The 55655-nt window shown below is 69.2% G+C and carries 56 protein-coding genes and 5 pseudogenes (1 of these 61 running past the window's edge); 21 read left to right on the forward strand and 40 right to left on the reverse strand.

Annotated elements, in window-relative coordinates; translation table 11 throughout:
* Positions 1 to 145: the 5' portion of a hypothetical protein gene (locus QSK39_RS43995; RefSeq protein ID WP_285483755.1), read on the reverse strand. 92 nt of this gene lie to the left of the window's left edge; the window shows 145 of its 237 coding nt (coding positions 1–145); it begins with the start codon at positions 143 to 145; its stop codon lies off the left edge, out of view.
* A gap of 589 nt (positions 146 to 734) precedes the next feature.
* Positions 735 to 1385: an RNA polymerase sigma factor gene (locus tag QSK39_RS53160; protein WP_353051115.1), complete on the reverse strand. Its 651-nt coding sequence runs from the start codon at positions 1383 to 1385 to the stop codon at positions 735 to 737.
* A 242-nt stretch (positions 1386 to 1627) separates the two neighbouring features.
* On the opposite strand from QSK39_RS53160, the gene QSK39_RS44005 reads away from it, so the two are divergent.
* The gene (locus QSK39_RS44005) at positions 1628 to 2470 is read left to right on the forward strand and encodes a TetR/AcrR family transcriptional regulator (RefSeq protein ID WP_285483757.1); all 843 of its coding nucleotides are present in this window, start codon (positions 1628 to 1630) and stop codon (positions 2468 to 2470) included.
* 161 nt (positions 2471 to 2631) lie between these two features.
* Here the strand turns inward: QSK39_RS44005 and QSK39_RS44010 are convergent, their stop codons facing one another.
* Positions 2632 to 4920 carry an ABC transporter permease gene (locus tag QSK39_RS44010; RefSeq protein ID WP_285483758.1) on the reverse strand — a complete coding sequence of 763 codons (2289 nt, stop codon included), beginning with the start codon at positions 4918 to 4920 and terminating at the stop codon, positions 2632 to 2634.
* The gene (locus QSK39_RS44015) at positions 4917 to 5597 is read right to left on the reverse strand and encodes an ABC transporter ATP-binding protein (protein ID WP_285483759.1); all 681 of its coding nucleotides are present in this window, start codon (positions 5595 to 5597) and stop codon (positions 4917 to 4919) included. Before QSK39_RS44015 ends, QSK39_RS44010 begins: the two co-directional genes overlap by 4 nt.
* 154 nt (positions 5598 to 5751) lie before the next feature.
* Between QSK39_RS44015 and QSK39_RS44020 the strand changes: the two genes are divergently transcribed.
* The 3 genes from QSK39_RS44020 to QSK39_RS44030 all read left to right on the forward strand — a co-directional run bounded on the left by QSK39_RS44020 (position 5752) and on the right by QSK39_RS44030 (position 7880).
* On the forward strand, positions 5752 to 6960 hold the full coding sequence (locus tag QSK39_RS44020) for a sensor histidine kinase (RefSeq protein WP_285483760.1): 1209 nt from the start codon (positions 5752 to 5754) through the stop codon (positions 6958 to 6960).
* On the forward strand, positions 6957 to 7625 hold the full coding sequence (locus QSK39_RS44025) for a response regulator (RefSeq protein ID WP_285483761.1): 669 nt from the start codon (positions 6957 to 6959) through the stop codon (positions 7623 to 7625). The genes QSK39_RS44020 and QSK39_RS44025 overlap by 4 nt, the downstream gene beginning before the upstream one ends.
* Before the next feature lie 63 nt (positions 7626 to 7688).
* Positions 7689 to 7880: a helix-turn-helix domain-containing protein gene (locus tag QSK39_RS44030; protein WP_502873369.1), complete on the forward strand. Its 192-nt coding sequence runs from the start codon at positions 7689 to 7691 to the stop codon at positions 7878 to 7880.
* Between the two features lie 881 nt (positions 7881 to 8761).
* On the opposite strand, the gene QSK39_RS44035 is transcribed toward QSK39_RS44030, so the two are convergent.
* Positions 8762 to 9775 (reverse strand): EcsC family protein, encoded by a 1014-nt coding sequence (locus QSK39_RS44035; RefSeq protein ID WP_285483762.1) that lies wholly within the window; start codon positions 9773 to 9775, stop codon positions 8762 to 8764.
* Between the two features lie 113 nt (positions 9776 to 9888).
* On the opposite strand from QSK39_RS44035, the gene QSK39_RS44040 reads away from it, so the two are divergent.
* Positions 9889 to 10287: a glycoside hydrolase family 15 protein gene (locus QSK39_RS44040; protein WP_285483763.1), complete on the forward strand. Its 399-nt coding sequence runs from the start codon at positions 9889 to 9891 to the stop codon at positions 10285 to 10287.
* A 28-nt stretch (positions 10288 to 10315) separates the two neighbouring features.
* Here QSK39_RS44040 and QSK39_RS44045 read toward each other — a convergent pair whose 3' ends face one another.
* From QSK39_RS44045 to QSK39_RS44080, 8 genes and pseudogenes are all read right to left on the reverse strand, one after another.
* Positions 10316 to 10564 carry a hypothetical protein gene (locus QSK39_RS44045; RefSeq protein ID WP_285483764.1) on the reverse strand — a complete coding sequence of 83 codons (249 nt, stop codon included), beginning with the start codon at positions 10562 to 10564 and terminating at the stop codon, positions 10316 to 10318.
* A 205-nt stretch (positions 10565 to 10769) separates the two neighbouring features.
* Positions 10770 to 10946 (reverse strand): hypothetical protein, encoded by a 177-nt coding sequence (locus tag QSK39_RS44050; RefSeq protein WP_285483765.1) that lies wholly within the window; start codon positions 10944 to 10946, stop codon positions 10770 to 10772.
* A 212-nt stretch (positions 10947 to 11158) separates the two neighbouring features.
* On the reverse strand, positions 11159 to 11311 hold the full coding sequence (locus QSK39_RS44055) for a hypothetical protein (protein ID WP_285483766.1): 153 nt from the start codon (positions 11309 to 11311) through the stop codon (positions 11159 to 11161).
* A 276-nt stretch (positions 11312 to 11587) separates the two neighbouring features.
* Positions 11588 to 11816: pseudogene (locus tag QSK39_RS53360) on the reverse strand (response regulator).
* Positions 11813 to 12130 (reverse strand): annotated as a pseudogene (locus QSK39_RS44065) (sensor histidine kinase); the annotation flags it as partial. The pseudogenes QSK39_RS53360 and QSK39_RS44065, both read right to left, overlap by 4 nt.
* A 138-nt stretch (positions 12131 to 12268) precedes the next feature.
* Entirely contained in the window at positions 12269 to 14488 is a 2220-nt protein-coding gene (locus tag QSK39_RS44070; protein WP_285483767.1) for a heavy metal translocating P-type ATPase, read from the reverse strand.
* A gap of 65 nt (positions 14489 to 14553) precedes the next feature.
* Entirely contained in the window at positions 14554 to 14706 is a 153-nt protein-coding gene (locus tag QSK39_RS44075; RefSeq protein WP_285483768.1) for a hypothetical protein, read from the reverse strand.
* Positions 14707 to 14721: 15 nt separating this feature from the next.
* The gene (locus QSK39_RS44080; RefSeq protein WP_285483769.1) at positions 14722 to 14928 is read right to left on the reverse strand and encodes a heavy-metal-associated domain-containing protein; all 207 of its coding nucleotides are present in this window, start codon (positions 14926 to 14928) and stop codon (positions 14722 to 14724) included.
* 134 nt (positions 14929 to 15062) lie between these two features.
* On the opposite strand from QSK39_RS44080, the gene QSK39_RS44085 reads away from it, so the two are divergent.
* Entirely contained in the window at positions 15063 to 15635 is a 573-nt protein-coding gene (locus QSK39_RS44085; protein WP_285483770.1) for a sigma-70 family RNA polymerase sigma factor, read from the forward strand.
* 1 nt (position 15636) lies between these two features.
* On the opposite strand, the gene QSK39_RS44090 is transcribed toward QSK39_RS44085, so the two are convergent.
* The 8 genes from QSK39_RS44090 to QSK39_RS44125 all read right to left on the reverse strand — a co-directional run bounded on the left by QSK39_RS44090 (position 15637) and on the right by QSK39_RS44125 (position 24399).
* Positions 15637 to 16191 carry a vitamin K epoxide reductase family protein gene (locus QSK39_RS44090; protein ID WP_285483771.1) on the reverse strand — a complete coding sequence of 185 codons (555 nt, stop codon included), beginning with the start codon at positions 16189 to 16191 and terminating at the stop codon, positions 15637 to 15639.
* Positions 16188 to 16922: a DsbA family protein gene (locus QSK39_RS44095; protein WP_285483772.1), complete on the reverse strand. Its 735-nt coding sequence runs from the start codon at positions 16920 to 16922 to the stop codon at positions 16188 to 16190. The genes QSK39_RS44090 and QSK39_RS44095 overlap by 4 nt, the downstream gene beginning before the upstream one ends.
* On the reverse strand, positions 16922 to 19168 hold the full coding sequence (locus tag QSK39_RS44100; protein ID WP_285483773.1) for a heavy metal translocating P-type ATPase: 2247 nt from the start codon (positions 19166 to 19168) through the stop codon (positions 16922 to 16924). The genes QSK39_RS44095 and QSK39_RS44100 overlap by 1 nt, the downstream gene beginning before the upstream one ends.
* Positions 19169 to 19176: 8 nt before the next feature.
* Entirely contained in the window at positions 19177 to 21048 is a 1872-nt protein-coding gene (locus tag QSK39_RS44105; RefSeq protein ID WP_285483774.1) for a bifunctional copper resistance protein CopD/cytochrome c oxidase assembly protein, read from the reverse strand.
* Positions 21049 to 21151: 103 nt separating this feature from the next.
* Positions 21152 to 21766: a DUF5134 domain-containing protein gene (locus QSK39_RS44110; protein ID WP_285483775.1), complete on the reverse strand. Its 615-nt coding sequence runs from the start codon at positions 21764 to 21766 to the stop codon at positions 21152 to 21154.
* On the reverse strand, positions 21763 to 23106 hold the full coding sequence (locus tag QSK39_RS44115; protein WP_285483776.1) for a PepSY-associated TM helix domain-containing protein: 1344 nt from the start codon (positions 23104 to 23106) through the stop codon (positions 21763 to 21765). The genes QSK39_RS44110 and QSK39_RS44115 overlap by 4 nt, the downstream gene beginning before the upstream one ends.
* Positions 23107 to 23368: 262 nt before the next feature.
* Positions 23369 to 23593, reverse strand: coding sequence for a hypothetical protein (locus QSK39_RS44120; RefSeq protein WP_285483777.1), 225 nt, complete (start codon positions 23591 to 23593; stop codon positions 23369 to 23371).
* A 74-nt stretch (positions 23594 to 23667) separates the two neighbouring features.
* Positions 23668 to 24399 carry a zf-HC2 domain-containing protein gene (locus tag QSK39_RS44125; protein WP_285483778.1) on the reverse strand — a complete coding sequence of 244 codons (732 nt, stop codon included), beginning with the start codon at positions 24397 to 24399 and terminating at the stop codon, positions 23668 to 23670.
* Positions 24400 to 24461: 62 nt separating this feature from the next.
* Here QSK39_RS44125 and QSK39_RS44130 point away from each other — a divergent pair, with 62 nt between their 5' ends.
* Positions 24462 to 25031 carry a sigma-70 family RNA polymerase sigma factor gene (locus QSK39_RS44130; protein WP_285483779.1) on the forward strand — a complete coding sequence of 190 codons (570 nt, stop codon included), beginning with the start codon at positions 24462 to 24464 and terminating at the stop codon, positions 25029 to 25031.
* Between the two features lie 268 nt (positions 25032 to 25299).
* Here the strand turns inward: QSK39_RS44130 and QSK39_RS53165 are convergent.
* Positions 25300 to 25398, reverse strand: a pseudogene (locus tag QSK39_RS53165) (zf-HC2 domain-containing protein); the annotation flags it as partial.
* A gap of 89 nt (positions 25399 to 25487) precedes the next feature.
* Here QSK39_RS53165 and QSK39_RS44135 point away from each other — a divergent pair.
* The 3 genes from QSK39_RS44135 to QSK39_RS44145 are packed head-to-tail and all read left to right on the forward strand — an operon-like array spanning position 25488 to position 26896.
* Positions 25488 to 26054 carry a sigma-70 family RNA polymerase sigma factor gene (locus tag QSK39_RS44135; RefSeq protein WP_285483780.1) on the forward strand — a complete coding sequence of 189 codons (567 nt, stop codon included), beginning with the start codon at positions 25488 to 25490 and terminating at the stop codon, positions 26052 to 26054.
* A gap of 52 nt (positions 26055 to 26106) precedes the next feature.
* Positions 26107 to 26277 carry a KOW domain-containing RNA-binding protein gene (locus tag QSK39_RS44140; RefSeq protein ID WP_285483781.1) on the forward strand — a complete coding sequence of 57 codons (171 nt, stop codon included), beginning with the start codon at positions 26107 to 26109 and terminating at the stop codon, positions 26275 to 26277.
* A gap of 16 nt (positions 26278 to 26293) precedes the next feature.
* Entirely contained in the window at positions 26294 to 26896 is a 603-nt protein-coding gene (locus QSK39_RS44145; protein ID WP_285483782.1) for a DJ-1/PfpI family protein, read from the forward strand.
* On the opposite strand, the gene QSK39_RS44150 is transcribed toward QSK39_RS44145, so the two are convergent.
* The 5 genes and pseudogenes from QSK39_RS44150 to QSK39_RS44170 form a co-directional block, all read right to left on the reverse strand.
* Complete coding sequence (locus QSK39_RS44150) at positions 26893 to 27663, reverse strand: ABC transporter ATP-binding protein (protein ID WP_285483783.1); 771 nt, start codon at positions 27661 to 27663, stop codon at positions 26893 to 26895. The two genes, QSK39_RS44145 and QSK39_RS44150, sit on opposite strands and share 4 nt — an antisense overlap.
* Positions 27660 to 28028, reverse strand: coding sequence for an iron chelate uptake ABC transporter family permease subunit (locus QSK39_RS44155; RefSeq protein ID WP_285483784.1), 369 nt, complete (start codon positions 28026 to 28028; stop codon positions 27660 to 27662). The genes QSK39_RS44150 and QSK39_RS44155 overlap by 4 nt, the downstream gene beginning before the upstream one ends.
* Positions 27979 to 28278, reverse strand: a complete 300-nt coding sequence (locus tag QSK39_RS53170; RefSeq protein ID WP_353051124.1) for an iron chelate uptake ABC transporter family permease subunit — start codon at positions 28276 to 28278, stop codon at positions 27979 to 27981. The genes QSK39_RS44155 and QSK39_RS53170 overlap by 50 nt, the downstream gene beginning before the upstream one ends.
* Positions 28279 to 28383: 105 nt before the next feature.
* Positions 28384 to 28958, reverse strand: a pseudogene (locus QSK39_RS44165) (iron chelate uptake ABC transporter family permease subunit); the annotation flags it as partial.
* Positions 28958 to 30001, reverse strand: a complete 1044-nt coding sequence (locus tag QSK39_RS44170) for an ABC transporter substrate-binding protein (protein ID WP_285483787.1) — start codon at positions 29999 to 30001, stop codon at positions 28958 to 28960. The pseudogene QSK39_RS44165 and the gene QSK39_RS44170, both read right to left, overlap by 1 nt.
* Before the next feature lie 494 nt (positions 30002 to 30495).
* Between QSK39_RS44170 and QSK39_RS44175 the strand changes: the two genes are divergently transcribed.
* Positions 30496 to 30981 carry a ricin-type beta-trefoil lectin domain protein gene (locus tag QSK39_RS44175; RefSeq protein WP_285483788.1) on the forward strand — a complete coding sequence of 162 codons (486 nt, stop codon included), beginning with the start codon at positions 30496 to 30498 and terminating at the stop codon, positions 30979 to 30981.
* Positions 30982 to 31204: 223 nt separating this feature from the next.
* On the opposite strand, the gene QSK39_RS44180 is transcribed toward QSK39_RS44175, so the two are convergent.
* The 3 genes and pseudogenes from QSK39_RS44180 to QSK39_RS44190 form a co-directional block, all read right to left on the reverse strand.
* Entirely contained in the window at positions 31205 to 31498 is a 294-nt protein-coding gene (locus QSK39_RS44180; protein WP_353051125.1) for a GNAT family N-acetyltransferase, read from the reverse strand.
* Between the two features lie 562 nt (positions 31499 to 32060).
* Positions 32061 to 32606: pseudogene (locus QSK39_RS44185) on the reverse strand (acyl-CoA dehydrogenase family protein); the annotation flags it as partial.
* Positions 32607 to 32609: 3 nt separating this feature from the next.
* Entirely contained in the window at positions 32610 to 32780 is a 171-nt protein-coding gene (locus tag QSK39_RS44190; protein WP_285483789.1) for a response regulator, read from the reverse strand.
* 162 nt (positions 32781 to 32942) lie between these two features.
* Between QSK39_RS44190 and QSK39_RS44195 the strand changes: the two genes are divergently transcribed.
* The 4 genes from QSK39_RS44195 to QSK39_RS44210 are packed head-to-tail and all read left to right on the forward strand — an operon-like array spanning position 32943 to position 36449.
* A complete protein-coding gene (locus QSK39_RS44195; RefSeq protein ID WP_285483790.1) occupies positions 32943 to 33452 on the forward strand; it encodes a hypothetical protein in 510 nt (169 codons plus the stop codon).
* A complete protein-coding gene (locus QSK39_RS44200) occupies positions 33452 to 34564 on the forward strand; it encodes a peptidoglycan-binding protein (RefSeq protein ID WP_285483791.1) in 1113 nt (370 codons plus the stop codon). Before QSK39_RS44195 ends, QSK39_RS44200 begins: the two co-directional genes overlap by 1 nt.
* Positions 34561 to 35250 carry an ABC transporter ATP-binding protein gene (locus QSK39_RS44205; protein WP_285483792.1) on the forward strand — a complete coding sequence of 230 codons (690 nt, stop codon included), beginning with the start codon at positions 34561 to 34563 and terminating at the stop codon, positions 35248 to 35250. The genes QSK39_RS44200 and QSK39_RS44205 overlap by 4 nt, the downstream gene beginning before the upstream one ends.
* Positions 35247 to 36449, forward strand: coding sequence for an ABC transporter permease (locus tag QSK39_RS44210; protein ID WP_285483793.1), 1203 nt, complete (start codon positions 35247 to 35249; stop codon positions 36447 to 36449). The genes QSK39_RS44205 and QSK39_RS44210 overlap by 4 nt, the downstream gene beginning before the upstream one ends.
* Positions 36450 to 37172: 723 nt before the next feature.
* On the opposite strand, the gene QSK39_RS44215 is transcribed toward QSK39_RS44210, so the two are convergent.
* The 4 genes from QSK39_RS44215 to QSK39_RS44230 all read right to left on the reverse strand — a co-directional run bounded on the left by QSK39_RS44215 (position 37173) and on the right by QSK39_RS44230 (position 41113).
* Positions 37173 to 38726, reverse strand: coding sequence for an NF041680 family putative transposase (locus QSK39_RS44215; RefSeq protein WP_285483794.1), 1554 nt, complete (start codon positions 38724 to 38726; stop codon positions 37173 to 37175).
* Between the two features lie 68 nt (positions 38727 to 38794).
* Positions 38795 to 39094, reverse strand: a complete 300-nt coding sequence (locus tag QSK39_RS44220) for a winged helix-turn-helix domain-containing protein (protein ID WP_502873370.1) — start codon at positions 39092 to 39094, stop codon at positions 38795 to 38797.
* 203 nt (positions 39095 to 39297) lie between these two features.
* Entirely contained in the window at positions 39298 to 40398 is a 1101-nt protein-coding gene (locus QSK39_RS44225) for a sensor histidine kinase (protein WP_285483795.1), read from the reverse strand.
* 55 nt (positions 40399 to 40453) lie between these two features.
* Positions 40454 to 41113: a response regulator transcription factor gene (locus tag QSK39_RS44230; protein WP_285483796.1), complete on the reverse strand. Its 660-nt coding sequence runs from the start codon at positions 41111 to 41113 to the stop codon at positions 40454 to 40456.
* Positions 41114 to 41784: 671 nt separating this feature from the next.
* Between QSK39_RS44230 and QSK39_RS44235 the strand changes: the two genes are divergently transcribed.
* A complete protein-coding gene (locus QSK39_RS44235) occupies positions 41785 to 41907 on the forward strand; it encodes a hypothetical protein (protein WP_285483797.1) in 123 nt (40 codons plus the stop codon).
* A 196-nt stretch (positions 41908 to 42103) separates the two neighbouring features.
* Here QSK39_RS44235 and QSK39_RS44240 read toward each other — a convergent pair whose 3' ends face one another.
* From QSK39_RS44240 to QSK39_RS44260, 5 genes are all read right to left on the reverse strand, one after another.
* Positions 42104 to 45877 (reverse strand): FG-GAP-like repeat-containing protein, encoded by a 3774-nt coding sequence (locus QSK39_RS44240; RefSeq protein WP_285483798.1) that lies wholly within the window; start codon positions 45875 to 45877, stop codon positions 42104 to 42106.
* Between the two features lie 223 nt (positions 45878 to 46100).
* Positions 46101 to 46319, reverse strand: a complete 219-nt coding sequence (locus QSK39_RS44245) for a hypothetical protein (RefSeq protein WP_285483799.1) — start codon at positions 46317 to 46319, stop codon at positions 46101 to 46103.
* Between the two features lie 487 nt (positions 46320 to 46806).
* Positions 46807 to 47301 (reverse strand): nuclear transport factor 2 family protein, encoded by a 495-nt coding sequence (locus QSK39_RS44250; protein WP_285483800.1) that lies wholly within the window; start codon positions 47299 to 47301, stop codon positions 46807 to 46809.
* A 92-nt stretch (positions 47302 to 47393) separates the two neighbouring features.
* Positions 47394 to 48113 (reverse strand): DUF998 domain-containing protein, encoded by a 720-nt coding sequence (locus tag QSK39_RS44255; RefSeq protein WP_285483801.1) that lies wholly within the window; start codon positions 48111 to 48113, stop codon positions 47394 to 47396.
* A 36-nt stretch (positions 48114 to 48149) separates the two neighbouring features.
* Positions 48150 to 49214 (reverse strand): medium chain dehydrogenase/reductase family protein, encoded by a 1065-nt coding sequence (locus tag QSK39_RS44260; protein WP_285483802.1) that lies wholly within the window; start codon positions 49212 to 49214, stop codon positions 48150 to 48152.
* A 108-nt stretch (positions 49215 to 49322) separates the two neighbouring features.
* On the opposite strand from QSK39_RS44260, the gene QSK39_RS44265 reads away from it, so the two are divergent.
* A complete protein-coding gene (locus QSK39_RS44265; RefSeq protein WP_285483803.1) occupies positions 49323 to 50021 on the forward strand; it encodes a TetR/AcrR family transcriptional regulator in 699 nt (232 codons plus the stop codon).
* A 159-nt stretch (positions 50022 to 50180) separates the two neighbouring features.
* On the opposite strand, the gene QSK39_RS44270 is transcribed toward QSK39_RS44265, so the two are convergent.
* Positions 50181 to 51281 carry an FAD-dependent monooxygenase gene (locus QSK39_RS44270; protein WP_285483804.1) on the reverse strand — a complete coding sequence of 367 codons (1101 nt, stop codon included), beginning with the start codon at positions 51279 to 51281 and terminating at the stop codon, positions 50181 to 50183.
* Positions 51282 to 51758: 477 nt separating this feature from the next.
* Between QSK39_RS44270 and QSK39_RS44275 the strand changes: the two genes are divergently transcribed.
* The 4 genes from QSK39_RS44275 (at position 51759) to QSK39_RS44290 (ending at position 55208) form a co-directional block, all read left to right on the forward strand.
* Complete coding sequence (locus QSK39_RS44275; protein ID WP_285483805.1) at positions 51759 to 52481, forward strand: TetR/AcrR family transcriptional regulator; 723 nt, start codon at positions 51759 to 51761, stop codon at positions 52479 to 52481.
* Positions 52482 to 52687: 206 nt separating this feature from the next.
* Positions 52688 to 53269, forward strand: coding sequence for a hypothetical protein (locus QSK39_RS44280; protein ID WP_285483806.1), 582 nt, complete (start codon positions 52688 to 52690; stop codon positions 53267 to 53269).
* 26 nt (positions 53270 to 53295) lie between these two features.
* A complete protein-coding gene (locus QSK39_RS44285; RefSeq protein WP_285483807.1) occupies positions 53296 to 54552 on the forward strand; it encodes a sensor histidine kinase in 1257 nt (418 codons plus the stop codon).
* On the forward strand, positions 54549 to 55208 hold the full coding sequence (locus tag QSK39_RS44290; protein WP_285483808.1) for a response regulator: 660 nt from the start codon (positions 54549 to 54551) through the stop codon (positions 55206 to 55208). The genes QSK39_RS44285 and QSK39_RS44290 overlap by 4 nt, the downstream gene beginning before the upstream one ends.
* Positions 55209 to 55655: the final 447 nt, after the last annotated feature.

A 55655-nucleotide genomic window follows, 5' to 3' on the forward strand; every position in this document is an offset into this window, starting at 1 on the left:
GTCGAACTCGCCCGCACCTGTCTGCGGCCATCCGGGATGTCGCGATCTCCGCCGTCGTGTCCCGCTTGGTGATTCCGGCCGACGCACCGGCCCCGCGGCCATCTTCACGGTGCAACAGCTTCGGGTCGTGGTTGTTCACCAGCACGAACGATTCACCTTCGGCGAGCCGCACCTGGATGCCGAAGACGCGGGATGACGCTGCCCGCGCGGAATCTCCCGGACGTCGAGTTCATCGGACGTCCCGAGCTCCTTTCCGGTCAGAAGTGCGTCCATGTGCAGGGCGAGGTTCGACAGGCCCACAGCCGGAAGTTCGGCCAAGGCGGGGAGGAGCACCGACTTCTGGATCTCCAGGCACGACTCAAGCGCGGGCCCCGAGCACGACTTTGTCATCGGCAGGCTCGGCCAGCTCTCGGCCAGCTCTCGGCCTAGAGCCAACTCCGATGCTCCCCAGGGGCGGGAACCATCGAGGAAGCCCCCTTCGCAGCGAGGAGAGGAGTGAGCCGTCTACTCCAGGTCACCGTCGCGGCGCCGGCCACTTCGATCGCATACGCCGAGGCGTACGTGTCGGCAGGCAGCGGTTTGTATTCAGGTATCGCGAGCGGCTTCAGAAGACGCGTCGGATGGTGGTGCCACAGCGTCGGCGAGAACCGAACGGTACTTCCCCTGAGCGGGTTCGTCCGTCCGGTGCAGTCCCAGCTCGACGAGCAGCCGCTCGAAGATCGGCGTGGCAGAGCTCATGGCCGATCCCGCCCCGCAGCACCTGCCGCCAATCGACGGCCGATGCCACCAAGGGAACCGTCGCTGGCCCCTTGCCGGTCTCGCCCCGCTCCTCCCTGAGCCAAGCGATACGCCTCCCGCAACCCCACTCCGGCCCGCCTGGCCAACGCAGCAACCCCATGAGGGGAGACACCCAGAACCGGCGCGAGCTCGGCCGGAGACCGACCTTCGACCGCTGTGTTCCACAAGACGATCCGCCACCGGGCAGGCAAGCTATCGAACGCGGCCCGCATCAGCTGATCGGCCGAGCGCCGCAAGGCGTATTCGTCAGCGCTCCCGACCGGCGCCAGATTCGTGATGTCGGCCTGCGGCTGGACGCGGGACCGATCCCTACTCCACCGGTGGGCCAGATGCCGCATGGCGACGACCAGGTAGGCACGCAGATGGTCCCGAGGACCGCCGCCCGCACGCACGGCGGCGAAAACCTGAGCAAAGGCCTCCGCAATGAGAGCGTGCTGCTCGTCGGGCTGGGTGACCCAGCCGGCCGCGACACGACGAAGCGGTCCAGCGTGCCGATGGTAGAGCAGGTCGCCTGCGTCGAGGTCTCCCCGGCGCAGGGCGGCGAGTAGCACGGCGTCCGGTGGCATGTCGTCTACGGCATCCGGCATCGCATCTCTTCCAGTTCACTCGTCGATCAAGGACACTTTCAGCCACATAGCGATACGTAAAGTAACAGATACAAGACAGTAACCAGTACTGGTTGCCCCGGTAGCCTGCGGATCGTGGCGTCTTCTGCAGCGAACTCCCCGTCCGTCGACGGCCGGTCGGCGCGGTGGGCTGGGCAGCGCGAGCGCCGGCGTGAGGAGTTCGTCGAGGCCACTCTTCGCGCGATCGCCACACACGGCCACAGGTGTCGATCGAACGTATCGCCGGAGCCGCGGACGTTACGCGCCCCCAGCTGTACAAGTACTTCGACGACACCGCCGACCTGCAGCGCGCCATCGCCGATCGGATCACCGAACTCGTCGTCGCGGCACTGCGGTCGGTGTGGGAGCCACGCGGCAGCCCGAACCACATGATCGCCATGGCGGTCGAGGCGCACACCCGGTGGCTGGCCGAAAACGGCGACCTCTATCGCTACGCGACTTTGCATTCGCAGATCGGGCGACGCGCGGGCCGCGGCGGTGTCGCCGACGTCAAAACCGTGATCGCGAAGCAAGCCGCTCTGGTCTTCGAGCACTACCTGACGGTGTTCGCCATCGACGCGCGCATCGCCGAGCCCGTGGCGTTCGGCATCGTCGACGTCTCGACCTCCCGCTGGCTGGAGAAACCACGCAGTGTCTCGCGGGCCGGGCTGGCCGCAACGCTCACCGACTGCACCTGGCGCCTGCTGGACGGCATGTTCCGGGTCGGAGGCGTCCGGCTTGATCCGACCTACCGGGCTCACTGGATGTCGGTGACCCGGAAATGGCGCGCTGGCTGGAAGGTGCCGGCCTGCTGCAGATGGACCTGGCCCGCAGCGGCACGGGGTTCATCGCCGCGCTCGGCGTCACCACCCTCGACTGAGCGTCCCGGACCAGCACAACCGCCCTTACCGAGCATCAGGACTTCGGTGGCCGTAGCCGAGTACGGCTCGATCGTTCGGACTGCGCGCACCCTGCACTCGTCGCAGCCCGCTCCCAGCAGCTTGCCGCCCTCGAACGCGAGACGCGAAAACGACCGTTCAGCCGCGGAGGAGGTGGCGTCCGGCTGACGCCCGCGGGTCGCGCTGCGCTCGCCGATGCGCGGCGGGCGGGCCACGGCCACTGCCGCGGCGCGTTCAGCGCAGGCCGTCGGTGAAGGCGCCCGCGGGTCTTTGCGACGCCGGCTCGCCGGGAGACACCGAACTCTGGTCGCAGTCACCGATGCCCCGGATCACTCGGCCCGCAACGCCGTGGCCGTTCGGGTACGGGCCGCCCAGCCCGCGGGCAGCAGCGCGCCCAGGAGCGCGATCACCAGTCCGCCCAGCGCGAGCAGGACCAGCTCGCCGGGCCGGTACACGGCGAACGCCGACGGCGGCAGCGTGACGCCGGTGGCTCGGCCCATTGCCGGCAGGATCGCCGCGTGCAGCATCGTGCCCGCGGGTACACCGGCGAGGCCGCCGGTGAGACCGGCGACTCCGACCGATGCCAGCACCATCGTCAGGGTCTGCCGCGGTGTCATCCCGAGGGCCTTGCAGATCCCGAGGTCGCGGACGCGTTCGCGGGTGTCGAGCACCACGCCGTTGAGCACGCCCAGACCCGCGACCGCGACCAGCATCAGGGAAAGCACCGCGGTCAGCGCGTTCAGGGCGGCGATCTGGCCACTGCCGCCCGCCGGCGGTGCCGCGTCGGCGGCGACGCCCAGTCCGGCCAACGCCGGGTTCAGCGCGCCCAGGTACGTGGCCAGGTCCGTGCCGGGCCGCAGCGAGACGTAAAAGGTGTCCGGCCGCAGCGTCGGCAGGGTCGTGTAGACCGTCATGCCACCGTGCCGGGTGTCGAAGACTTCGCCGACGAGCCGGACCGTGACCGCTTCGCCCCGGACGTACAGCGTGACGCGGTCGCCGAGGTGGGTCCCGGTCGCGGTGAGGAACGCGGTCGGCACCACGGCTTCGCCGGGCGCGGCGAGCCAGTGCCCGGCGGTCAGCTGGTACCCACCCCACGACGCGTCGCCGGTGAACGACGTCACCGGAGCCGAACCGGTCACGCCGGCGACCGTCGCGTCCGCATGGGCGACCCCGTAGGACGCGCGGGTGCCCGGCTGGGCGCCGATCGCCGCGGCCACGGCCGCCGGATCGGTGATCGGCTGGTCCTCGGTCGCCCGGGCGCCCGGCTCCGGGCGGGGCGCGCCGACGCTCACGTCGGCGATGTCGTGATTTCGCGCGGTCTGGACCGCCAGCAGCGACGAGGACAGGCCGACGGCGAACGTGACGGCGGTGGCGCCGAAGCCGACCGCCGCGAACATCGCCAGTGTCCGGGCGGGCCGCGAGAACGGCCGTGCGAGACCCAGGCCGACCGGACGCGGCAGCGCCGAGCGTGAGGCCAGCCGCGCCGCCGGCCGGCCCCGGCCGGCCGGCGGGGTGTGCCCGAGGGCGAGCGCGTCGACGGTCGGCAGCCGGCCCGCGCGCCAAGCGCTCGCCCACGCGGTCAGCGTGACCACGGCGACCGCGCCCGCGATCACCGCGGCGTCGATCCACAGCGGGACGGCCAGCGACGACACGGCGTACGCCTCCTGCGTCTCGGCCAGCACCGGGACGGCCAGCGCGTTGCCCGCCGCGACGCCCAGCACGACGCCCACGGCCGCCGGGATCAGCGCCTGGCCGATGTAGGCCCGCACGACCTGCCCCGGGGTGAACCCGAGGGCTTTGAGGACGCCGATGCGGCGCCGGCCCGCGCCGACCGCGCCGGCCACGATGTTGCCGACGATCAGCACCGCCATGACCAGGCCGAGCACGCCGAAGGCGATCAGGAACGGCACGAACAACGCCGTCGCGCGCACGGCCACCTGCCGGACCGTGAGCCACGACTGCACTCCGCTCACGGCGTCCGGTGCCACCTTCGCCGCCACCGCCGCGCGGTCCGCGTCGACCTGCTCGGCCGTGGCCGCGGCGGAAAACCGGTAGAGCATCTGGAAGTTCGCGGCCGGCAGCACGCCCGGCAGCACCCAGGCATCGGCGGTGCGGCTGATCGAGCGCGCGAGCCCGACGACGGTCAGAGCCGGCGCTCCCGGTAGCTCCGGGAACCGCAGGGTGGCGCCAGGAGCTCCCGGCCCGCCGTCGGCCGACAGCACGATCTCGCCGGGTCCGGTGGCCCACCGACCCTGGGTGAGGGTGACGGCGTCGACCGCGCCGCCGGGATCGGCCCGCCCGACGACGGTCAGCGGCGGCAGAGCAGTGCCGTCGAGTTCGGGTGTGAGTGACGCGAAGGGGAAGGGTCCCGCCGCCGCAGTGACGCCGGGGGCCGTCGCGACCTGCGCGGCCGTCGTTTTCGTCCCGTCGAACTGGACGGTCAGGTGCGCGCCGCGCTGCGCGGCGAACGCGTTGTCGAAGGGCGCCTGCGACGCGACCAGCAGCCCGCCGCCGAGGACGGCCGAGGTCACCGCCATCGTCGTGGCCAGCCCGATCACCGCGGACTGCACCCGGCGGCGCCCGGCCCCGGAACGCACGACCCGGCCCAGTGCGCTCATCGGACCGCCTCCGCGGTGATCCGGCCGTCGACCAGGCTGACCGTGCGGTCCGTGCAGGAGCGGGCCAGCGCCAGGTCGTGGGTCACCACGACGATCGTCTGGCCGTCGGCGTTGAGCTCGCGCAGCAGGTCCGCGACGTCCTCGCCGGACGCCGTGTCGAGCGCGCCGGTCGGCTCGTCGGCCAGCAGCAGCGGCGGCCGGTTCACCAGGGCCCGGGCCACGGCGACCCGCTGGCGTTCGCCACCGGAGAGCCAGCCGGGGTAGGCGCGGGCGTGCCGCGCGATGCCGAGGACCTCGAGCAGCTCCGCGGCCCGGGCGCGGGCCGCCGGTCGGGCCATCCCGGCCAGCTGCGCGGGCAGCACGACGTTGTCGGCCACGGTCAGGTCGTCCAGCAGGTTGAAGAACTGGAACACCATCCCGACCTTCGCCCGCCGGTAGCGCGCGGAAGCGGCTTCGCCGAGCTTGTCGACGCGCACGCCGTCGACGGTCACGGTGCCCGCGTCCGGCCGGTCCAGCCCGGCGATCAGGTTGAGCAGCGTGGACTTCCCGCTGCCGGACGGCCCGAGGATCGCCACCGCTTCGCCGGCCCCCACGGACAGCGACGCGTCGTCCAGCGCGGGCGGGCCGTCGTCGTACCGGCGGCTCACCGCAGCCACCTCGATCAGCGGCGTAGTCATGAGTTCTCCTCGTTCAGCGGACCGGACAAGGGAAAGTTAGGAGCACGCCGGGCGTGGGCGCGTCGGCCCGCGGGCCGATTTCCCGCCAGCGTCATCCTTCCGATGTAGTCACGAGGTTGACGCGGTGGTGGCCCGGTTCGGTGAGAATGGGCTGGTGACCGCCGACCGCCTGTTCGTGTGGGCCGGGCCGCTCGCCCGGCCGAGCGGCCCGCTGCCGCGCCCGTCCCGGCCCGGGTGGGAGTTCGACATTGCTCTGGCGTTGCTCGTGACCACGATCGGGCTGAACTACCTCAGCGCGCTCGACCGCCGGATCCCGCTCGACGCGCACACGGCGCGGATGATCGGGCTGGTCGCGCTGTCGCTGGGGTCGGGTGTCGCGCTGGTCTTCCGCCGCCGGTACCCCCTGGCCGTCTTCTGGGTCGCGCTCGCGGCGCTCGCGCTGACGCCCGACCTCGCGTCGCGGCTGACGTTCTACCCGTTCGCGATCGCCGCCTACAGCGCGGCGGCGTTCAGCCCCTACCGGTTCCCGACGCTGGTCAGCCTGCTGCTGGGGGTGTTAGAGACCGGGCAGCTGCGCTACGACGTCTGGCCGATCGTGCCGACCCAGTACGTCACCCTGCTCATCGTGCTCCCGATGCTCGTCGCGACCCTCGGGCTGCGCGCGTGGCGCGTCCGGGCCGATGCCGAGCGCGAGCGGGTGTCCGAAGTGGAGCGGCGGCAGGCGGAACGGCTGCGCGGCGCGGTCGAAGACGAACGCGCCCGCATCGCCCGGGAGCTGCACGACGTCGTGACGCACAACGTGAGCGTCATGGTCATCCAGGCCGGTGCCGCGCGGAAGATCATGGACCTCGACCCGGACCAGGCGCGGGAGGCGCTGCTCGCGGTCGAGGACAGCGGCCGGCTGGCGATGACCGAGCTGCGGCAAGCGATGGGCCTGCTGACGACCGACACCGACGGGCCGGACCTCTCCCCGCAGCCGGGCCTGGACGGCCTCCCGGCGCTGGTCGGCCGGGTGCGCGCCGCAGGCGCCGACGTCGAGCTGACCGTGACCGGGCAGGAGCGGCCGGTGACGTCGGGGATCGGGCTCGCCGCCTACCGCGTCGTCCAGGAAGCCCTCACCAACGCCGTGAAGCACGCGGCGGGCGCGCCCGCGCGCGTCGTCGTCGAATACAGCCCCGACCGGCTCCGCGTCGAGGTCACCGACACCGGGGGAACGGCCGCTCCCGCCGCGGCCACCGGAAACGGCCGCGGTCTGCCGGGCCTGCGCGAACGTCTCGCCGTCTACGGTGGCACGCTGCAAGCCGGCCGGCGCCCGACCGGCGGCTTCCGCGTCAAGGCCCTGATCCCCCTGGAGGCGGCGTGACCGAGTCGCCGCGCGTCCTGGTCGCCGACGACCAGGCCCTGGTCCGGACCGGGTTCCGGATGATCCTCGCGGCCGACGGCATCACCGTCGTCGGTGAGGCGACCACCGGGGTAGAAGCGGTCGCCGAGGTCCGCCGCACCCGGCCCGACGTCGTCCTGATGGACATCCGGATGCCGGAGATGGACGGCCTGGCCGCGACCCGCCGCATCCTGACCGGCGCCCCGGGCGAGCCGTGCGTGATCATCCTGACGACGTTCGACCTGGACCGGTACGTCTACGCGGCACTCGCCGCCGGGGCCAGCGGGTTCCTGCTCAAGGACGTCACCCCGGAGCACCTGGTCGCGGCGGTCCGCACGGTCCGCGCGGGAGACGCATTGCTGGCCCCGGTGATCACCCGCCGCCTGGTCGAGCGGTACGCCCTCCGGGACACCGGCGCCGAGCGGCTGCACCGGGACCTCTCGGCGCTGACTCCGCGCGAGCTGGAGGTCCTGCGGCTGCTCGCGGGCGGGCTGAGCAACGCCGAACTCGCCGGGCGGCTGCACCTGGCGGAGGCAACGGTGAAGACACACATCGCGCGGATCCTCGCGAAACTGGACCTGCGGGACCGAGTGCAAGCCGTCGTGCTGGCCTACGAAACCGGACTGGTGAAACCGGGCGCGAGCTAGTGCCTCCGGAGCCCGAAGGAGCGCAGCGGCTGATCAATATCACGCAGCCGCACCCGGGATCGGGTGCGGCTGCGGCGGTCCGGGATCGTGCTGGCCTCGGCACAGGGCCGGTCCGCGCGAGAGATCGCGGCGATGTTCGCGGCGACGGAGAGGTATGGGCGCGAAGTTATCCACGCGTTCAACGACTCCGGGTTCGCGGCGTCGTCCCCAAATGGAAGGGCGGCCGACCAGCAGGTTCGGGTCGGCTGCCCGTGATCAAATCTGCCGCATCGCCGCCTGCAAACCGACCGCGCTGGGGTTGCGGTTCACGACCTGGAGCCTGGCCAAGCCGGTCGGCTACCTCGCCGAGCACGCCTGGATCAGGGCGAGTACCGAGGCGGTCCGGAAGATCTTGCGCGAGGAGGGTGTGTCCTGGCAGTCGACGAGGACCTGGAAAGCGAGCAAGGCCGGACTTAGTGGCCAAGAAGGCCCGCATCTCGACCTCAACGACCACCCGCCCGCCGACGGACGGGTGGTCTGTGTCGACGAGTTCGGGCCGCTGAACCGCGAGCTGTCGACGACGCCGCTGTCGAAGAACGTTGGTCAGCAGGTGCTGCCCCGCCTCGGGCCGGTGTTCCCAGAAGTCGTTGGTGTGGCCCAGGCCCGGCAGGACCACCTGGTCCCCCCGGCGACAGGATGGGCAGCAGCTCGTTCGTCGCGTTCACCGGTGGCGTGGAGAAGTCGAGTTCGTCGCCGACGAGCAGGGTCTCGACCGCGCTCGGCCGGACCGTGCGGTAGCCGGCGTTGTCCGGGCTGTCCGGCCACGCGGTGAAGAAGCCCGCCGGGCTGCCCCAGAGGAAGTCGGTCGAGGCGTTGCCGAGGATCGGGCCGCGATCGCCGCCTTGGGCGTAGTACTGCTTGGCGGCGGGGGCGTCGAGCACGGAGAAGGAGGCGAACTCGGCCCCAGACGGTCGACGTCGGCAGGGCGACGTCGACGAGGACGGACATCTCCCACAGCGCGCCCGGCCCGCCGTCGAGGCTAGGTGCAGCCGGGCCTGCCCGCACACGACAACCGAGACGCTGTCCAAGCCGCAGAACCGCGGATAGCGCGTCATCACCGCAGGCCAGGGGTATGTCTGCTCAAAATTCGGCCGATGCTACGGCGACCCCGGGTAGACGACATCGTCTCGGTCGGTCGTCAATGCAACTGGCAGGGGCAACCCGTACTTCTCGCACAGGAACCGGGTCTGGCAGTACCGCTGCGCGTCGGCGGCCACCCTGCCCAGGATCGCGGCGTTCATGCCTGCCCCGATGAGGACGCCGATGACCGGGATGACCTTGGCGACGTCCTTGACGGCAACTCTGGAGCCGGCCGGGCCCAGGTGCCGCATCAACTTCTCGAGAGCGGCCACGAGGCGATGGTCCGTGCGGAGCTTGGCCGACCACTTGACACGGTCCTTGAGCGCGCTCGCCGCCCGTGCGGTCTCACGCAACGGCTCGACCTTCGTTGCCTGCGCCATGAAGGATCGCCGTACCAGGCGTTCGATGAAGACCTGCTCGGCCGGGTCCTTGGCGTCGTACCCGTAGGAGTACGCGATGCGCGAGGCGATCGACACGCTCAGGACCTGGACGACGAGGATGTCGGCTGTCATCGCCAACGGGATCCCGGCGACGGGGACCATCGCCAGCAGGCCCATGGCGCCGCCCTCGAACACGCCGGCGGTTCGCCACTTGAGGTTGTTGCGCGCCAGGAGCCGATCGCAGACTTTGAGGTCTTGGTGCCGCAGCTCGGTGAAGCTGTCGATTTCCAGGCCACGCTTGCGGGCGAGCTTTTCGAGACTTTCCGGATCGTTGAGTTCCGCGGCCCAGGCGTTGACCAGTTCCAGCAGTTTTATCGCGGCTTCGAGCAGCGGTCGCACGGCTGCACCGGCCACCGCGTCGCCTGCGTGCCGGATCGGTTGCCGGACAGCCTCCGGCACGGCGTCCGCGGCGCGGCTCACGGTGTTTCGCGTGACCTCACCGGTGCGCTCGAGCGCGGTGCTCGCCCAGTTCGGCAGGCCGCGGCGGTTGTTGCGGCGCTGCCAGTGCTCGTTGAGCGTGTCCCACACCTGTCTCTCGTACGCGCTCATGGGGCCGACGCCGTCGACGGGTGGGCCGGAGTACGTGCTCAATGAGGGCTCCCGTCTTGACCGTGATCGCTCGGGCCATGTTCGCACCACCGGCCAACATGTAGGGAAGCCGCAGTGCGGGGGCCGAGGCGACCGCCCCCGCGGACCCCGCGCGCATGGTCCTCCTCCGCGGCATCGAGGCCGTCGGCCGGGACGTCCGGATGCGTGTCCAGCTCGACCTCTGCGACGCGTTCGGCGGCCGCTCGATGTGGGGGCTCGACGACCACGGCGTCTGGACCGCCCGCACCGGCGACCTGCGGGGCCGCTGGACCGACGCCACGGACGCCCGGCCCGACGGCCGGCTGAGCTTCGAGGTCACCGTGGCCGGCGGCACCCACCACGACCTCGTCCTGGAGATCGGCGGCCACTCGCCGCCCGGCCCCGAGGACGCCAAGAAGCTCTGGGCCGCGACCGAGCACTCCTGGCAACAGGCCGTGCCTCCGCTCGAGGACACCATCGACCCCCGCGACGCCTACGCCGTCCTGCGCGGCTTGACGGCACCCACCGCCGGATGAGACCACGTTGGCCCTCCCCGACCAGAGGCTAAGTGGTCGCTTCCCCTGCCCCGGTCAGCGTGGCGGCCTCGGTGGCCGGAGGTGCGTCGGCGAGGTGCAGGGGCCGGTCGTGGCTGTAGTCCACGAGCGCGCGTTCACAGTCGGTGGTGGTGATCTGCACAGTGCTCTCGCCGAGCTCGATGCTCACGGCCTGCAGCAGCCCCGCCCGGTACCCGGGCCAGGGTTCATGCCAGAACCAGTCACCTTCACGCAACGTCACCGCAGGCACGGTACTCATGGACCGATACTCTAGGCCAAACGGAGCAACGATGAGCGGCCGGACTGCCGTGGTGGGTCCGGTGGCGTGCCGGACCGATCGGGGGGCCTGCCGGCCCGGCACGCCACCGGATACCCACTCAGAGGGTGCACACGGCGGATTATGACGCCTCGCGCCCTTACGAGACCGAGGCATTGTCCCAGCCAGCGTGCCTGCCTGCGGGGACTCAGCCGTGCACGCCGGGCGCGGGCCCGCCCGCCGTGGGCAGCTCGTCGGTGAGGATGTCCTCGACCCGCCGGGCAGCGCGGCGCAGTGCACGCACTCCGAGCAGCAACAGTCCTGCACCCGCACCCAGCAGCACCGCCGCCGCCAGCGGCACCACACCGGCGGCCACCAACGCCACCGCGGCTCCCACTGGCAGCCCCACGGCCGTGCTGCGCCGGATCCAGGGCAGGCCAGGCGCGGGGCGTGCGTGGCGGGCTCGGTAGTGCGGGCGTATCCGCACCACGTGGGCAGACGTGCTCACGGACACCTCCAGGGGTCGACAAACCACCGCTTCCCCGCATGTCACGCGTGCGGTGAAGGCGGAGCCAAGTGATAGGGCGAAAGAAAGAGCTACCGGTGCCCGTGCCAGCGGCGGGCCAGCGCGGCGGGGACCAGACCGCAGCCGACCGGTTCGGTGTCGATGTCATGGCGCCGCGCCACCAGCAGCGTCCGGAGCGTCACCGCGGCGCGGGCGGTGCCCGGTCGTGATCGGGGTGTCGGCATCGGTCAGCCTCCTCACGACGAGGTCCAGGTCGTGTGCAAGAACTGTCGCAAACAGCGCCGTTCGGGTTACCGTCGTTACTCCATTGAGTCCATCGCGACTCCAGACGGTCACCAGGGGCCTACCGTCATCTCCTGGCTGTCAGCCAAACTGCAGCAACTCCGACTACCGAAATGCCGCGCCGGACATGACCGGTTGCAGTCCTTGTGATCGTCCGACAAGCGGACGATCTGCGCGGCCGGACAGCGACACCTGAAATCCAGTGTCCCGGCGGTCGCTCAGTGCGGGAGCTTCACCACCGTGACGAAGAAGTTGTCGATCTGGCTAACGATCTCCACGAACGCGTCGAAGTCGACCGGCTTGGTGACGTAGGCGTTGGCGTGCGGGTCGTAGCTGCGGCGATGTCCTCTTCGAATCTTGAGTGCTCGAAGGCTTCCTGCGTCATCAGGACGTCGCCGGGTCGTCCTCGACGAGCAGGACGTCGATCGGTTCGAGTGATCCGGTCATGCCGCGTCCTGTTCTTCTTCGGTGGCAAGGGATGGCCCCGCGACGGCGGGGAGGGTGAACCGGAAGCAGGCGCCTTCGGCAACGCCGGTGTCCAGCCAGATGCGGCCGTCGTGGTGCTCGACGATCTTGCGGCACATCGCCAGGCCGATGCCGGTGCCGGGGTAGTCGCCCCGGCCGTGCAGCCGCTGGAAGATCACGAAGATCCGGTCCGCGTACTGCGCGTTGATGCCGATTCCGTTGTCCGACAAGGAGAAGACCCACTCGGCGCCGTCGCGCTCGGCGGCGACGGTGATCTCCGGACAACGACCTCGGTGACCGCTGGGCGCTTGACCACGTGAGTCGGCCCTCCGCGACGAGCAGCAGCGCGGCGCCGGGATCCAGGGCAAGCGCGACCCGAGAGGGTTGCCGATTCCGCCCCAGGCGCCTAGCCCGGGGCGGAATCACGTGCGTTTTCACAGCCCGGGCACCACGGCCGGCGCGGGCTGACCGCCTGCGGGCTGGAAACGTGTCAGGCGAAGGCTGTTCGACACCACCAGGCAGCTCGACAACGCCATCGCGGCACCGGCGATCATCGGGTTGAGCAGTCCGGCCGCGGCCAGCGGCAACGCGGCGACGTTGTAGGCCAGCGCCCAGAACAGGTTCGCCTTGATCGTCCCCAGCGTCCGGCGGGACAACCGGATCGCGTCCACCGCGGCCATCAGGTCACCCCGCACCAGCGTCAGGTCGCCGGCTTCGATCGCCGCGTCGGTTCCGGTGCCCATCGCCAGGCCGAGGTCGGCCGAGGCGAGCGCGGCCGCGTCGTTGACGCCGTCGCCGATCATCGCCACCACGTGCCCCTGGGCCTTCAGGTCCGCGATCACGTCGACCTTCTGCTCCGGAGAGACCTCCGCGATGACGTCGGTGATTCCGGCCTCGCGGGCGATCGCCTGGGCCACGGCCTCGTTGTCGCCGGTCAGCAGGATCGGCGTCAACCCCAGCCGTCGTAGCTGGAACACCGCCGGCGCCGATGTCGGCTTGACGGTGTCGGCCACCACCAGTACTGCGTGCGCGTACCCGTCCCACGCCAGGATCACCGCCGTGTGCCCAGCGTGCTCGGCCTTCTGCTTCGCCGCCAGCAACGACGACGGCAGCCGCACCGAGAGCCGGTGCATCAGCTCCGGGCGGCCGACGACGACCCGGTGCCCGTCCACCCGGCCCAGGACACCGAAACCGGCGACGTTGCGGAACTCCAGGACCTCCCCCACCGAGCCGAACCGCCGCAGCGCGGCCGACACGACCGCGTCGGCGATCGGGTGCTCCGACGCGTTCTCCAGCGCGCCCGCCAGCTGCAGCGCCAGATCGGCCGGGACACCGTCGACGGTACGGACCGCGACCAGGCTCATCTTCCGGGTGGTCACGGTGCCGGTCTTGTCGAGCACGACCGTGTCCACCCGGCGCGTCGACTCGAGCATCTCCGGCCCCTTGACCAGGACGCCCAGCTGCGCGCCGCGGCCGGTCCCGACCAGCAACGCCGTCGGCGTCGCCAACCCGAGCGCACACGGGCACGCGATGATCAAGACGGCGACGGCGGCCGTGAACGCCGCCGCGGTGTCCGAGCCGGAGCCGAGCCAGAACCCCAGGGTGGCCACCGAAAGAGCCATCACGATCGGCACGAACACCGCGGAGACGCGGTCCGCTAGCCGCTGGACGTCGGCTTTGCCGCTCTGCGCGCGCTCGACCATCGCGGCGATCCGCGAGAGCCGGGTGTCGGCGCCGACGCGTGTCGCCCGCACCACCAGGCGGCCGCTCATGCTGACCGTCGCGCCGACGACCGGGGTCCCGGCCGACACCTCGACCGGCACGGCCTCACCGGTCACCAGGCTCAGGTCGACCGCGGAGTCGCCTTCCTCGACGACGCCGTCGGTCGCGATCTTTTCCCCCGGCCGGACGACGAACCGGTCGCCGACACGCAGCTGTTCGATCGGGACGCGCTCTTCCTGACCGCCGCGCAGGACGGAGACCGACTTGGCGCCGAGGTCCAGCAGGGCGCGCAGGGCGGCGCCGGCCCGACGCCGTGAGCGGGATTCGAAGTACCGGCCCGCGAGGATGAACAGCGTGACGCCGGTGGCGACCTCGAAGTAGATGCCGTCCAGGTCGTGGTCGGCGGCGAGGGTCAGCTCGAACTCGTGCCGCATGCCGATGACGCCCGCGCCGCCGAAGAACAGGGCGTAGAGGGACCAGAGGAACGCCGCCGCGACGCCCATCGAGACGAGCGTGTCCATGGTGGCGGTCGCGTGGCGCAGGTTCGTCCAGGCCGCGCGGTGCAGCGGCCATGCGCCCCAGACCACGACCGGCGTGGCCAGCGCGAGCGACACCCACTGCCAGGCCGGGAACTGCAGCGCCGGCACCATCGCCAGCAGGATCACCGGCGCGCCCAGCACGGCCGAGCCCAGCAGCCGCTGCCGCAGCAGGTCCGGCGCCGCCGGGGCGGGCTCGGCGGCTTCCGGTTCGGGCGGCTGCGGAAGCTCGGCGGTGTAGCCGGCGGCCTCGACCGTCCGGACGATGTCCTCGACCGTCAGCGCCTGCGGGACCGACACCAGCGCCTTCTCCGTGGCGTAGTTGACCGTCGCTTCGACGCTGTCGAGACGGTTCAGCTTGCGCTCGATCCGCGCCGCGCACGAACCGCAGGTCATGCCGCCGATGACAAGCTCGATCTCCTCGCCGGCCGACGCGGCAGGCGGTGGCGGGGGCGGTGGCGCTACGGCGTGCCGGGCATCCGCATACCGGGCACCGAGGGCAGCGATGGGCGTGGTGAGGGGCTCGGGCCCAAGAGGCTGCCCAGGAGCCAGGCCAGGCCGAACACCAAGCCCAGCAGCAGCGCGAACCCGCTCACCTTGGCCGAAGTCGGCATGACGGCCTCTCTCGTTCATCGGACGAGCTGGTAGCCCGCGACCTGCACCGCGCCCTCGACCTGCTCCGGCGCGAGCGCACCGTCGCTGGTCACCAGGACCCGGCCCGAGCTCAGGTCGACGTCGACCGCGCGGACCCCGGGCAGCTCGCCGACCTCCTCCTTGACCGAGGCGACGCAGTGGCCACACGTCATTCCGGTCACCACGTAAGTGCTCTGAGTCATCGTCACACCTTCCCGGCCGTGGCCGTCTCGTGACGAGGCGGTGGCCTCGCCGTAACAAGAGGTCGGCCCGGATCGCGGAATGGTTCCCGCGAATCTTTTTGAACCATCCCGGCTCGAGCCGCGTATCAGTCGGTGTGAGGCCACTCTCATCGGATGACGCCGAGATCACGCGGTGTGCCCAGCTCGCCGGCCACGGCGACCGGATCGCGCTCGAGCGGTTCCTGCGCGCGACCCAGCCCCATGTCTGGCGGTTCATAGCCGGGTTGTGCGACGTCCAGTCCGCCGATGACCTGACCCAGGAGACCTACATCCGGGCGCTGGGCAGCCTCGCCCGGTTCCGGGCGGAGTCCTCGGCGCGGACGTGGCTGCTGGCGATCGCCCGGCGGGTGGTGGCCGACCACATCCGCGCTCTCCAGGCCCGCCCCCGTTCGGCCACTCTCGCCGACTGGCAGGCCGTCGCGGGTGCCGAACCCGCGGAGGGCAACGCCTTCGAAGAGCGCGTTCTGCTCGACGACCTCGTCGCCGCGCTCGAGGTGGACCGGCGGGATGCCTTCGTGCTCACCCAGACCCTGGGATTGTCCTACGCGGACGCGGCTGAGGTGTGCGGGTGCCCGGTCGGCACGATCCGCTCCCGGGTCGCCCGGGCCCGCGACGACCTCGTGGCAGCACTGCACGAGGCACCCGCCCGCCACACGGCCACCGGTTGATTCACAGCAGCGTGCGCCAGTAGCTCCAGAACTCCTGCAGGACCAACGCCACGACCACGACGTACCAGAGCGCCAGGATTCCACTGTGGACTCGACGCAACGCGCTGCCGATACTGGTGCCGCTCAAGTTGTGCAGCGTGGTGTACCAGAAGATCGCGATGGTGACGACCCAGACGACCATGCAGTACGGGCAGAGCGCGTGGATCCGGTACACGCTGGCGAAGATCAGCCAGTGCACGAACAGGACACCGAACGTCGTGCCCACCTGCATGCCGAGCCATACCCAGCGCGGAGGGTCGTAGCCGGTCAGCAGCGCCACGCCGAACGTCACGACGACCGCGAATGCGGCCACCCCGATGATCGGGTTGGGGAAGCCGAAAGCCGCCGCCTGCGGGCTGTCCATCACCGAGCCGCAGGACAGGACCGGGTTGATCGAGCAGCTCGGCACGTAGGACGGGTCCTTCAGCCGCTCGATCTTCTCCAGCGTCAGCGTCACGGCCGCGACGAGGCCGAGCGCGCCGCCGATCGTGTAGAGCCACCCCAGCGCCCGGTTCACGTCAGCGCCTTGTCGATCTCGCCGCGCAGCTGCTGCGCGATGTCGGGGTAGGTCTGGCCGGTGGGCTTGAACTGGGCGCCGTTGACGAAGATCGTCGGGGTGCCCGACACGCCGGCCTTCTCGCCGTCGGCCTTGCCCTGGTCGATGCGCTGCCGCACGGCCTGCGACCCGAGATCCGTGCGGAAGCGGGCCAGGTCGAGGCCGATCCCGGTCGCGTAGCTCTCGAACTTCGCCTGGGCGCGCTCGGCGTCGTCGCTGACGTTCTGCCCGTCCGTTGCGAGCGCCCAGGCCGGGTAGTCGCCGTAGAGCTTGTCGAACATCGGCTGGTATTTGCCTTGCAGTGACGCCGCTTCGGCTACCTTCGCCGCGGGCACGGCCAGCGGGTGCATCGGCAACGGGAAGTTGCGGGTCACGAAGGTGATCTTGCCCGCGTAGTCCTGCTCCAGGGACTTCGTGACGTTCTGGTAGTACGCCTCGCAGACCGGGCACTGGTAGTCCAGGAACTCGACCACGGTCACGGAGTTGGATGACGACGTCGTCAGCGTGTTGCTGTCCGGGTGCCGCAGCACATCCGCCGCGACCGCGCCAGGCGGAGCCGACGAGTCACCGCGGTTGAACACCAGGATCCCGCCGATGACGACGACGGCGAGCGCGAGGATGCCGATCGTCGTCCAGGCGTTGGCCGACAGCCCCTTCTTCGCGGTGACCACGTTCGACTTCTTCTTCGCCATCAGTCGAGCCTCTCCTTGTCTCCGGAACCGTCGAACGAACGCAGCCGCAGGCTGTTGGACACCACCAGTACCGAGGACAGCGACATGGCCGCACCCGCGATCAGGGGGTTGAGCAGGCCGAAGGCCGCGAGCGGCAGGGCCGCCACGTTGTAGCCGAACGCCCACGCCAGGTTGCCGCGGATGATCCGCAGGGTCCGATCGGCGAGCCGGATCGCGTCCGGCACCACCCGCAGGTCGTCCCGCACGAGCACCACGTCCGCCGAGCGCAGCGCGATGTCGCTGCCGCGCGCCACGGCCATGCCGAGGTCGGCGGTGGCCAGCGCCGGGCCGTCGTTGATCCCGTCCCCCACCATCGCAACCCGGGCGCCGGCGGCCCGCAGGGCCTCGATCTCCCGGGCCTTGTCCGCGGGCAGGACGCCGGCGCGGACTTCGTCGACACCGATCTCGTCCGCGACGGCCCGGGCGGCGACCTCGTGGTCGCCGGTCAGCAGCACGGTCCGCAGGCCGTAGGCCCGCAGCTCGGCCACGGCGGCCGCGGCGGACGGCTTCACAACGTCACGGACCTCGAGCACCCCGACGGTCTGGCCGTCGACCACGACGAGCACCGGGACGGCCCCCGCCGCCTGGATGTCCTCGACGTGCTCGGGGCTGACGATCCCGCGTTCGGCGAACAGCCTCGGGCTGCCGACCAGGACGGCGTGACCATCCACAGTGGCCTCCGCGCCCAGGCCCGGCAGTGCGGTGAACGCGTCGATCTCCGGGAGAGCGGGCAGTTCCGCGCGGGCGGCTGCCGCGACGGCGGCGCCGATCGCGTGCTCGGAGCCGGACTCGACCCCGCCCGCGAACCAGAGCAGATCACCACGGCTGCGGCCTGGCGCCGGGTGGCAGCCGGTGACGCTCATCCGCCCGGTGGTCACCGTGCCGGTCTTGTCCAGCACCACCATGTCCACCTTGCGGCTGGCCTCCAGGGCGTCCGGCCCCTTGATGAGGATGCCCAGCTGCGCACCGCGGCCGACACCAGCCATCAACGCGGTGGGCGTGGCGAGGCCGAGAGCGCACGGGCAGGCGATGATCAACACCGAAACGGCGGCGGTGAAAGCGTCCCGGACCGGGTTTCCCATCAGCAGCCATCCGCCCAGGGTGAGCAGGGCCAGCACCAGCACCACGGGGACGAACACCGCGCAGATCCGGTCGACCAGCCGTTGCACCGACGCCTTGCGGCCTTGGGCCTGCTCGGCGAGCGCGGTCATCTGGGCGAGCTGGGTGTGGCTGCCGACCGCGGTCGCGCGAACCACCAGCCGTCCCTCGCGGTTCACCGAAGCGCCGATCACCCGGTCACCCGGGGCGACCTCGGCGGGCACCGGCTCACCGGTGACCGCGCTGACATCCACAGTGGACTGTCCACGCTCGACTATTCCGTCGGCGGCGAACGCCTCGCCCGGCTTGATGACGAACCGGTCGCCGGCCGCCAGCTCGCCGATCGGCACCAGTCGTTCGACGCCGTCGCGCAGGACCCGCACGTCCTTGACGGCGAGGGCGTCCAGCGCGGCAAGCAGGCCGGCGGCGTCGCGTCGTGAGCGGCTCTCGAAGTAGCGGCCGGCCAGCAGGAACGTCGTCACGCCCGCGGCGACGTCGAGGTAGATCGTGTCGGCCCCGGGCGCGGTCGGCCCGAACCCGACCCAGTAGCCGGGCTCGTGGCCGCCGAACACCGTGGCCCAGGCCGACCAGAAGAAGGACGCCAGCACGCCGAGCGACACCAGCGTGTCCATACTGGATGATCGGTGCCGGAGGTTCCGCAGCGTCGCGCGGTGGAACGGCAGCGCGGCCCAGAACACCACCGGCACGGCGAGGGCGAGGCAGAGCCACTGCCAGGCGGGGAACCGCAACGACGGCACCAGGGCGAGGGTGATCGACAGGTCGCACAGCGGGACGGCCAGCACAGCGGCGGCGATGAGCCGGCGACGCAGGTCGCGCACCCGGGTCGCGGTGAGGTCTTCGTCGTCATCTTCGCCGCGGAGGCGGGCACCGTAGCCGGCCTTGCGGATGCGCTCGACCAGGACGTCGTCGGCGAGCGCGGCCGGGACCTGCACGGTGGCGCGTTCGGTGGCGTAGTTGACCGAGGCGCGGACGCCGTCGAGCTTGGTGAGGGTGCGTTCGACCCGCGCCGAGCAGGCGGCGCAGGTCATTCCGGTCACGGCCAGCTCGACCGTGCGGACGTCCCCGGTGGCCGGGGTCGCGGTGGTCATGGTTCTCCTCAGTTCCGGCGTGCCGCGAGTTCCGCGAGCATCGCGTTGTAGGCGTCGAGATCGTTCTCGCCGTGGCGATCGGCGCGCCTGGCTTTGCGCTCGTCGTCGCGCGACCACTGCACGAGCAGGGCCACCACCATGACGACCATCGGGATTTCGCCGCTGGCCCAGGCGATGCCGCCGCCGAGGCGCTGGTCGGCCAGCAGGTCACCGGCCCACGGCAGGGCCAGGTAGTGGTAGTAGGTGCCGGCGATCAGGGCCTGCTTGCTCATCAGGATCACCCCGAAGAACGCGTGGAACGGCATCACCGCGAACAGCATCCCCAGCCGCGCCAAGTGCGGCACCTGACGTGGCGTCCGGTCGGCGCCGACCGCGACCCAGGCGAACAGGTAGCCCGTCACCAGGAAGTGGACCTTCATCAGCTGGTGCGCCCAGTGGTAGAGCATCGCCTGGCCGAACAGGCCCGAGAAGTAGAGCGCGTAGAACGACCCCGCGAAAAGGATCGCGGCCACCGCGGGGTGCGCGAAGAACCGGGTCACCGGGGCGTGCAGCAGCGACGCGATCCATTCGCGCGCACCGGGAACGTCGCGGTTCGCGGGCAACGCACGCAGCGCGAGGGTCACCGGGCCGCCGAGGACCAGCAGCACGGGCGCGAACATGTTCAACGCCATGTGCGTGACCATGTGCAGGCTGAAGGTACCCGGTGCGTAGACGCCGAGGCCCGACGACGTGACGACCACGACGATCACCCAGCCGGCGACCCAGGCGACCACCCGGCCCGGCGGCCAGTGGTCACCGCGTCGCCGCAGCCGCCGGACGCCGAGCAGGTACGCCGTCACCGCGATGAGCGCGAGCGGGAGGAACAGCAGGTCCGGCCGCCAGTCGCCGACGAGCCGGGCCAAGGTCTGCGGGGCGTCGAGGCCGTAGCCGAGCACCGTTTCCTGCACGGTGGCCGGGTGGTTCACGAACGCAGGCGGCACGAGCGCGGTCAGCGCCGCCGATCCGCCGGTGCCCAGCGCCAGCAAAACCAGCTCGGCCACGACAAAACGGCGGCGACGCCACACCGCGATACCGAAGCCCGCGGCCACCAGCAACGCCGTCTCAAGCCCGAGGACCAGCCCGTAGCGGCTGAGCAGCCCGTCCGGCCGGGGCAGCGCGAAGCCGGCCACCGCGCCCGACAGCGCGGTCACCACGAAGCACATCAGCGACAGGCGACGGTAGCGAACCAGAGTCAGTTCAGGGATCGGTCCTCGGCGCGAACGGGCCAGCAGCGCGACCAGCGCACCAAGCCACGCCGTCGCCGCGGGCACGTGCCAGAACAGTGCGTTGGTCGCCAGGTCGTGCCCGGCGCCCACCGACACGTGGCCCACTGCCACCAGCGGCAGCAATCCCACACCCGCGGTGACGGTCGCGGCGACGACCGTGCGCCAGGCCATCGCCGGCCACGCCAGCGCGGTCGTCACGGCGGCGGCGACCGCGACGCACAGCCAGGCCCTGGGTTCTTCGGTAGCGCTGAAGGTGGGCAGGAACACCTCGGGCCTCAGGATGCGCGACACCGGCAGGCCCGAAGCACTCGCCGCCGAAAACGGAACAGCGACGACGGCTGCGGCCAGCCAGCAGGCCGCGCTGCCCGCGGCGAACCGGCTCGCCGCGTAGGCGTCCGCCGACAGGGAACCGCCGCGGCGGCCCAGCGCGACGAACGCCGCGAACACCAACCCGCCGAAGCACCCGGCGGCCGCGGCGTCGGCCATGAACCGGACGACCGCGAACCCGTAAGTGGTCAGCGGCCCCGGATCGGCGTTGCCGAGCGGCGAGTACACGTCACCAGCGGTCGCGACGACGAGCAGCAGCAGCGCAAGCCCCGCAACCACCGCCGTCACGACCACACCGCGGAACCGGGACGTCTTCACCCCTCAGCCGTCGGACACCTCACCACCGGAGTTCCGGACTGTGACCCACCCCACAACCGTCCACTGAGGAGGGTCAGGCCATCGTCAGCAGCATCAGCGCCATGCCCAGCGCCATCACGCCGCTGGTACCGCTGCCGAGGCTGCGCAGCGGCGGCCGGGACGCGCGTGCGTCGTCGATCGCCCGGCTCAGGAAGACCAGCCCGGCCACGACGAAGACAGCCACCAGTACCAGGGCGACTGCCGTCACGTCGGCCGGGGTCGTCCCGGCGGCGCCGGCCCCGGGCATCAGCATCCCCTCGTGTCCCGGCATGTCCATCGTCCCGCCGGATCCCGTCATGCCGTCCATGGCGCGGGGCATCACGAACACCATCCACGCCATGGCCCCCATCATGACGACGTGGTAGATCGCCACGCGGGGGCCGCCGTGGTCGGCGTGCGAGGTGCCGCTGGCGGCCACGCCGACGAACCAGACCGCGGCCGCGGCGAAGAACACCGTCTGAGGCCAGCGCGCGACGCTCATCGTCGCCGGCCACGCCATCGCCACCATCGCCACGCACATCACCACGTGCAGCACGTCGCCGGTCCGTTCCGCGGGTGTCCCCTGCCGCAGGCAGCGGTAAGCGCAGAACGCCCCGGTCGCCGCGAAGATCGCGGTCAGGATCCAGCGCAGGCCCTCCGCGGTGATCATGCGGCCACCTTCTGCCGCCGCGCCTCGAGCACGGCGTCGACTACGAGGAAACCCAGCAGGGACAACCCGAACAGTGGCAGGTAGTACCCGACCACCGCGACCACGACGAGCGTCGGCGCCAGCACCCGTCCGGGGATCCGCCGCCACACGCCGCGCACCGGCGGCCGCCCGACCCGGGCCTCGCCCCGTGTCGGCCGTCGCAGCCACCACATCCGGTAGCCCCAGACGATCACGGCGCTCAGTGCGACCGCGAGCAGCGTCAGCACGATCTGGTTCCAGATCCCGAACAGGAAGCCCATGTGGGCATCGATCCCCCAGGTGCTCAGCTTGGCCGCGAGGTTGTAGTCGGCGAACCGCAGCGTGTCGGTAATGGCGCCGGTCGCCGGGTCGACGACCATCGAATCGGCCTGCACGGGCCAGCTCCGGCCGACCTGCGCGACGACGTACCCCTTGCCGGGCCCGGCGGGTGGCCGGACCTCGACCGGATCGCTCAACCCGGCCCGTAGCGTCGCTTCGCGGGCGCCGTCGAAGCCGATATCCCGCCCTGAGGAGGAAGCCGGAACACCCGCCGACACCGACGGGCTGGTCCAGTCCAGCTGCGTCCGCAGCTCGGTGATGCTGTTCCCGGCGTACTGCGACCACGTCAGCCCGGTGGCGGAAAGGAACAGCAGACCGATCGCCAGCACCAGCCCGGTCCGGCCGTGCCAGGTCAGCAGCTTGGCGCGGGGACTGGCGGCCGTGGCGCGCTTGCGGCGGACCCGCCCGAACCAGAGCGCGAGCCCGGCGAGCACGACCACCCACAGCCAGCTGGCCGCGAGTTCGCTGTACAGGCGCCCGAAATCACCCATGTGCAGGCTGCGGTGCAGGACGTCGATCCAGCCGCGCAAGGGCATCGCCTGGCCGGAGCCGTAGGTCTCCAGCTGTCCGCGGACGTCGCCGGTGTGCGGGTCGACGAACACCGTCCAGTGGAAGCTGGGCTGCAGGTCCGGCCGGGTGAAGATCACCTGGGTCGTGTCGGTGGGGGTCAGCCCGGGGCGTACCCCGGTCAGCGTGCCGTCTGGGACGAGTGCCTTCGCCGTCGCGGCCTGCTGGTCGAGCGGGACGCTCCCGGCCGCCGCCGGGACGTGCAGTTCGTGGTCGTAGACGGACTCTTCCACCTGGGGCGCCCAGACGTAGGCGAGCCCGGTGACGGCGGCGACGAGGAGGAACGGACCGATGAAGACGCCCGCGTAGAAGTGCAGGCGCAGCACCAGCGGCCGGATCGCCGCCCAGCCGAACCGGGGCTCGGCCGGGCTTTCCCGTTCCGGCACGAGCTCGTCGGAGTTCTGGTCGATGGACATCGGGCTCCCTTCAGCCGCCGCCCTCAGGAGAAAAGGTCGGCCCGCGGCCGCCGCTGGTTCCCGGGAATCCGGTGACCCGGCTCACGCCGGTCAGGAAAAGGCTTTCGGCCACCCTCGGGAACTTTGCCCCGCGTGCAGCCGACCACTGGATCGCGGGGATCACCCGGTCGCGGCCGGGGCCACAAGCCGGACCTCGCGCCAGGGCCGGCGGCACCGCCGGGGGTTTTCCACTCCTGAGGCTCCCGGGTCGCCGCCGGTCCGCTCAGCCCACCGGGGTGAGCACCGCGTCCAGGACGCCCGACTTCACGTCGGCGACGAGCACCGCCAGCTGTTCGCGGCTCATCTCGATCCGCTGTCCGAAGTCATCGGTGATCACCACCTCGCGCTCCACCGGAGCGCCGTCGACCAGATACAGCTCCGGGCACCCACAGTTGCACTGGCCGCAGAACGTCGCGATGTGCCGCATCCCGGAACCATGCTCGGACATGACCACCAACTCCTCGTCGCCGGATCCCCTCTTCCGGTAGTCGGCTGCCGGGCCCGTTCGGTTCCCGCCGGGGTTCAGGCCGCCCGCTTTCCGGTGGGCAGCTGAGGGAACCGGCGCCCCTGCGGACGCCCCGGCGCATCGCCGGGCACGCCACCGGCGCGGCCGGTCCCGAACCCGCCCGAGCCGGGCACGCGATCGGCCGACGGGGGCGCCGGCATCCGCGCGTGCTGCCGCCGCACCGCGAAGAGCAGGATGACGCCGGCGAGGACGAGCCCGTGGGTGGCCACCCGGTCGAGTGCGACCTGCCCGGTCGACAGGTCGACGCCCGAAACGATGCCGAGCACCACGACGAACCCGGCGAGGGCGGGCAGGAGACCGGCAGCGGCCGCCGGGCGCAGCGCGGCCCACAAAAGCCCGATGCCGACGGCGACGTTCCAGGCCGCGCTCTCGTTGCCGAGATGGGCCGCGGCGACCAGCCCGCCGTGCGCGGCGTGGCCGACGTCGGTGCCCAGCAGCTCGGCCAGCCCGAGGCCGCTCTGCACCAGCGCCACCAGACCGAGGGCCAGCCGCAGGCCCCACCGCTGGGGCCGGGGAGCGGGCACCTCGGCCAGGATCCGCGCCGTGAGGTCCGGGACTCGCGGCGCTTTCCGGACCAGGGTCGCGCGGCGCAGGGCGGTCGCCTCCTCCTGCCAGGCCCGGCACGCGGGGCAGCCGGCCAGGTGGCGGTCGAGGACGTCGGCGGCCACCACGGGCTGCTCCCCGTCGATCCGGGCCGAGAGCGATTCGCGCAAGTCAGAGCAGTTCACACTCCAATGGTCGGCCACCGGGCCGCCGGAGTTCCCACCGGTGTCGGCTACCGTGTCGGTTCGTGACCACCGGCAGGGACCGCGACGACGAGCGGATCACCGCGCTCGCGCTCGACGCCGCCCGCGGCGACCAGCACGCCTTCGAAGGCTGGATCCGCGCGACCCAGGCCGACGTGTGGCGGTTCATCGCGCACCTGGCCGGGTCCGGCGTGGCCGACGACCTCACCCAGGAGACCTACGCCAGGGCGGTCACCGCGCTGGCGCGCTTCGTCGGGCGCTCGTCCGCCCGGACGTGGCTGCTGTCCATCGCCCGCCGGGTGGCCGTCGACCACTTCCGTGCGCGGTCCGCCCGGCCCCGGTCCGACGGGCAGAACTGGGAGTCCGCCGTCGAAGCCGAGTCGGCCCGGCGGACGACGGGCGCGGGCTTCGAAGACGTCGTGGAGCTGGGCCTGCTGCTCGACGGGCTCGACCCCGAACGTCGCGAAGCGATCGTCCTCACCCAGCTGCTCGGCTACTCCTACGACGAAGCCGCCGAGGTGTGCGACTGCCCCATCGGCACCATCCGTTCCCGCGTCGCCCGGGCTCGCGAAGACCTCTTGGCGGCCCGGGACCAGCGCGACGCCATCGGCTGATCAGCACGCCACGAAGACTTGGCACCGACAGGCGCGGCCGGCCTGGCAGCCGCAATCGCAGCCGGTCGCACAGCCACAGTGCGTGGCGCCCACGCGCCAGACGACCACGTGCTCCGGCACGCAGCTCGGCCGCCGTGGGGTGCCGACCCGCTGCGCATCGCAGGGTGGCCAGCAGAGCGGGAAGCAAGTCCCGGCACGGCGCGGCCGGACGGACCCGCAGCGACCGCGTGACCGCGGCCATCCGCGCGACCGCGGCCCGGCAGGCCGGACATCGTGCGAGGTGCCGCCGGGCCACCGCTTCCTCGCCGGGAGCCGCCTCGCCGTCGGCCATGGCCGACGGCGCCTCCCGGATGCGCTGACAGTCCATACCGGAGAAGTCGGCTGGGAGGGCGATGCGGTTCCCCGCCACCCGAGAGGCGGTCCCGGGCACCCGGTGGGTCGGCTACGGTTCGGCTCGTGACGACCGGCAGAGACCGCGACGACGAGCGAATCACCGCGCTCGCCCTGGACGCTGCCCGCGGCGACGAGCGCGCCTTCGAAGCGTGGATCCGCGCCACCCAGGCAGTTGTCTGGCGGTTCATCGCACACCTCACGGACACGAACGTCGCCGACGACCTCACGCAGGAAACCTACGCCCGGGCGGTCACGGCACCCGCCCGGTTCGCGGGGCGCTCGTCGTCGCACACGTTGCTGCTGTCCATCGCCCGCAACGCCGTCGTCGACCACTTCCGCGCGCGTTCCATCCGGCCCCGGGCGTCCACACAGGACTGGGAAGGCGCCGCCGAAACGGAGTCCGCCCGCCGCGCTGGCGCCGGGTTCGAAGAGCTCGTCGAACTGGGGCTGCTGCTCGACCAGCTCGACCCCGAACGCCGCGAAGCGATCATCCTGACCCAGGTCCTCGGCTACTCCTACGCCGCGACCGCCGACGTCTGCGACTGTCCGGTCGGGACCGTCCGCTCCCGCGTCGCCCGCGCCCGTGAAGACCTCCTGGCTGCGCGGGACGAGCAGGGGAACGTCATCTGATCGGGTTTCTCGCCCGGTGGCGCCGGCTGCTCGACTCACTACGATGATCGTCATGGATGCGTTCGAAGTAGGTCAGACCGTCCGGATCACCGGTAAGACGATGACGGGAAATGTGGGCACGATCGTCCATTTCGACGACAAGCGGAACAAGTACCTCGTGCGGGTCGACGCGGTCACCCAGAACTACTTCCCGGCCCACGAACTGGAGAAGTTCTCTGGCTGACCGATAGGCTCTGGCGATGGCGAAACGAACGGTCAGCGTCATCCTGTTCGACGGCTTCCAACTGCTGGACGTGTTCGGCCCGGTCGACCTGCTGGGCACCGTCCCGGACCTGTTCGACTTGCGGTTCATCGGCCCGGGCCACGAACCGGTGGCCAGCTCGCAAGGCACCAGCGTGTCGGTGACCGACCGCCGCGACGACGCGCCCGAGCCCGACATCATCCTCGTCCCGGGTGGCATCGGCACCCGGACGCTGGTGCGGGACCCGGAGTTCCTCACGTGGCTGACCGGCTACGCGGGCCCGGCGCCGCTCGTCACCTCCGTGTGCACGGGCTCGGCGCTGCTCGCCGCCGCGGGCTTGCTCGACGGCTACCGGGCGACATCCAACAAACGTGCGTTCGACTGGGTGGCAACGCAGGGCGAGCACGTCGAGTGGGTGCGGCGGGCACGGTGGGTCGAGGACCGGAACAGGTGGACCTCGTCGGGGGTGGCCGCGGGCATGGACATGACCGCCGCGCTCATCCGGCACCTGCACGGCAACGACGTCGCCAAGAAGGTCACCGACTTCCTCGAGCTCGAGGTGCACGCCGACCCGGCGTGGGATCCGTTCGCCCCCGCCTAAGAACTCAGCTCGCGCAGCAGTACGCGGGGCCGTCCGTCGACCGGGTCGGGAACGACACTTCCGTCCACTTCGAACACGTCACGGAAGACGGCCTCGGTCAGCACCTCGGCGGGTGGCCCAGCCGCGGCGATCGTGCCCGCCTTCAGCGCGACGATCGTCGTGGCGTACCGGGCCGCGAGGTCCAAAGTGTGCAGCGCCGCCACGACCGTGACACCGAGCGAGGAGACCAGGCTCAGCGCGGAGATCTGGTGCGCCGGGTCGAGGTGGTTGGTCGGCTCGTCCAGCACCAGCAGCTCCGGCTGCTGGGCCAAGGCCCGGGCGAGCAGAACGCGCTGGCGTTCTCCACCGGACAATGTGGACAATGGACGGTCCGCGAACCCCATGGCGCCCGTGCGTTCCAGCGCCTCCGACACGACAGTCTCGTCTGCCGCAGTGAGCCGGTCGAACGCACCAAGGTGCGGGTACCGGCCAAGCCGGACCGCTTCGCGCGCCGTGAAGTCGTAGCCGCCGGCCTGGTCCTGACCGAGCACGCCGACCCGGCGCGCGACGTCGCGGTGCCGGGCCGTCCAGACGTCCTCACCTCCGAGCAGCACAGCACCCACGCGCGGCCGCAGGGCACGGTAGACGGTCTTGAGCAAAGTGGACTTCCCGCCGCCGTTCGGTCCGACCACCGCGACGAACTCACCGGGCGCGATCGTCAGCGTGACGTCGTGGACCGCCGGGACTTCGGTGTAGCCGGCGGCGATGCCGTCGAAGACGAGTTTCACGACAGGCCCACCGTTCCCGCCGCGCTGCGGCGCAGGATCACCAGGAAGAGCGGGACCCCGATGGCCGCGGTGAGAATGCCGATCGGGAGCTCGGTCGGTGCGAGCACCAGCCGGGCGGCGGTGTCGGCCCAGACGATCACCAGCGCTCCCAGCAGCGCCGTCACCGGCAGCGCGCGACGGTGGTCGGCCCCGACGAGCAGCCGGGTCAGGTTGGGCACGATCAGCCCGATGAACCCGATGCTGCCCGACACCGCGACGACGGTCCCGGTCAGCAACGCGACGATCACCAGCAGCACGGCGCGGGCACGCGCGGCGTCAAGCCCGAGTGCCGCGGCGCCGTCGTCGCCGAGCACCAGAAGGTTCAACCGGCCGGCCCCCGCTCCCGAAACCACGACCAGTACCAGGACGACCCCCCGCGCAGGTCAATGCCAACGGCCACTGCGCACCGGCCAGGCTGCCGAGGATCCAAAACAGAATCTGCTGCTGCGCGTCGACGTCGTGCGTGCGCAGCAACAGGAACGAGATGACTCCTGACAGCAGCTGGCCGACGGCGATGCCGGTCATCACCATGCGCCCGGCCTGAATTCGGCCGGCCGAGCGGGAAAACCCGAACACCGCCAGCGCCGCGGCGACCGCGCCGCCGAACGCGGCCAGCGGCAGGGTGAGCTGGTCCCACCGCGCGCCGGAAAGGCTGCCCAGGATCCAGAACAGCGACGAGTTGGTCGTGCCGACGTCGCGCGCCTGGAAGATCATGAAGTTCGTCAGCCCGGTGAACCCGGCGCCGATCACGATGCCGGCCAGCACCAGTCGGCTGGAGGAGAACGACCCGGTGAACCGCACGAAGGCGGCCACCGCCAGCAGCGCCGCCATCGCCCCGGCGAACGCCGCGACCCCGACTGACACGCCGCCGAAAGCCGAGGCGCCGAGTACGAGCCACGCCACCGCGCCGAACGCGGCCCCGAGGAGATGCCGAGCACGTACGGGTCCGCGAGCGGGTTGCGCATCACCGCCTGCGCCACCACGCCGACTACCGACAGTGCCGCGCCGACGAGGATCGCGAGCAAAACGCGCGGCAGACGCAGGTTCCACACGATGTCGTCCTGCGTCAGGCTCCAGTGGGCCGGGTCGCCGAGGCCGGTCACGCGGTAGGTGAGGATCTCGGCGACCGTCGTCGGCTTGATGAACGCCGTGCCGATGCCGATCGCGACCACGCACAGCACGATTCCCACGACCGTCAGACCACCGAGCACCAGCCCGGTCCGCGGTTTCGCCCGCCGCGTCAGGGTGCCGGTCACTACTTGAACGCGTCCGGGTGCAGGGCCTTCGCCAGCGCCGCGACGGCCTCGGCGTTGCGGGTGCCGCCGAGGTAGTACGTCTCCGCCAGCACCGGGACGAACCGGCGGTTCTTCACCGCCGTCACGTTCTGCAATGCGGGGTTGCCGGTGAAGGAGGCTTCCGCTTTGGCGATCGCTTGGTCGAATTCGGCCTGCGTGCCCTTGCCGAACGCCTCCAGGACGATGACGTCCGGGTTGCGGGCGACGACCTCTTCCCAGCTGACGTCCTGGTAAACCGCGTTGACGTCGTCGAAGATGTTCTTCCCACCGGCTTGGGTGATGATCGCGTTGGACAGGTTCTGGTTGCCGACGGCGTAGGCCTTCCCGGCGCCGTCTTCCAAGCTGTAGGAGTACACCTTCGGTCGTGGTGCGTCCTTGATCTTGCCCTGAACTTCGGCGACGGTGCTCTTCATCTGGTTCACCATCGCGTCGGTGGAGTTCTTGGTGTCGAAGATCGTGCCGTAGTTGTCGATGTCCTGGTAGGTGACCGAGAGATCGGTGACCGGCGCGGTCCGGGTGCACGACGCGGCGAGCGCGAAGTAGGAGTTGAGGTGCCGCTGCGCCAGCTCGGCCTGCGACAGCGCACCCTTGGTGGTGTCGAAGTTCGACGGCCAGCCACCGACGACGAAGTCCGGGTTCGCCGACAGCAGCTGCTCCCGCTGGACCGGGACGAAGTTGCCCGGCACGTACTCGCCACCGAGCTTCGGGAGACCATCGGCGATCTTCTGCAGGTCCGCCGGGAACGCGCCGGGCGCGACGGCCTGAGCACCGACGATCTTGTCCTTCAGCCCCAACCGCAGCAGGAACTCCAGCACGCTGGTCGTGACCGCCGCGACCCGGGTGGGCGCGGCGGTGAACGTCGACTTCGTGCCGGTGCAGTCAGTCACCGTGCGGGTGCCGTAGCCAGCGTCCGCACCCGCGTTCGAGCTGCTCGTGCCACTCGGCCCGCCGCACCCGGCCAGCACGACGACTGCTGCGGCGACCGCCGCGAACCGCCTATTCACCAGGGAACTCCTCCGTGCCTCGGCCGCCCGGTGACGGCTCACGGAGAAGTAGTCGGACGTGAGCCCGATTCGGTCCCTCTTCGCACGATCTGCTGCAGCCGCTGACCCTCACGATCAGTCAGCCTGCGCACCCGGACTGGATCTGCCATCCACACAGCCTGACCGCAACCCGATCACCAGCCCCGAACGCTGACCGGCGTGTCACCAAACCGGCCAACGTTCATGGACAGAGCACTAGCGACGACCACCGAAACATGAAAGAGATACTTGTCTTCACTAAGGACGTTCACTCGTTTGGGCTCGCAGTCGTGAATTTCTCACATACAGCAGCGGCCGAGTCCGCACGACACCTGTTCCTTCCGGACCGATCCACACAGAGTCGGCAGGCCGATGACGCGTGCGATTGACCCGGTCGAGAAGGTAAACCGGTCCTACGGCCCGCGCGTGTTCGGATCGCGGCTCCAGGTCAAGCCGTGAGATCAAGGGAGAGGGCGATGCTGATGAACAACGCGACGGCGAGAAGCCGCCAAAGGATGGTCGGCGCGATCGTGGCCACGGTGGTGTCGGCTGCCGGGATGGTCGCTGCGGCCACGCCCGCCGCTGCCGTAGGCGCAGGCGTCAACTTCGTGACGCCGTCAGGCAGTGGTTGCCTGGACGGTTACAACAACCGACCGGTCAGCGAGGTGTACACCACCGGTTGCAACGGTGGAAAGTTCCAGCAGTGGCGTTACGACGGCTGGAACACGAAGTCCATCCTCTACAGCTATGGAGAAGTCCTCTGCATCGTGAAGGTCGGCTCGGCGGTGACACTGGACTACTGCAACTCCGCCAACAGCCAGGTGTACTGGTTGGTGCAGGGCCGAACCGGCAGCCTGGTCATCAGGTCGTACGCCGATCCCAACGTCTGCCTGACCAGGGCCGGGACCAACGTCGACGTGGGGCCCTGCAACGTGCCGGCGGCAGCATGGGCGATGCGCTAGCAGTGGGACGTTGATCGAGCCGTAGTGTTCGCCGCGGCCAAGCAGTCGGCGAACACTACGGTGACCCCTAAGCCGCGGTTGGCGGCAGGCTCCGCAGCCTGCGACTTCAGCCAGACCGGCTGAGCATCGCAGGCAGCCGCCAGGGCTGCACCCTCTGCGCGGCGGATGCGGTCGAGGTGGCGCGTGCTTCCCGCGCATCAGAGCGCGGTCGCCTCCTTGGAGTTCATCGTCCGCGCTCCGAGACACCGGCGTGGACACAGGACAGACCGGCCCTGCGCATGGCAATCCGGGCGCGGAACGACTGCGCCACCGGGCCGTCCGGCAGTGGAGCCGTCCACCGGTAGGACGGCGCCCGGGCCACCGCGGCCGCCACCAGCGTGCGACCGAAGCCCAGACGCCGATACTCCGCGGCGACGTGGACGTAGGCGAGGGTGGCCGTCCGGCACCTTCCGCACAGGCTTGTCGTTATTGCGCCAACCTCGGTGCCGTCGAGATGGAGTTCGATTCGTCCCGCCAGCGCCCGTCAGTGTAGTTTGCACCAGGAGAGGCGACGCTCCGATGGGAGAGCAACGGCATCTCGGGCACATCCAGGTGCCCCTGAGACGGCCAGCCATGCGTCACAGCGTATGACTATCGTCGCCGTTACCTGAGGCCTCCGCGAGGACCACGCCCGCTACTTCCGGCTACGCATCAGGCGATAGTCAACGCGACGCGCCCCCATAGAAGACGCCGGCTGCGTTGCTGGAACGCCTTACGTTTCCCGGCGCGAGACGCTCGACTTTCTGTGCTCGGCGACGATCGGCGATTGATTCCGCGACAGGTCGTATGGGTGAGGACATCCGATGCTCCCGTTGGTTGCGGCGGATCTACTTGCAGGCTGCAGTCTGGCCAGCCCCATAAGCGGCCTGGGCCTTCGTGAAGCCGTCACCCGCCGACGATGACAGTCGATCCGTCCTCGCCTGCCACCAGTCCTGGACGCACTTCTCGACCAGCTGCGCGATGCCGCCGGTTCGGTCGTCGGTCCGCCACGCCTGTGAACGTGGGGACATCAGGACCCCCGGCGGCACCGCCGGCCGCGCTCAGCGGAACGCGGACAGACCGGTCAGCCCCCCGCCGACCACGAGCGCGTGCACGTCGGTTGTGCCCTCGTAGGTCACGACCGACTCGAGGTTCGTCATGTGGCGAGTCACGGGTTACTCCAGTGTGATGCCGTTGGCGCCGAGAATCTGACGCGCGGTACGCGCGACGTCGAGCGCGGCGTTGACGTTGCCGAGCTTGCCCATGCTCACGTGCTCCGGTCGCAGCAGCCCCGCGTCCTTCATCCGGCCCAAATGCAGCGACATAAGGGTCGCCCGGTTGACTTCGAGCGCCATCGTCGCGAGCTTCTGCTGCTGCAGCTGGAAGCTTCGGATCGGCCTGCCGAACTGAACCCGGCTGATGCTGTACTCGAGGGCGGCCTCGAGGCAGGCGCGCGCGGCACCGGCGGCGCCCCACACGATTCCGTACCGAGCTTCGTTCAGGCACGACAGCGGCCCCCGCAGGGAAGACATCTCCGGCAGCACCGCTTCCGCGCGCAATCGCACCTCGTCGAGGCTCAGTTCCGAAGTCACCGACGCCCTCGGCGAGAATCAGGCTCGCGACAATCGGTCTAGCACGACCACGTCGTGGTCGGTGACGGCAACCGACTCCAGAACGGCGCGTCCGTCGCAGACCACGCCGGCGGCGATGGTTTCGCGGCGCATGCCGGTACGGATTGTATCCGCGAGGTACGGCTCGTCTTCGACGATCAGGACGCGCATGTGGTGACCTCACCCCAGGCTGTTCGGGTGCGCCCCAGTCGCTCACACCGGAGGTTTCCCGACCATAAAGGATTTCTTGAACGTGTACCCAACCCCGCGGTTGCTCGAATATGCGGCACCCGCGGCGGAACCGTCGCGGCCCGGACTCCGAAGGAGCAACCTATGAACCAACGCTGGACCGAGACGCTCGCCGCCGCCGCGGCCCTCCTGCTGCTCGCCCTGCTGGGCGCGTGCGGCGCGACCAGCGACACGCCGACTTCGTCGAACTCGCCAGCGTCGACCGGGAAGCCGGCGTTCCACTCGTTCGACGAGTTCCAGCTTGCGTTCGCCTCGTGCATGCGCGAGCAGGGCGTCAATATGCGCGACCCGTCCGGCGGCGTGCAGGAGCTGGACGGAGGCGGGGACAAGGCTGCGTTCACCGAGGCGGCGAAGAAGTGCCGGGCCAAACTGGGTACTCCGCCACCCGCCCCACAGGGCACGGGCGCCGCGAAGTCCGACGAGCAACTGCTGGCCGACCAACTGAAGATCGCCCAATGTCTGCGCGAGCACGGCGTGAACGTCCAGGATCCGACTGCGAGCTCGCCCGTGGTCATACCGCCGAATACCCCGGACGATGTCCAGAAGACCTGTGCGCCCAACGGGATCGTCGGACGCGCCAGCGGGGGCAACTGATGTCCGAAGTCGCCGAACAGCCGACGACCGAGACCGGGCAAGCGCCTCGCCGGCGCCGGCTCGTGGCCGGGCTGGTCATCGTTGTCGTTGCCGCGGTCGGCGCTGTGGTCGCCATGATCGTGGCGAACCGGACCGGTGGCCACGGCGCCGGAGCCGCATCGGCGTTCACCGGGGCTACCGACCAGATCGTGCAGGGTGACCTCGCGAGCAGCACGAGCGTCTCCGGCACCCTCCGGTACGCAGACGGCCGCCCGATCCAGGCTGGTCGAGGTGGGATCGTCACCTGGGTGCCGGCCCCCGGCGCGGTCGTGCCCCTGGGCGGCAAGCTCTACGCCGTCGACAACGTGCCGGTGTTCCGGATGCGCGGCGGCCTGCCGGCCTGGCGCGAATTCGCCGACGGGATGGACCGGGGACCTGACGTTCTGGAGCTGGAAGAGAGCCTGCGTGGCCTCGGCTACTTCCGACAGAACCCCGATGACGTGTTCACCGCGGCCACGACCGAGGCGATCAAGCGCTGGCAGAAGGCCAACGGCCTCGAAAGCACCGGGCGTCTGCCGCTCGGTTCTGTCCTGTTCTCCGCGGGTGACCTCCGGATCGGCACGGTCAAGGCACACCTCGGCGACCAGGCCGGACCCGGCGGTGAACTGTTCGACACAACTGCCACAACCCGGATCGTCGACGCGACGATCAAGCTCGCCAGCCAGCAGCTCGCGGTCCCTGGCACGAAGGTCACCCTGGACCTGCCCGACGGCGCCACGACCGCCGGGACCATGGTCTCCGTCGGCGCACCGACCGAACGCAACGGATCAGGCGACCAGAAGGAAACCGTCATCCCGGTCGTCGTCGCGCTCGATGATCCGGCTGCGGCAGGACCCCTTCAAGAGGCGTCGGTGACCGTCGAGATCCCCAGCGATCGACGGCAGAACGTCCTTTCCGTCTCGATCGGCGCGTTACTGGCGATCACCCCACAGCAATACGGAGTCGAAGTCGTCGACGAGGACCAGACGACCCGGCAGGTCCCGGTGAAAGTCGGGCTCTTCGCCGGTGGGCGCGTGGAGATCTCCGGCGCGGGCGTCCACCCCGGCCAGCGAGTGGTGGTGCCGAACCGATGAACGCGATCATCGAGCTGGCGGATGTCCAGCGGTCCTACGGCGAACCCCCCGTGCTCGCGTGCGCCGGAGTCTCGCTCACCGTCGGTCGCGGTGAGTTCGTCGCGATCGTCGGGCCCAGTGGATCCGGAAAGTCCACCCTGCTGAACATCATCGGTACCCTCGACCGCCCCACGACGGGTACCGCCCGTATCGACGGGCAAGCCGTGGACGCCCTCGGCGACCGTGCCCTGTCCGCGTTGCGCGCGCACCGGATCGGCTTCGTGTTCCAGCAGTTCCACCTCGCCGAGGGCGTGACGGCGATCGACAACGTGGCGGACGGCCTCCTCTACACCGGAGTTCCGCGGGCCGAACGCCGGCGACGCGCGTTCACCGCGCTGAACCGCGTCGGCCTCGGGCACCGGCTCGGGCACCGCTCGAACCAGCTCTCCGGCGGCGAGCGCCAGCGCGTGGCTATCGCCCGGGCGGTCGTCGGCGATCCGCCGTTGCTGCTGGCCGACGAGCCGACCGGCAACCTCGACTCGGCGTCAGGCGCGGCCATCGTCGAGCTGCTCTACGACCTCAACGAGCAAGGCACGACAGTCGTCGTCATTACCCACGACACCCAGCTGGCCGAGGGGCTACCGAGGCGTATCGCAATCCGGGACGGTCACGTGGTCGCGGACTCGGCCGAGGCGGTGGTCTCATGAGCGTCGCGATCGCCCCGCCGCGGTTCCGTTCCCGTCTGCTCGGCCGCGACGTGCTCCGGCTCGGCACCACCGGGCTGCGTGCCCGTCCGATGCGCGCAATCCTGTCCGCGCTGGGCATTGCGATCGGGATCGCGGCGATGGTAGCCGTCGTCGGGATTTCGACGTCGAGCCAGGCTCGCCTGAACGCCGAGCTGGATCGGCTCGGCACCAACCTGCTGACCGCCTCGGCAGGCAAGAATCTGCTGGGCCAGAGCGCGAAGCTGCCGCCCGACACGGTCGGCAAGATCGGCCGGATCGCCGGCGTCGAGTCGTCGAGCAGCACCGCGACGCTCTCGGAGCCGGTATACCGTAGCCCACTGTCCGACCCCGCGGAGACCGGCGGGCTCTCGACGACGGTCGCCGACCAGTCGCTGCTCGCCGCGGTGTCGGGCAGCATCCGGGCCGGCAGATGGCTGAACCCCGCCACCGTCGGCTACCCCGCCGTCGTTCTCGGGCACAGCGCCGCCGAACGCCTCGGCGTCGTCACTCCGGGCACCCAGGTGTGGCTCGGCGGCATGTACTTCACCGTCGTCGGCATCCTCGACCCCGTCGCCCTCGTCCCGGAACTCGATCGCGCGGCGCTGATCGGCGCGCCGGTGGCGAAGCGACTGTTCGGCTTTGACGGCAGCCCGACGACTGTCTACGAACGGTCGGCGAACGACGCGGTCGACAGAGTCCGGACCCTGATCGGTCCGACGGTCTCCCCGCAGGCATCGGACCAGGTCGAGGTCTCGCGACCCTCCGACGCGCTCGCCGCTCGCAGCGCCGCCAATCAGGCGTTCACCAGCCTCCTGATCGGGCTCGGGTCGGTCGCGCTGCTCGTCGGCGGAATCGGCGTCGCGAACACGATGGTTATCTCGGTGCTTGAACGGCGGCGTGAGATCGGGTTGCGCCGGGCGCTCGGCGGGACAAAGTGGCACATACTCGTGCAGTTCCTGGGCGAAGCGCTGTTGCTTTCCGCGCTCGGCGGTGCCTTCGGGTGCGGCCTCGGCGCGGGGGTAACCGGGGCGTTGGCGCTAGTCAACGAATGGCCGTTCACTCTGCCCGCAGAGACGATCGCGGCAGCCCTCACTGCGACACTCGTGATCGGCGCGGTGGCCGGCTTCTACCCTTCAGTCCGGGCGGCGCGCACCCCGCCCACCGCTGCCCTCAACGCGTGACGGAGTAATCGACGCCGGACAAGAACAGATGAGCCATCGCCGAAGCACGCTCAGTCATCGTTGACGGCGACCTCGGCGAGGTACGGTGCCTGACCATCTCCTCGGCCGGACCGCCACCTGGGCTGGGTCCGGATGGCTATCCGTTCGGGTCAGTGCGCAATACTTCTCGAACTCACCTCGTTCCTCAGCGTCGCCGGTCAGCTGGATCAACGCTGTGGCGCGGAGCGTCGAGCACGCCGCGGATACCGAGCCGTGCTTCACTATCACGGGTGCCGGACCACCAGTCGACGGAGTCGCCGACTGGTGGTCCGCGCGGCACGAGGCCAGAACGGATCGCGGAATACTCGAAGAATGCTGCTCTGGATCGTGGCCACCCACGCTGGCGCGGTACGGCTCATCGACGGCACCACCGAACCCGCGCGCAGTCGGTCATCGCGCCTAACTCACCACGGGCAATTCCGAAGTGCGTGCTCGGCGGGCACGAAAGTCGGTCGCGCTAGCCTCCACCGAAAACTTCGGCGGCTGAATCAAGACGCTCACCGACCCGTGACTCTTCGCGATGCCGGACCAATTATTGTATCGGACGACGGTGGTCGGTATCGACGGGCCGCCTTACCGGCTGAGGCCTCATCAGTCCACTTCGGACAAGCAACCGTAAGGCACTGAACACATGTGTCTCCGAACGTCACCCCCAAGACTTACCCGCCCCTGCAAGCTTGAGTTTCAACCTGTTCGGCGGGGTCGTGGGTTGCGCGACCTGGTGTTCTTGCCATGCTTGGATTTTCGGGTGTTCGTGCTGGTGACGGTATGGACGTCATGGCGTGACGCGGGTCGTTGATTGGGTGTTCCGGCGGGACGTCCAGGGCCGGGCCGTGAGGGTTTCGGGACACCCGCCGGACAGGCGAGCTGTGGACGTAGGTTCCGAAAACCCCGACGGACCCGCGCTGGGGTGAGCCGGCCCGCTGGTCGGGGTTTCTCCCAGGGGCGGCGCAGATCCGCTGTGAGGTCGCGGGCCAGGCGCAGCTGGGTGTAGGCGATGAGAAGTAGCCAGGTCCAGCGGTCGGCTGCCTCGGGCGAGCGAAGTTTCGGGGTGGTCCAGCCGAGGGTTTGCTTGAGCATGCGGAAGGTGTGCTCGATGTCGAACCGGCGCAGGAACGCCTGCCAGGCCAGATCGACCTCGGCGTGATCGAGACTGGTGCGGGAATGCCAGAGCCACACGGGTTTCGGGATCGCGCCGGAAGGCAGGCGCTCGACCTGCAGCCGGATCACGGTGCCCTCGATGATCGGCAAAGGGCCGTCGTGGCCGGCCCAGGCGATGCGGTGGGTCAGCCGTGGGTGCAGCCGGTCCCAGGCCCGGATCAGCGCGGGACCGTAGAGCCGGGTCGTGGCGTCGATGGTGACATCCGGCTCGCCCCAGGTATTCGGGTCGCCGAAGGCGAACTCGTCGCCGTGGCGTCGGGGTCTGCCCATCGTGCCGAGCGGCTGCAGCGGAACCGGGCGGTGCAGGACCCGATCGGTGCGCATCCGCACCAGCACGGTGATCGGAAGATCGGCCAGCACGTGAGCCAGGCGGGGACCGTCGTAGCCGGCATCGGCGACCAGCAAGATGTCCGGGTCTCCCGGCCGCCAGTGCCCGGCCGCGATCAGGCGGCCCACGACATCACGGATCTGCCGGGCAGTCACGCTCGCGGCGTTGTCGCCGGGTGTGAGCCGGACCGCGTCCAGCGGCGCAGTGCATGAATGGCGTCCTGTTTCCAGGGCGACGACGACGGAGTAGGGCCAGCCCGACACCATCATGTGCTGGTCCTTGCCGCGGCCGTAGGTGTGACACAGGATCCGCTGCGAGCAAGTGTGTGCCTCGGGCCGCAGCCAGCAGGTCACATCCACCGCCAGCACCAGCCGCCCGGCGGCGGCCCGTGGCGGTGAAACCGCGGTCAGTGCGGTGCGCAGCCGGTTGATGTCCACCCGACCTCGGGCCAGCGCGGCATAGCCGCTGCCATGCCCTCGGCGGTGCTCACTGGCCAGGGACAGCTCCGCGACCGACCGTACTGGCCCGTCCGCGCACAACACCGCGTCGGTCAACTCGAACAACGCGTCCGCCCGACGGGTCAGACAGCGGTAGAACTCCTGCCGCAATGCCAAGAGCTCCCCGGCCACGCCGACGTCGCCGGCATGATGCACACTGATCAACTGAAGCCCTTGGTTCGATCTTCCATCTGTCGCAAGAAGGAATGATCGACCAAGGGCTTCACTCATGATCGACAGGGGTCCCGCCAACCACTCAAACGTTAAAACTCAAGCTAGGGCGCGTTCATCGCGTCCGGGCGGCAAGCCACGACAGGCCTCTACCGGTGCTCGACCAAGCTACGCGCATAGCCGGGACGCGGCGATGGGGCAGCCATGGCTATGAAGACACCGGTGTGTGCATCAGGGCGGGCCACCAGCGCAGGGTGAGGCAGCCCGCCATGCCGGGCCTGGCGTCCGGTAGCCGACGCCGGGCAGCGTGGCGATGACCGGGGCTCGCCGAGCTTCGACCGGAGGCGAGACATGGCCAGCCGGACCGCGTTGGTGAACGGATCCGCGTGCTCGTCCCACACCAAACGCAGCAACTCCTCGGCGCCGACGAGCGCGCCGTTCGCGGCCATCAGGATGGAAAGCTGCCGAAGTCCTTGTTCGACAACGGGACACTGCGGCCGCTGCGAGTGACCTGCCGGTGCGCCAAGTCGAGCACAATGTCCTTGTGACGCCACACCGGCGGCACGGCGGACCCACGTCGGGCGTAACTATGGTCTATGAACTCGGCGGGGCACTGCACTCACCCTGGCTGCGGACCGTGCCAGCACCCGTCCTAGTTCGTGGGCACGGCGTGCGGAAGGTCGAGGTGTACTGTCAGGCCGCCATCGGGGTTGGGGTTGAGTCGAAGTGTGCCGTCGTGCGCCAAGGCCACTCCGGACACGATCGCCAACCCGAGCCCGTGGCCCGATCTTCGAGTAAGCGTGCGGCCCGTGCCCCGGACGAATGGCTCGGTGAGTGATTCCAGGGACGCCGGGGACACAAGTGGGCCGGTGTTCGTGACCGTGACGCGCGCGGATCCGTTGTGGGCCGAGAGTCTCACGCTCGCGCTGCCCCCAGGTCGATTGTGGCGAACGGCGTTGCGGGCGAGGTTCGAGATGGCCTGGCGGATCAGCACAGGGTCGCCCACGGCGGTCGTCGCGCCGACTGGCGCGGGTAGATCTATGTCGCCGGACTTCGCCTCGGTCCAGAGCTCGCGCACGACAGCGGCGGCGATCGGCGCCAGGTCGACCGGCCCGCCGGTTAGCGTGCTGCCGTCTACGTCCGCGAGGTCGAGAAGCGCGTCGACCGTCTCGATGCTCGACTGGTTCACCTCCCGCACGCGCTCGGCCAGCGCGCGAAGTTCGTCGGCGTTGGAGACTGGGTCGGCCAGCGCCACGTCGATCATTGTCTTCGTCGTCGCCAATGGGGTTCGCAGTTCGTGCGACGCGTTCGCGGCAAAGCGGCGGTGGGTCGCGAACGCGCGTTGCAGGGATGCCTGCATGCGGTCGAAGGTGTCGGAGAGGTCGCGGATCTCGTCCCTCGGCCCCTGCAATCCCACTGGGTGGTTGAGGTCGCCGGTCGCGGCGCGAGTGGCGGCGGCGTTGATGGCCGCGAGCGGTTTGATGATCCGACCGGAAACGATCCAGCCAACGACGCCACTAAGGATTGCCAGGATCATCAGAGCGACCAGCGAGACCGCTAGGAGCACATCCAGGAAGTCGGTGGGGCTGGTGATCGCCACCGCGTTGGACGAAGGACTAGTGCGTCCCATTTCCATCGGTATCGGCGACTGCACGTCCCCGATGATCAGGTAGGTCGGTACAAAGCGCATGAAGAGGTAGACGATCGCGGTGAAGGCAGCCCCGCAGCCGGTGACCATGCCTGCGTAGCTCAACGTCAACCTGACTCGGATTGGTAGCCTGCGGTCCCCCGAGCGCTGTGGCCGCACATCAAGCCCCGAACCGGTAGCCGACGCTGGGAACCGTCTGGATGACCCACGGCTCGCCCAAGCGCTTGCGGAGGTTCGAGATGGTGACCCGTGTCGTGTTCGTGAACGGGTCGGCGTTCGCGTCCCAGGCCTTCTCCAGCAGCACCTCGGCGCTCAGCACTCCACCGTCGGCATTCATGAGGACCTGCAGCACAGCGAACTCCTTCTTGCTCAGCCGGACCAGTCTGCCCTCGCGGTAGACCTCGCGGCGGAACGCGTCCAGCCGGACGCCGTGCGACTCCAGTATTGGCGGTCGGGCGGGCTGTGTGCGGCGTTCGAGCGCTCGCAGCCTGGCGACCAGCTCCGGGAATTCGAACGGTTTCATCAGGTAGTCGTCGGCACCGAGCTCGAAGCCTGCCACTCGCTCGCCGAGGGTACGGGCGGCCGTCAGCATGAGCACACGGAGCCGCGGGTAGTCGGCCACGATCCTGGCGCAGACCTCGTCGCCGTGGACGCCCGGCAGGTCACGGTCGAGCACGACGACGTCGTAGTCATTGACGGCGACCGACTCCAGAGCGGCGGTGCCGTCGTGGACGACGTCGGCGGCGATGGTCTCGCGTCGGAGGCCTATGCGGATCGCGTCGGCGAGGTACGGCTCGTCTTCGACAATCAAGACGCGCATGCGAGTTGCTCCTCTACCAGGTTGGGACGATCCCAGGCAATCACATCGTCTGTTCTGGATTCATAAAGACTTTCCTGAACGTTCCGGGAACAAACCGGTTGGTCGACTGCTCGGCGTCCGCGGCACTACCCACCCAGACTCGATCCCGAAGGAGCAACACCTGGCGAAGCGCCGGATCTCCGCCCTTGCCGCGATGGTGGCGGTTCCCCTGCTCGCCTCCCCTCTCGGGGGTGCGGAGCGGCCGACACCATCTCGAACACGGCCGCGTACTCGACGGCCTCGTCGGGGGAAGCGGGTAGCGACAGTGGTGCCGAGAAGCCTGAACCGCGAGGTCGCACACGCGCTGCAGTAAAGCATACGGACGGGTGAGAAAATTTGCTCGCGGCGATGTACGGCCGCAATCAATTAGCGAATCCCTTGATCGACACACGCTTTGAGGAGGGGTGTCGACGTCATTATCTGACAAGATGCACAAAGCATGTCTTGTGATTCACCGCCGGTGGTACGCCGGTATCCGAAGTCGAGGGAGTAGATGCTATGACCAAAAATAGATCGTCGAACCGTTCTCCTCGGAAGTGCCGCGGTCGCGGCGTTAACGGCGACATCCACCATTCTGGCGCCAGGGCCCAGGCAATCACGCCACGAACATCGCGGCTTCACACTAAGTGGGGATGTCGAACCTGCTGCCGTGCGAATCCAAGGCCGCCGAGTTTCTTCGACGCCGGCAAGGTATCGAACGGCCCCAGTCCCGGCGCGCCTTTTCCGCCCGTCTAAAGGAAGCCAAGAAGAAGTGAGAGCTGAGGGCGACGGAGGCGCCTTCGGCTCCCGCTCCGACGAGCTCGGCACTCCTGGCGGCGTGAAGAACCACACAGCGACCCCTCGCGAGAGCCCCCGAGACCTTCTTGTTCCCGAACGGATACTTTCCCCGTCTGGCCCCGCTTCGGAAATCCGAAGCGGGGCCAGACCCTCAACCGAGACGGCCGGAACCACTCATGACGGTCCGCCGTTGCGGTAGCCGATGACCGACGTGTCGGGCCGGATGTTGATGTAGTCGGCTTTCCCGTCGTTGTCGAGGTCGGCGAAGTGGATCTGCTGAGCGGGGGCACCGCCTTGCACGCCACCAGCGATCAGCCCCAGTTCCGTCCACGGGATGGGACCGGGTTGCGCCGGGACACCGCCGTTCCGGTACGCGGTGGCCGAACTGCCGTCGTGGACGTAGATGTAGTCGGCCCGCCGGTCGCCGTTGAGGTCGGCGAAGTGGATCGACTGGCCGGGGGCACCACCTTGCACGCCACCGGCGATCAGCCCTTGCCCGGTCCACGGGATGGCAGCGCTGCCGGCCGGGGAAGGGACACCGCCGTTGAGGTAGCCGTCCGCCGAACTGTCCGAACGCACCACGATGTAGTCGGCACGCCGGTCGCCGTTCAGGTCGGCGAAGTCGATCGCCCCACCGCGGGGGATGCCTCCCTGGACGCCACTGGCGACCTGGCCCAGCGGAGTCCAGGGAATCGGTCCGCTGCCGGGGGAAGAGGGAACGCCGCCGTTGAGGTAGCCGGTGACGGAGCTGTCCGGATGCACCACGACATAGTCGGCACGCCCGTCACCGTTCAGGTCGGCGAAGAGAATCTTCCCGCCGGCCGGGATACCTCCATCGACACCGCCGGCGATCAGCCCCAGCGGGGTCCAGGGGATGGCGGCGCTGCCAGGGGGTGAAGGAACGCCGCCGTTGAGATAGGCGGTGACGGAGCTGTCCGGATGCACCACGACATAGTCGGCACGCCCGTCACCGTTCAGGTCGGCGAACTGGATCTTTTCGTAGGAGATGCCGCCGGCGATCAGTCCGAGTTCGGTCCACGGAACGGGAGCCGCGCCGGCCGGGACGCCGCCGTTGAGGTACGCGGTGGCCGAGCTGTCGGAGTGGACGTAGACGTAGTCGGCGCGCCCGTCGCCGTTGAGGTCGGCGAAACGGATCTGCGCGGCGGGCGCGCCCCCGTTCACTCCCCCGGCGATGAGTCCTTGCGCGGTGAAGTCGACGGGAAGGTTGGTGTCTTCGGGGCGGACGTACTTGGTGATGTAGGCGGTTGCCGAGCTGTCGGGCCTGAGGTAGATGATGTCGGCCAGCCCGTCGCCGTTGAGATCGTGAGTGAGGACCTTCTCCCCGGTTACGGGGTTGTCGTCCCGGAACGGGCCGATCACTCCCAGTTCCGTCCACGTGATGGCGGCGCTGCCGGGAGTGGCGCCGTTGAGGTAAGCCCTGATTTGGTTGTTGGCGAGCACCACGAGGTAGTCGGCGCGGCCGTCACCGTTGAGGTCCGCGAACTGGACCCTGGCGCCCGCGGGCAGGCCTCCCTGCACGCCGGTGGCGATCACTCCCAGCTCGGTCCACGGGATCGGGGCGCTACCGGGGGTCGTGGGGACGCCGCCGTTGAGATAGGCCGTCACCGAACTGTCGGGATGGATCACGAGGTAGTCGGCTCGGCCGTCGGCGTTGAGATCCGCGAACTGGATCGTGGCGCCCTTCGGAAGTCCGCCGTTCACCCCACCGGCGATCAGACCCAGCTCGGTCCACGGGATCGGGCCGCCGCCGGCGACGCCGCCGTTGAGGTAAGCCGTCGCCGAACTGTCGGCGTTGACGGCGATGTAGTCCGCCCGGCCGTCGCTGTTGAGATCGGCGAACTGGATCTTCTCGTCGGCACCCGCGCCGACGGGACGGCCATCGGCCGGGCCCGTGGACGGCGGCGCGGGCAGGTTGCTGTCGGAGACCCCGCCGGCGATCAGACCCAGTTCGGTCCACGGGATCGGCCCACTGCCGATATCCGGGGGATCCGCGACGCACCCGGCGCCGGACGTCGGCGGCTTCGCGGCGCTGAGCCAGTCATCGGCGGCGGCCTGCTCGATGGCGGCGTTCCAGGCGTCGGCCATCTTGGTGTATCCGACGTCGTTCGGGTGCAGGCCGTCCTGCATGTTCGCCGTCGTCACCTCGCTCATGTCCACCCACGCCACGTGGGCACCGCCACTGCGCAGGAGATTGACCCGGTCGCCGGCGCGGGTGTTGAACGCCGTCATGTCGGCGGCGATCGTCTCCGACCACGTCGTCCCCAACATCGACCCGACCAGGACGGTCACTCCCGGGTCGTCGGCGCGGATGGCCTCGATCAGGTTCATCAGCCGATCCGGCGCGGCACCGAGGTCGAGGTTCGCGTTGATGTCGTTGGTGCCGATGTGCAGCAACACGACGTTCGGCAGCAAACTCTGGACCGTGCAGTGCTCGATCGCGGCCAGTTGACCGATCTGCCAACCGGGATGTCCTTCGTTGGCCGGCTGAGCCATCGTGCCGGAGGTCTGCGCACCGACGAACTGGTAGCGCCGGCCGCTCTGGTCCAGTTCGGACTGCAGGGCACCGCGGTAGCTCGACGAGGTGGAACTCCCGACTCCGTAGGTGATCGAGTCGCCGAACGGCAGGACTCGCAGAGGCACTTCGGTGAGCCATCCGTAGACGACGGCACTGCCGATGACGCCGATGAGTGCGTTGGCGATCTGACGCTTCCCGGCGGCGTTCGGGGTCAACCCGTCGTCCGACAAAGAGGCTGAGGTCAGGGCCCCCAGATCCGCCAGCAGGATGTGCCGGCCGTTGCCGCCGCGCTGCCGGTCGGCAACCACTCGCCGGATGTCCGCGTTGTAGGAGTCGATCCGGGCCTGGATCGCGGCGTCCCGGGCGGGTCCCAGGGTGGCGACGATCACCAGCGCGTCCGGGTTCTGCTCGCGGATCTTGTCGAGCATCGCCGTCAGCCGTGCCGCCGCCCCAGCGGTCTGCCCGGTCTTCATGTCCTGCGTTCCCGCCTGGACCAAGACGACGTTGGGATGGTATTGCGGCACCGCCGTGTCGGACCGTTTCGCGATGGCGCTGATGTCCTCGCCGGGAGTCCCTTCGTAGTGAGGGTCACCGTCGGCTCCCGACCCTTGCGAGCCGACGAAGCTGACCGACCGGCGAATGATGCCGCTGAACGAGGAGAAGTAGCTGAGCAGCGACGGCTCCATCAGACCGATCACGGAACCGCCCGTCACGCTGTGGCTTTCGGCCAAGGAGTCACCGATGGGCATCACCTTGAGGTCCGGAGGCTCCGCGGCCGCCGCGGGACGCAGATTGCCCAGCATCACCGGCACGTGGTCGGAGTTGCGGCCTGCCAGACGGTTGATCGGGATGTCCACCGCAGGATGATGGTCGGTGACGAAGTAATCGTATTCCTCACCGCTATCGTGGGTGGGCAGACCGGTGGCGAGGATTGCCGCACCCTGTGGGAAGGCTGGTTGGTTCCCGAGGTCAGCCGGCTCGCGGTTGAAGTCGCCTCCGACAGTCCAGTTGTACTGCGGGTTCCAGCTGCGGACCGCGGTGGCGACGGCAGCGACGAGGCCGGCAGCGTCGTTGCCGCTGGGCGAGAAGGCGTGAACGTTGAAGTACCAGTCGTTCCCGAAGCGCACACCGAGTGCGGGCCGTCCTCCGGCTATGGGATTATCGACGACGCGGATTTCGTCCGCGTCGTGACGAGTGACTATGACGAGGTTGACTCGGCCACCGGTGTGGGTACCGCCATTGCGATCGGTCTGCAGGAAGTAGACTTGGTACGGGCCAGGACCCCGGGTCGTGCTTCCCCGCTGCCATTGCCAGTGTCGGACTACGTAGCCATTGCTCAGAATGGCGGCCTGCTCAGATCCGCCGGGCGGGCCGTACGGACCAACCTCCTGAATCAGGACGATGTCGGCCATCTGGATATGAGGCAACGTCGTGGAGTCCCACTTGCTGTCGTTCTCAGCTCGACCCGCGTTCGCCCCTCGGGTGTTGCTCGTGATGACCGTGGTCTGATCCACGGGCGCAGCCACTGATCGACCGGCGCCCGGAACGACGACGAGCACCGCCACCATTGCTATCAGCAGGGCACTGGTAAGCACTGCCCGAGTTCTGGTCGTCGACCGCCACAGCACCGGAGTTCTACGCGGCATGGGTTCTCACCACCGCGTCAGACAGCCATCCGCCCGAACCTGCCCCCACGCACTTGAGCGCCATGGCCTCCGAGAGGGTCAACGCGCGGATGCGATCCTTGGCGAATTCGAGGGTGGCAACGTACGGCGCAGTAGTCGGCGGCCCGGCATGGGCAGCAGGGCCGGTCGTCATCGCGACGACGCGCGCCAACTGTTGATGGTTGATCATGCAGACTCCAACAAAGGCTCAATGGGTTGCGAGGCAGAGTGACGTTAGTTCGCCGACCTGCGCGTGGAACAGTTCCGAATCTTGCCATTCGTGATACTTCTTGACGGCTGACGAGGTTGATCGTCAAATTTCTCAATGATCCGGCGATAAACGTCAGGACGAGCCTGACACATCGGCTGAGCGGAACGTAGTCACAACCGTCCACGGAATGAAATCCAGCTTGGTCAGGTCATACTCCGATAGCGGCGTGAAGATGGCTTGCACGAACTGTAACGGTATCTTGCATTACCCCCCTTAGGGGTCGGGATACCCGAACCGGAAGGACGCGGAACAGCCGGTCGGCGATCCGGTCAGGCCGCAGATGGGTTGGACGCACGACTGCGACACTGGCCGGGATCGAGCGATCATCCAAGGCGCGACCGCTCGCCCGGGTGGAGCGCGACGGCCCCATCCACCGCGCCTCACCTCGGCATGATCGGGGATACGCTCAGGCAGCCGGCGGGGTCCAGTCAGCCGGCAGGCCGGACTGGGCCAGCACCGTGGCGAGGCTGTAGTAATCCTTGTCAACGGCGATCAACCCGTGCCGGAGTTCGAGGATCGTCGTGGTAGGCACCGCGAACGGTGTCGGTGCACCGTGGATGTGGCCCGAGTAGACCGTCTCGATGGCGACGTGGTCACCACTGCGGAACGACTCTTTGACCACGACGTGTACGTCCGCGATCAGCAGGTCGGTGCGTTGCTTCCAGGAGGCGACTCCTTCCTGGCCCGTCGAGACCACATTGACGGCGAAGTCGGTGTAGGTGGCGTCGGCGGTGAACAACCTCGCCAGCGCCTGAGGGTCGGTGCCGCTCCACGCGGAGGCCCAGGCCGCCACGATGCCGGTGGGCCGACGTTCACCGTTTCGCTGGCCCGCGGACGCGCTACCGCTCGGGACGGCGACACTGATGGCGGCGACCGCGAGAACGGCCAGGACGCGCTTCACTACAGAGTTCTTCATGGTGATTCCTCACTAGTGGATGTGATCGGCAATTCACGGGCCGGACGGGCGCTGCCCAGCCCGTAGCGGTACGAGAGTCAATGCCGCGCCGAAGCGGAAGGGCGTTCGAGCAGCAGGCGCATTGGCTGGGTGACGTGCAGGGCGAAACCGCCGAAGCAAAGCTGCCACAACAGGAAGACGTATACGGCCACCCGTTCGGGAATGCCGGGCGGAACCAGCCCGAAGATCGCCGGCCACAACACCGTGACCAGCAGACCCACCGCGCCCAAGCCGACACCCAGGCCGCCCACCGGCGCGGGAATTTGGAGTCGCCGCCACTGCCGGCTGACGAGAATGGCAAGGGTGTTGGTACCTGCGATCGCCAGGGTCGCACCAAGGTAGTGCAGCCACAATGTGCCCTGCGCCGCGGTCTGAGGTGAGCTGGGCACGACGCCGGTCACCACGAATCCCACAGCGGTGATCACGCCAACCCCCCGCACCAGCGCCCGCGACCGGCCGGCGAGCACGCGCCCAAGCAACCAGGCCGCGCACCCGACCAGTGCTCCTTGGACGAAGAACGCCGAGTTCATCAGCATGTGCCACGGGGAGCAGACCATCCGTCCGTCGTAAGCGCCACACTGCGGATTACCCAAGTCACTGACATAGTTCCCGCTGTAGCTGTACCGCGGCGTCGTCCACGCGGCGGCCCCCAAGGTCTCACTGACGATGAACGCCAGTGCCCCCAGCACGAGGGCTATCGCGGCGACAGCGAGCGTCACCGAGGCACTGCGGCTGACCGTGGCAGGTCTGTCGGACATTGCTGAATTCCTTGTAGGTGGGGAGGACCCGGCAGCTCACGGCACCAGGATGATCTTGCCGAGCGCGGTCCGCCCGGAGGTCTCGGACAACTCCATCGCTACTGCGACCTCGGTCAGCGGGAAGCGGGCGGCAATCTGCGCTGTGAGTACTCCGTCGCGCAGCAGGCCGAAGACGGCCAGGAGGTCGTCGCGCGTCCGGGCCCGGAACGTGGCGCGTTTGGCCGAGCCGGGTTTGCCCGCTCCGGCCCAGACGTTGTAGAAGCTCGCGCGCTTGCCGGTCGGCAGGTAGTTCAAGAACGCCAGCTTCGCCATCAGCTTGAGGAAGACCGGGACCACGGGGCCGGTCTCGTCGATCTTGCTCGCGAGGCTGTAGGAGACCAGCGTCCCGGTGCGGTTGAGTAGCTGATAGGACGTGTCGATGCTGGCGCCGCCGAGATGGTCGAACACGGCGTCCACCCCGTCCGGAGCCAGCGCTCGCACGCGTGCGGTCAGATCGGGGGCGTGGTAGTCGATCGGCTCCACGCCCAGTGCGCGCAGTGCCTCGTGGTGGCGGGGGTTGGCGGTGCCGATCACGCGGACGCCGGCGTGCCGGGCGAGCTGCACCAGGATCGTGCCCACGCCGCCGGCCGCGCCCAGCACGAGCACCGTCTGTCCGGATTGGACCTTCGCGCTGCGGTGCAGCATCTGGTAGGCGGTGAGCCCGTTGACGATCAGCGTCTCGGCGTCGTCCGCGTCGATCCCGTCGGGGACTTCGACCAGGTCGGCGGCGGTCAGCAGGACGGCCGTGGCCCAGCCGCCGGTCTTGGTCAGTGCGGCGACCCGGCGGCCGACCAGTGCCGAGTTCACGCCGGGGCCGACGGCCTCGACGACACCGACGAGGTCGTAGCCGGGAACGAACGGGAATGGCGGCTGCGGATAGTAGCGGCCACGGCGCATGCCACTCTCGGCGGCCGACACGGCGGTCGCCTCGACTCGTACCCGAGCCTGGCCGGCCTCCGGAGCGGGCAGCTCGCGCCGGATCAGTTGCAGACCGGAGGGTTCGACCTTGCCCGGCAGGACCACCTCGGTGACGGTCATGGTCGTGGCGTACTTCTCGGTCACGGCGGGCTCCTCAAGCTTGGGCGATCTTGCGTTACTCTGTTAATGATCGTAACTATGCATTGAAGTGTCATACTGCGTCAACCCGTAACTCGAAATGAGGTTCCCGCCATGACCGAGCAGGACCTGACCCGACGTGACCGACACCGGCTCCGGACCATTGCCGAGATCAAAGAAACGGCCTTGACCCAGGTGCGGACAGGCGGACCGGAGGCGGTGTCGCTGGCCGCGGTCGCGCGGAGCATGGCGATGTCGCCGCCCGCGCTGTACCGCTACTTCGCCAGCCGCAACGAACTGCTCGCCGAACTGACCGTCGATATACACCTGGCACTGGCCGACACACTCGAGGCCGCCGCGTCCGGCTGCACCTCTCCCGTGTCACGGCTCCGGGCCGTCGCCGGCGCCTACCGGAACTGGGCCCTGACCCAGCCACACGCCTACCGCCTGACCTGCGAGTCCCCACACGAATCCGGCCATGACCACTCCGGCGACCGCATCGTCTCGGCGGCCCAGCGGAGCATGGACGTGCTACTGGATGCCGTGACCGAAGCCGGTGATCCGCCCCACGCTGCGATCCCGGCCCAGCTGCACGCGCAGCTGTACTGCCGGGCCGGCAATAGCGGTCACCGCAGCCGGTCGGCCGGCGAGCTGCACTTCGGCCTGGTGTGGTGGAGCAGATTGCACGGACTGATCAGCCTGGAACTGGGCCGACACACGGCGGCCACTGGTGTTGATCCCGCCCTGCTCTACCGGAGCGAGGTCGAGGCGATGATCAGCAGCCTGTGCAGTCGTCACGACGTCACCACGTGACGGCCGGGCCGGAGCGTCAAGAGACGCAGGACACGGCAAAACTCCCGACACGACGGCGGCCGAAACATCGAAGCCCCGCGGCTGGCCGGCCTGGACCAGAAACCGCCATCGGATCACTCTCGGCATCCGTGCGACAGCGCAGAGCACACGCGGCGATGGTCATTGAGCGGCCGCCTGGAATCGCGCGTTGCGAGCCGCAATGTCCTCCCAGGTCACCGGCACGACCAGGTTCGCGCCACCGACGACGCTGGCCTGCGCAACGCGCACGTAGGTGCGCTGACGGGCTTCGTAGCGTTCGAAAGCAGCGACGAGATCGTCCTCCTCGAGCTCCTCGGCGAGGAAACAGGTGCCAAGCAGAGCAAGGGAGGTGCCGCGGCCGGACAGTCCCGAGGCGGCGTGCGCGGCGTCGCCGACGAGGACCACCCGGCCACGATGCCAACCCGGCAGGTGGATCTGACTCGCGGAGTCGAAGTACAGCTCCGCGTCGGCGTTCGCGGCCGCGATGAGCTCGGGGATCCGCCACTCGTCGTGTCCCGCGAACGCGTCGGCGAGGATTTTCTTCTGCGCGTCCAGATCGTGGTAGTCGTAGTCGAGCGGATCCGAACGGAACAGGAACACAGCGAGCGCCCGATCTCGGTAGCGCATGATGCTCGCCATGTGGCCGGGGAAGTTGTAGGTGGGGTTCAGCCCGCCGGCGCCGGCCTCCGCGGGCAGATCCGCGATCGCGGCGTACACCCCCAAGTGCTTGACGAAGTCCCGCTCCGGCCCGAAGGCCAGCCGCCGCACCGCGCTGTGGAGCCCGTCGGCGCCGATGACCAGGTCGAACCGTTCGGTGCGGCCGGACACGAAGCCCACGTCGACGCCCATGCCGTCATCGGTCAACGCCGCCACGGACTCGCGGAACCGGACATTCGCGTCGGCCGGCAAGGCGTCGGCGAGCACCGCCGCGAGATCCTCGCGCGCGATCTCGATGTCGTCGTCGGAATCGCTGATTTCGGCGACCGGGAGCGTCGCGAGGACCGTCCCGTCGGCGTCGACAAAGGCTCCACTCTCGGTCATCCGCAGCCGCTGGTCGCGGATCTTGTCCCGCAGGCCCATCTTTTCCGTGATGGCGACCGCATCGCCGCGAACGTCGATCGGCGAGCCGTTGACCCGGAAGTGCGAGGACCGCTCGACGATCGTCACGCGGTGCCGCCGTGCCCCCAGGTTGACCGCAGCCGACAACCCGGCCACCCCAGCCCCCGAGATGAGAATGTCCATGGTGACCCTTTCAACTTAATGCAACATTTTGTCTCTTTAAGAGTAGCGTAGCTGACAGTCGAGCGACTGCCCGCCACGACGCAGCACTCGACGAGAGCGCGCCGGAGCCCCCTTGCGTCCGCGCGTCAATGGGACCTGCGGCTCACCATCGGAGTCTTCCGGAGGTAGTGGTCCGCGGAGCCGCACTGACCACTCGAGGAATGAGGACGCTCTTTCGAAGAGCTGCCCACCTAAGGGTTCGAACGGCCGTATCACCGATGGCCAACCCCCGTCCTTCCCGACTTCGGGAGGCCGCGCACACCTGCCAAACCTGGGCGTTGAGCAGGCTCCCGACTCGCCATGACACTCCAGCTGCAGTGCGACTGCATGTGCATGTGCATGTGCCCCCGTGGTCCGAAGCGTCACTAGTTCACTGTGTTAACTCCCGTAACATAGTGAACCAATCGTCAGAGACCTATGGCCCATTACGATGCGATGATGACTAACCACCCACCGGCGATGAGCCGGCGCGAACGACTGCGGGCGCAGGCCCTTCAGGATATCGAGGACTCTTCCTTCGCGATCATCGATGCGGATGGCGTTCACGCGCTCACTGTCGCAGCGCTGGCCCGTAGCATGGCAATGTCCGCACCGGCGCTCTATCGATACTTCCCTTCAAGAGACGCACTGGTCGCGCACTTGATTGGTCTGTCCTACCAACAGCTGACGGCGACCCTGGCGCACGCCACCGAAAACAGCACCGGAACGCCACGTTCGCGGGTGCGACTCATCGTTGCCGCCTACCGCGATTGGGCACTGCGCTACCGGCGACGCTACGGGATGCTCTTCGCTGAGCGCGCTGCCGACGCTCCGCCGGAGACACCCCACCCCACTCCACTGGACCAGGCGATGGCCCTGCTCATCGACACCCTGGGCGCTATCCGGGATCCCGTGCCCACCAGCACTACCAGTGGCGACCACAGCCTCGACGCGCAATTACGGCAGTGGGCTCGCTCTCAAGAACGGCCGGACACCGCGCCGGGTGTCGGGATCGCGGCAATCCTGCTCTGGACACGGGTGCACGGAATCGTCGGCCTCGAGCTCACCGGCGTGTTCGACGCCAGGACTATCGAGGCGCAGCGGCTGATCGACGTGGAGATCGACAATGCCATCCGGTTCCTGAATCCCGCGGATCCCAGGGAACTCCATGACTCGCCATGAGAACGAGCCGGCCTCGACGGTGTAGACGAACCTGGGTGGTGTCAACGGCACCGGCAGCGCGCGACGAAGCCGACCGTGAAGCGGACGTCGTCCGCCGGAAGGGCTACTCACGATGTCCGCCGCGCGACTGACGAACCCAGCACCTATCGCCGATATCGTAACGGCAATCGCCGGCATTCCCGGCACCCCTCGCCTGCGGAGAAGGAATGGCTGACAACGCCGAGACGCCGAATATCCGTCATACCACCGATCGATCCTCCGGACCGGCACCGGCAGCCCGAGCGTTGCGGGTCGCCACGATCATCGTCACCGTCGCGGTCGGGATGTTCGCCGCCCTCAACATTCACGAACTGGGCCACACCGCCGTCGCGTGGCTCGCCGGTGACCACCATGCCTCCTACGAACTGCGCTGTGCGCCCGCCGGATTCGGCTGCAACCACTTCGACGCCAGCGGGATGAGCGTGCCCTCGAAATTGGCGGTCTGCTGCGGGGGCTGCCTGGTCACGCAGATCATCGCCTGGTCACTCGTGCTGGTTCGCCGGCGCGCCGGCAGACGGTGGCGGCTGGTGCTGACCCCGTTGATCGCGGTGTTCGCCGTCGACCTCTTGCTGCAGTTCTTGCAAGCCATCTTCACACCCTTGCCGGAGTACGACCTGACCAAAGTGGACTTCACCGCCGCCGCCACACTCCTGGACTGGTCGCAGTCGTTCTCTCTTGTCGTCTTCGTAACCGGCACCCTCGCCTACATCGCCGTCTGGGTACGCCTGGGCTACCGTTCACGACCGTGACTACCAGATCGAGGTGGGCAAGACCGATGCCGACCAGCCGTCAGCAGTATTGGGATATCGCTGTCGGCATACTGCTCGCGGCCGGCGTCGCCGCGAGCACCGTGCTGTCCCGCAACGCGGGCATCGATCCCGGTGCGCTGCGCCCGGGCCAGGGCGAAGAGCTGGCCTGGTCACTCGCGATCGGCCTGCCCTTGTGTCTTCGCCGCCGCTTTCCGCTGACCGTGCTCACGGCCTGCGTCGCGGCGCTCATCGGCTTGCAGCTGCGGTTCCTCGGCGATTCCACGGTGAGCTCGATCTGCCTTTTCCTGGCGTTCTACACCGTGGGCGCCTGGAGCCGTCATCGGCGACGCGCGACCGTTGTCCGAATCGGGATCATCGTGACCATGTCCGGTTACCTCGGGTACGCGGTCAGCTCAAGCACCTGGCCGGTGCTTAACGGCCTCGCGTCCGGACCTCCGGCCGGCCCGCTACCGGCACTGACCGCGTCCGCGCTCTCGACGATCGGGACCAACATCCTCTTCCTCTCGGGTGCCTGGATATTCGGCAACGCCGCGTGGGCACAAGCCCGCCAGCATTCGGAGCTGGCCGAGCGAAACCGCGAGCTGCAGGACGAACGCGAAGAGAACGCGCGCAACGCGGTGATCATGGAACGGTTTCGTATCGCCCGTGAGCTTCACGATGTCGTCGCGCACCATGTGAGTATCATGGGCGTGCAGGCAGCCGCGGCACGGATGACAGGGCCCCGAGACCCCGCTGTCGAGCAGATGCTCGCGTCGATCGAATCAGCCGGCCGCGACGCGATCGACGAAATGCATCGCCTGCTCGGCGTTCTTCGTGGCGGCGGGCAATCCGAGGATGCGACACCCGCCGCGGGCGTTGAACAGCTCATGACGCTCACGGGGCAGCCCCGCGGAACTCTCCAAGTCACGTATACCGTTTCCGGGAAACCACGCGAGCTTCCCCAGTCGCTGTCCATCTCGCTGTACCGCATCGCCCAGGAAGCGCTCACCAACACCGCGCGGCACGCGAACGCGTCGAAGGTCGACGTATCGTTGTCCTACCGCAACAAGGCGGTTGAACTGACTATTGTCGACGATGGACCACTCGCCAAAGCTCGAGCAGTGAACTTCCCTTCGCGCGCGAGACCTTCGGGAAGCGGAAAAAACCGCGGTGGCTTGGGACACACCGGAATGCGTGAGCGAGTTGCCCTGCACGACGGCACGCTCCAGCTCGGTCCAGACGCGGATGGATACGCCGTTCGAGCCCGGTTTCCCTTGTCATGACCAGAATCTTGCTGGCCGATGACCACAAGCTGATCCGTAGCGGGATCAGGATGATTTTGCAGAGCCAGGCCGACTTCGAGATCGTCGGCGAGGCCGAGGATGGAGCTCAGGCTGTCGATCTGGCGCGGTCCCTGTCCCCCGATGTGGTGCTGATGGATGTCCAAATGCCTGGACTCGACGGACTGGACGCCACCCAACAGATCACGGCTACAAGCGATTGCCTGGTGCTTGTCCTGACCACGTTCAACCGTGAGGACTACTTGTTCCAAGCGCTTCAAGCCGGCGCGAGTGGCTTTCTGCTGAAAAACGCCGCACCGGAGGATCTGATCAGCGCGGTTCGGGTGGTGGCCCGCGGCGACGCGCTGCTCGCCCCTGAGTTGACCCGACGGCTGTTCGATCGATTCGCAACCCGTCCCGTCTCGACACAACGACCGGATCTGCTCGATCAGCTGACAGATAGGGAGGAGCAGATCCTGCGCTTGCTGGCCGGAGGATCCAGCAACGCGGAAATAGCCGGCCGACTGTTCGTCGGCGAGGCGACCGTGAAGACCCATGTATCGCGAGTGCTGAACAAGCTGCGCCTGCGCGACCGGGTCCAAGCCGTCGTCTATGCGTACGAGACCGGAGTGGTCACGCCTGGCGACAACGCACCCTAGCTCGACCCCAGCGTCCGATGGTCGCAGTGCAGCGCAACCCCTTGGCCTCCCGCGGGCGAGCAGGTTCGGCCAGTAGCAGCTCAAGCGTATTCCTCACGACGCCTGTGGGGCCTTTTACACCGGTGTGTTCGCGCATCCGCACTCACCAGGCGGGCGGCGATTCGCGCAGGCTCTGCTTGTCGGGCAAGGCGCGAACCCGAAAGTACCACTGGTTCGGCGAACCAGCACGGGGCTGGCCTCGCTGGGACTGGCAACGGGCTGCAACCGCACCCGGATGGCAGTACCCAGGCACTGACCGAGGAGATCAACCGCGGTGTCGAACTGATCGAGCGGTGTGTCCGATCGATCGCGGCCGACGCCGCGGTTGTACTGAATCGTACCCGCGATGAGCCGACCGTCCGGCACCAGCTCTCGGTGTCGACGATGTCGGCGTTAGTGAACGTCGAC

This window comes from Amycolatopsis sp. NBRC 101858 (genome assembly GCF_030269325.1).
Classification (GTDB): domain Bacteria; phylum Actinomycetota; class Actinomycetes; order Mycobacteriales; family Pseudonocardiaceae; genus Amycolatopsis; species Amycolatopsis ponsaeliensis.

Excerpts from the sequence above, each read along its gene's own strand:
- QSK39_RS53160 (WP_353051115.1), bottom strand. The coding sequence starts at position 1,385 with ATGCCGGATGCCGTAGACGACATGCCACCGGACGCCGTGCTACTCGCC.
- QSK39_RS44010 (WP_285483758.1), bottom strand. The coding sequence starts at position 4,920 with ATGAGCGCACTGGGCCGGGTCGTGCGTTCCGGGGCCGGGCGCCGCCGG.
- QSK39_RS44015 (WP_285483759.1), bottom strand. The coding sequence starts at position 5,597 with ATGACTACGCCGCTGATCGAGGTGGCTGCGGTGAGCCGCCGGTACGAC.
- QSK39_RS44040 (WP_285483763.1), top strand. The coding sequence starts at position 9,889 with ATGGTCCTCCTCCGCGGCATCGAGGCCGTCGGCCGGGACGTCCGGATG.
- QSK39_RS44045 (WP_285483764.1), bottom strand. The coding sequence starts at position 10,564 with ATGAGTACCGTGCCTGCGGTGACGTTGCGTGAAGGTGACTGGTTCTGG.
- QSK39_RS44055 (WP_285483766.1), bottom strand. The coding sequence starts at position 11,311 with ATGCCGACACCCCGATCACGACCGGGCACCGCCCGCGCCGCGGTGACG.
- QSK39_RS44070 (WP_285483767.1), bottom strand. The coding sequence starts at position 14,488 with ATGACCTGCGGTTCGTGCGCGGCGCGGATCGAGCGCAAGCTGAACCGT.
- QSK39_RS44075 (WP_285483768.1), bottom strand. The coding sequence starts at position 14,706 with ATGCCGACTTCGGCCAAGGTGAGCGGGTTCGCGCTGCTGCTGGGCTTG.
- QSK39_RS44080 (WP_285483769.1), bottom strand. The coding sequence starts at position 14,928 with ATGACTCAGAGCACTTACGTGGTGACCGGAATGACGTGTGGCCACTGC.
- QSK39_RS44095 (WP_285483772.1), bottom strand. The coding sequence starts at position 16,922 with ATGGCGAAGAAGAAGTCGAACGTGGTCACCGCGAAGAAGGGGCTGTCG.
- QSK39_RS44100 (WP_285483773.1), bottom strand. The coding sequence starts at position 19,168 with ATGACCACCGCGACCCCGGCCACCGGGGACGTCCGCACGGTCGAGCTG.
- QSK39_RS44110 (WP_285483775.1), bottom strand. The coding sequence starts at position 21,766 with ATGATCACCGCGGAGGGCCTGCGCTGGATCCTGACCGCGATCTTCGCG.
- QSK39_RS44115 (WP_285483776.1), bottom strand. The coding sequence starts at position 23,106 with ATGTCCATCGACCAGAACTCCGACGAGCTCGTGCCGGAACGGGAAAGC.
- QSK39_RS44120 (WP_285483777.1), bottom strand. The coding sequence starts at position 23,593 with ATGTCCGAGCATGGTTCCGGGATGCGGCACATCGCGACGTTCTGCGGC.
- QSK39_RS44140 (WP_285483781.1), top strand. The coding sequence starts at position 26,107 with ATGGATGCGTTCGAAGTAGGTCAGACCGTCCGGATCACCGGTAAGACG.
- QSK39_RS44145 (WP_285483782.1), top strand. The coding sequence starts at position 26,294 with ATGGCGAAACGAACGGTCAGCGTCATCCTGTTCGACGGCTTCCAACTG.
- QSK39_RS44175 (WP_285483788.1), top strand. The coding sequence starts at position 30,496 with ATGCTGATGAACAACGCGACGGCGAGAAGCCGCCAAAGGATGGTCGGC.
- QSK39_RS44190 (WP_285483789.1), bottom strand. The coding sequence starts at position 32,780 with ATGCGCGTCCTGATCGTCGAAGACGAGCCGTACCTCGCGGATACAATC.
- QSK39_RS44195 (WP_285483790.1), top strand. The coding sequence starts at position 32,943 with ATGAACCAACGCTGGACCGAGACGCTCGCCGCCGCCGCGGCCCTCCTG.
- QSK39_RS44200 (WP_285483791.1), top strand. The coding sequence starts at position 33,452 with ATGTCCGAAGTCGCCGAACAGCCGACGACCGAGACCGGGCAAGCGCCT.
- QSK39_RS44205 (WP_285483792.1), top strand. The coding sequence starts at position 34,561 with ATGAACGCGATCATCGAGCTGGCGGATGTCCAGCGGTCCTACGGCGAA.
- QSK39_RS44210 (WP_285483793.1), top strand. The coding sequence starts at position 35,247 with ATGAGCGTCGCGATCGCCCCGCCGCGGTTCCGTTCCCGTCTGCTCGGC.
- QSK39_RS44220 (WP_502873370.1), bottom strand. The coding sequence starts at position 39,094 with ATGGCCGCGAACGGCGCGCTCGTCGGCGCCGAGGAGTTGCTGCGTTTG.
- QSK39_RS44230 (WP_285483796.1), bottom strand. The coding sequence starts at position 41,113 with ATGCGCGTCTTGATTGTCGAAGACGAGCCGTACCTCGCCGACGCGATC.
- QSK39_RS44235 (WP_285483797.1), top strand. The coding sequence starts at position 41,785 with ATGTCGAACCTGCTGCCGTGCGAATCCAAGGCCGCCGAGTTTCTTCGA.
- QSK39_RS44240 (WP_285483798.1), bottom strand. The coding sequence starts at position 45,877 with ATGGCCGACATCGTCCTGATTCAGGAGGTTGGTCCGTACGGCCCGCCC.
- QSK39_RS44245 (WP_285483799.1), bottom strand. The coding sequence starts at position 46,319 with ATGATCAACCATCAACAGTTGGCGCGCGTCGTCGCGATGACGACCGGC.
- QSK39_RS44255 (WP_285483801.1), bottom strand. The coding sequence starts at position 48,113 with ATGTCCGACAGACCTGCCACGGTCAGCCGCAGTGCCTCGGTGACGCTC.
- QSK39_RS44265 (WP_285483803.1), top strand. The coding sequence starts at position 49,323 with ATGACCGAGCAGGACCTGACCCGACGTGACCGACACCGGCTCCGGACC.
- QSK39_RS44270 (WP_285483804.1), bottom strand. The coding sequence starts at position 51,281 with ATGGACATTCTCATCTCGGGGGCTGGGGTGGCCGGGTTGTCGGCTGCG.
- QSK39_RS44275 (WP_285483805.1), top strand. The coding sequence starts at position 51,759 with ATGACTAACCACCCACCGGCGATGAGCCGGCGCGAACGACTGCGGGCG.
- QSK39_RS44280 (WP_285483806.1), top strand. The coding sequence starts at position 52,688 with ATGGCTGACAACGCCGAGACGCCGAATATCCGTCATACCACCGATCGA.
- QSK39_RS44285 (WP_285483807.1), top strand. The coding sequence starts at position 53,296 with ATGCCGACCAGCCGTCAGCAGTATTGGGATATCGCTGTCGGCATACTG.
- QSK39_RS44290 (WP_285483808.1), top strand. The coding sequence starts at position 54,549 with ATGACCAGAATCTTGCTGGCCGATGACCACAAGCTGATCCGTAGCGGG.